This is a genomic window from Leeia oryzae DSM 17879, assembly GCF_000376945.1.
In the GTDB taxonomy this organism is placed as follows: domain Bacteria; phylum Pseudomonadota; class Gammaproteobacteria; order Burkholderiales; family Leeiaceae; genus Leeia; species Leeia oryzae.
Window position 1 is genome coordinate 115,344 of record NZ_AQXU01000018.1, and the last position, 48,299, is coordinate 163,642.

Sequence of the window (48,299 nt, forward strand, 5' to 3'; positions counted from 1 at the left end):
CGCAAAACGAGAACCCGCTGGATACGGCGGCGGAACTGATTGCCGGCTATCACGCGGTGAATCCGCTGCGGCCTGATGAAATCGACCTGCTGTACGACCTGATTGCCGCCCGCCTGCTGATGACCGTGACCATTACCGGCTGGCGCGCCCGCCAGTACCCCGAAAACGAAACCTACATCCTGCGCAACAACCGCTTGTCGTGGGACGGACTGGAGCGCATTGCCGCGGTCCGGCGTGAAGACGCGCAACGCTACCTGCGCCACATCTGTGAGATGGAGAACTGACATGAGCCAGAAAGACCCCCGCATGGCCAACGCCTTTGACCCCGGCAAGCTGGGTGACCTGCCCGCCCGGGAGCAGGCACTCATTGCCCGCCGCCAGCGCACGCTGGGCCAGGCTTACCGGCTGTTTTACGAACACCCGGTGCACGTGGTGCGTGGCGAAGGGGTCTGGCTGTACGACCCGGACGGCACCCCGTATCTGGATGTATACAACAACGTGGCGTCGGTCGGGCACTGTCACCCGCGGGTAGCGGATGCCATTTACCGGCAAGCCACCACGCTCAACACCCACACCCGCTATCTCAATGAAGTGATTCTGGATTACGCCGAGCGCCTGCTGGCGACCTTGCCGGCGGCCACCAGCCAGACCATGTTTACCTGCACCGGCAGCGAAGCCAACGACCTGGCGCTACGGCTGACGCGTGCTTTTACCGGCGGGACCGGCATCATTGTCACCGCACACGCCTACCATGGCGTCACCAGCAGCATTGCCGAACTGTCCCCGTCCTTTGGCCCGAACGTACCGTTAGGGGCGCATGTGCGCACCGTGACGCCGCCCGACCCTTACCGCTATCCGGACGAAGCCGTAGGAGAACGCTTCACCCGCGAGGTACAAGCCGCCATTGATGACCTGCTGGCCAACGGCATCCAGCCAGCAGCGCTGCTGGTGGACACCCTGTTTACCAGCGATGGCGTGTTTGCCGACCCGCCCGGATTTCTGGCCGGGGCCGTCGAGGCCATCCACCGTGCCGGCGGGCTGTTCATCGCAGATGAGGTACAAGCTGGCTTTGCCCGCTCCGGCAGTCATTTCTGGGGCTTCCAGCGCCACGGCATCACACCGGACATCGTCACCATGGGCAAGCCGATGGGCAACGGCCACCCGATTGCCGGTCTGGCCGCCCGCCCGGAAATCATCGATACCTTTGGCAGCAAGGTGCGCTACTTCAATACCTTTGGCGGCAACCCGGTTTCGTGCGCGGCCGGCATGGCAGTGCTGGACGTGATCCGGGACGAACAGCTGCAGGACAATGCCCGCATGACGGGCGCCTACCTGAAAGCCGGGTTTGAACAACTGGCAGAAAAACATGACCTGATCGGCGATGTGCGCGGCGCCGGATTCTTTCTGGGGGTAGAAATGGTGACCGACCGGCAGGCACGGACACCCGCCCGCGAAGAAACCGCCAGAATCGTCAATGCCCTGCGGGAAAAGCACATCCTGATCAGCGCCACCGGTCCACACGGCAACACACTGAAGGTAAGGCCGCAACTGCCCTTCTCGGTCGACAATGCCGACTTGCTGCTCGGGACGCTGGATGACGTGCTCACCTCGCTGTAACCGTCGCGGCTGACGCCAGCGGCCCAGGTACTGACAATGAAAGCACCGTGCAGAGACCGCTGAATGGTGCCATAATGAATCGTCCATGCCGGATAGATGCCTGCCCGGTTTGGACATTCAAGTGTCTGGACCTGGAGCAGTCGCATGTCACGCATCACATCGGTCTTTGTTGCCGTGCTTGTCAGCTGTCTGGCGTGGTTTCCGCCGGTCCAGGCCCGCACGCTGACCATGTGCTATGACAATTGGAAGCCGTATGCGTTTATCGACGCCCATGACCACATCACCGGCATTACCATCGAGATACTCCAGACAGCCGCCAAGACGCTAGGGCACGACCTGCGCCCGGTTTACAGTTCTTATGACGCCTGCCGGCGCCTGGTCAGAAGCGGTAACGTGGACATCAAGCTGTTCTCGTCGGGTGATGAAGACCAGGATTTGCCCCATCTGGCACGCAGCACCGAATACTGGCTCATCGCCGCGGTGGTTCCCGCAGAGAGTCCGCAGACCAGCTTCAGCGACATGCGCATGTTTGCCGGCAAGACCGCCGGGCTGGTACAGGGGTATGTGTATCCGGACAGCATGACCCAGTTCAAGGACTGGAAAAGCATCCATACCTCGCTGGAATCCGAAACCAACATGAACCTGCTGCAGTTGGGAAGAATCGACGTGACGTTTGATGATTACTACTGGCTAAAAGACGAAATCAGCCAGCGCAAAGCCCCCTTGAAAGTGCTGTTGCCCATTATCAGTGCGATTCCGCAGTACACGATTTTTGCGAAGAAAGACCAAGCACTGGCCAGACAGTTTGATGCAGAGATCAGCAAACTGTTCCAGAGCGGCAAGGTAGACGCCATCTATAAACACTACACCGGCTCGACGCTAGCGCATTACATCAAGCCGGAACATCCATAAACCACCGGCACCCGGGGCGGATACCGGTGGTGCTGGCACACCTGCCTTAGCGGGTAAATGCCTTGGCCAGCTCGGCAATATGGTCCGGGGAAATGCCGCAGCAACCGCCAACGATGGTTGCACCCTGGTCCACCCAGCGTTGCGCCCACTGCAGGTAGTTTTTAGGTCCCAGATCTTCACGCAGTTCATCCAGCCCTGAGTTGGCTTCTGCATCTTTCGGTTGTGGTGGGAAGGCATTGGCGTACACGCCAACTTCAACCTGTGCCCCGGCCGCGTCGATTACCTGCCGCGCCGCCTTGACCGCAGACTCCATCACTTCTGGCTGGCTGCAGTTAAACAGGACAGCTTTGACGTTCAGGGCCAATGCCGCACGCACTGCATCAGCCACGGCTTCGCCTGAGCGCAGGCGAACATCCGCACCGGCAAATTCGTCATCCAGCGTAAACGATACCCAGAACGGCTTGCTGTTACCGGCCAGCGCGGTATGCGCCGCGCGGATTTCTGCAATCGAGCTTTGGGTTTCTGCCAGCCATACGTCGACATGCGCATCCAGGCCCTTGATCAGGGTCTGGTGGATACGGATGGATTCGGCCTCGTCAAACAGGTCTGGCCGATAGGAGCCCAGCGCAGGCGAGAGTGACCCCGCCACGGTCACCGGATGCGCTGCCTTGCGGGCAGACTCGCGCGCCAGCTCGCCAGACAACCTGGCCAGTGCTTCGCCCTGTGCGTTAAAACGCTCGTCACCAATGTGAAAAGGCACCACGGCATAGCTGTTGGTGCTGATGATCTGCGCGCCGCTCTGGATGAAGGCATCGTGCGCCTGCACCACAAATTGTGGCCCCTCCATCAGCGCCAGTGCCGACCATTCCGGCTGGCGGAAAGGCGCACCGATACGGTTGAGTTCGCGGCCCATGCCGCCGTCCAGAATCTTTACTTGTGTTGCCACGTGGTTTCTCCAGTCTGGCAAGGCGCCCCTCCGGCCGGTAGGGTATGTGCGCCCTGCTTTGTTCATGCAAAAAGCGTTTTCTTGTTTCCGTTGTATCAGGGTAAACGCAACGGGCTGCCGATATCAACCGTCAACAGACAGCCGGATACCGGACGTTTGAGTGATTGCCAGATTACAGCTGGTCCAGCGCCTGCAGGATATCGGCATTGATATCGTCACTGTGTTCGATACCGATGGCGTAGCGCACCAGGTTCACCGGGATACCCGCGGTTTTCATCTGCTCCGGCGTCAGGGTGCCTGCCCACATGGCTGCGGCATGGATCACCAGCGAATCCACCCCGCCCAGGCTAGGCGCGTTGACGGGCAGCTTCAGCAGCGACACAAAGCGGCTGGCGGTGTCGTAGTCACCGTCGATCATGAACGAGACAATGCCACCAAAGCCTTTCATCTGGCGTTTGGCCAGTTCGTGCTGCGGATGACTTGCCAGCCCCGGGTACAGCACGCGCTGTACCTTCGGGTGCGCTTCCAGCGTCTGCGCCAGCGACAGGCCGTTCTGGTTGACGCGGTTCATCCGCATCGGGAAGGTTCTGAGGCCGCGCAGCAGCAGCCAGCTGTCCATCGGTGACAAGACCGAGCCCAGCGTGATGTGGGTTTTCCAGATACGGGCGGCCAGTTCTTTGCTGGTACACACCACACCCGCGGTCAGGTCATGGTGCCCACCCAGGTATTTGGTGGCGCTCTGCACCACGATATCCACCCCCAGATCGTGCGGGCGCTGGTTAAACGGGGTCGCCAGCGTATTGTCAGCCAGCGTCAGGATGCCCTTTTCGCGCGCCACCCGGGTTACGGCTTCGATGTCGGTAATCGCCAGCATCGGGTTGGACGGAGTTTCCAGCGTGATCAGGCGGGTGTTCGGACGAATGGCATCGATAAAGGCCTGGGCATCGGCCTGGTCCACCAGGGTGATTTCCACGCCAAAGCTGCGCAGCATTTCGTCCAGAATCCGGCTGGTACTCATGTAGTGGCGTGTCTGCCCGATGACATGGTCACCCGCTTTGACGAACGACAGGATGGAAGAAGAGATTGCGCCCATGCCGGAACCCATGACCAGCGCGGTTTCCGTGCCTTCGAACTCGGCCAGGATGGCTTTGATGCGCTCATGCCCCGGATTGCCGTAGCGGGTGTAATTGCGCGGGTGCTGCGGCACCTCGGACATCTCGATGAACTCTTCCGGGCTGTCGGCGCGGAACACGGCCGAGTAGTTGATCGACGGGGCGACGGTTTTATCGTCAGTCACGCCGTAATCGGCATGAATCGCCAGGGTATCGAGGTGATAGGTCATGTCTGCATCTCCTGCCTGCCGCAGTAAAACAATGGGGGATCGGGGTCGGGCAAACCCCGGGGATGGATGTTTGCCCGCGTGGGTCTTGTTAGCGACGGATGTGCCGGGTATTGCGGTGTTCGGCAAACCGGACCACCAGCGAGATGGTCAGCGTCGTCAGGGCATAGATCACCCCGGCAATGATCAGCGCATCGGTGGTGTACGACCGGGCCGACAGCCGGCGAACGATGCCGGTCATGTCCAGCACGGTAATGGTACTGACCAGCGCCGTGGCCTTGAGCTGGGCAATCACTTCGTTGCCCAGTACCGGGGTCACGATGCTCAGTGCCCGCGGGATGATGATGTAGCGGTAGCACTGGAACTTGCTCAGACCATACGCCGTGGCGGCTTCTTTCTCGCCGTGCGGGACGGCCATGATCCCGGCGCGCACGTCTTCAGCCATGTAGGCGGTCAGGTTGAGCGCCAGCACGGTAATGCCGCAATAGAAAGAATCACCCAGCAGTGGCCAGATCACCGAGTTGCGCACGGCTTCGAACTGGCTCAGCCCGTAATAAAAGATAAAGATCTGTACCAGCAGTGGTGTACCGCGGAAAATCGACGAATAGGTACGGGCAAACTGTCTTAGCCAGGCGTTTTCTGACACGCGGGCAATCGCCAGGGGCACGGCCAGCAGGAAGGCAAAGAAACAGGAACCGGCCAGCAGCTTTAGCGAGACAATGAAACCGTCCAGAATTTCCGGACCGCTCTCGATCAGCAGAGTGTAGTAATCATCAAACAGAGACATGCTCATGACCTCGCTGTAAAGCCACGGTTTGCCATTTTTTCCAGATAGGCAAATACCGGGTTAGAAATCGCCAGAAACAGAAAGTAAATGCCCGCCACTGCCACAAAAAACACAAACGGCTGCTTGGTGTACTGGGCGGCCATGTCGGCCTTTTTCAGCAGGTCTTCCAGACCCACCACCGATACCAGCGAGGTATCTTTCAGCAGCGATTGCCACATATTGTTCAGACTGGGCAAAGAAATCCGCCACGCCTGTGGTAACTGGACATAAAAGAACATCTGGGTACGCGACAGGCCATAGGCCTTGGCCGCTTCAATCTGCCCGACCGGTACGGCATTGAACGCACCGCGGAACACTTCGGACGCGTAGGCCGAAAACACGATGGCCAGCGCAAACACGCCACCGACAAACGGGCTGATCTCGAAGACCCCGTCAAACTGGTTGTTGATCAGGTTGGACAAGCCGAAGTAACAGATCAGGATGATCAGAAACTCGGGCACGCCACGCAAAAAGTTGGTGAAGAAATTCACCGTGCGGCGCAAGTACGTATAGCTGGATAACTTGCAGGCAGCAAAAACCAGGCCCAGTACCAGACCAAACAATAGTGCGGTAAACGCCAGCTGCAGGGTGACAGACGCCCCCAGCAACAACTGTTCACCGTAACTGAGCAGGATATCCATTCGTACTCCTCTAAACTTTGCAAAGGTGCCGGCCAGGGCCGGCACCCGTCACTACGCTGCCGGGCTTACTTGCTGGCAGGTGCAATACTGAAAGGGAAAACCTTTTTGTTGGCTTTGGCAAACGTGCCATCGCTCAGGATTTGCTTGATGGCCGCGTTGTATTTGTCTTTCAGCGCATCGCCCTTGCGAACGGCAATCCCGGTACCTTCACCGAACATCGCGACATCGTTGATGGCCTTGCCGGCATAGTTAAAGCCGTCTTTCTTGCCGGTCTTGTTGATCCAGTCGTAAGACACGGTGGTATCGGCCAGCACGGCGTTCACACGGCCGGCTTCCAGATCCAGCCAGGCCTGATCCAGCGACTGGTAAATCTTCAGTTCGATACCGGACTTGTCTTTTGGCAGACGGGTTTTCAGGTAGCTTTCGTGGTTGGTACCGCTTTGTACGCCTACGATCTTGCCTTTGAGCGTGGCTGGGTTCTCAGTAATGCCAGAACCTTTTTTCGCTACGTATTGCACCGGTGCCAGGGTAAACAGGTTGGTGAAATCGACGACTTTCTTGCGTTCGTCGGTAATGGACATCTGTGCCAGTACCGCATCGATCTTCTTGGCTTTCAGGGCAGGAATCAGGGCATCAAAGTCCATGGTCACGTATTCGCACTTGACCTTCATCTGCTTGCACATCACGTCGTTCAGTTCGATTTCCATGCCTTGCAGCTTGCCGGTGGCATCCTTGAATTCGAATGGCGCGTAGTCGGACAGGGTACCTACCTTGACCACCTGTTCAGCATGAGCCGCCAGGCCCAGCATCAAACTACCGGCAACAACAGCGCTTAGGGTTTTCAATTTCATCTTTGCTCTCCTGATTGAACAATCGTCAACAACTACTTGGTGGCCATACTTGAAAGAAACTTCTGGAAACGTGGCGATTTCTGGCTGGCAAACAGTTCTGCCGGCGGACCGTCTTCTTCGACCTTGCCCTGATGGAAAAACACCACCCGGCTGGCCACTTCACGGGCAAAGCCCATTTCGTGGGTCACCACCAGCATGGTGCGGCCATCTTCGGCCAGCGAACGCATGACCTTGAGCACTTCACCCACCAGCTCCGGGTCCAGCGCCGAGGTCGGCTCGTCAAACAGCATGACGTCCGGCTCCATGGCCAGTGCACGCGCAATGGCCACCCGCTGCTGCTGCCCGCCGGACAACTGGTTAGGGTAATGGTGGCGTTTTTCGGCCAGACCTACCTTCTCCAGATAGGCAATGGCGGCCAGCTCTGCGTCCCGCTTGTCGATGCCCAGCACCTTGACCGGTGCGAACATCACGTTTTGCAGCACGGTCATGTGTGCCCACAGGTTGAACTGCTGGAACACCATTGCCAGCTTGCGACGAATGCGTACCATCTGCTGCGCGTCTGCCGGGTAGGGCAGGCCATCGCGGCCGGTGGCCATCTTGATCAGTTCACCATTCACGTACACACGGCCGGCATTGGGCATTTCCAGCAGGTTGATACAGCGCAGGAAGGTACTTTTGCCCGAGCCGCTGCTGCCCAGAATGGTAATCACATCATGCTTTTTGGCCGTCAGGCTGATCCCCTTCAGGACTTCAGTCTGGCCAAACGACTTGTGCAAGTCTTCAACTACCAGCACGTCTCTGGCATGACTATTAGTTTCTGTACTACTCACTTGAGTGTCCTCCTGACTAAATGGACGGAATATGACCTGGATGACGACCGGAACACCGGATGAAGCCAGGTTCTGAAAGTAAACAGAACCTGACTCACAGACAATGCCTGTTACGCATTCATGTAAGTTAGGCACACATTTTTATAATATATAACCTAAACTTATCGCCAAGCGTTGCAACATATATGAAACCACCTGTGTTGAGAAGCATTAAGTAAAAGATTTCACCTAAAGGGCGGGATTCCCCCTGATTATATGAATTTTGTTCATAAACCAGCAGCACCCCGCTTTTGCCTCACCCGCGATTGATACACACCACTTTGGGTTGCGACATCTCGGCGACCGAGAAACGCACGCCTTCCCGCCCGAGTGACCCGTGCTTGAAACCGCCAAACGGCATGCCGTCGAACCGGTAGTCAGACGAATCATTGATCATGATGCCGCCTGCCTCGATGCGCTCGGCCGCTTGGAGCGCGGTCTCCAGATTGCGGGTAAAAATGCCGGCATGCAAGCTGCTTTCGCTGCGGTTGGCTTCAAGGATGGCGTCTTCAAAATCCTCGAACGGCGCAATGCTCACGACCGGGGCAAACACTTCCTCGGACCAGACCAGACTCTCCGGTGAGACATCCGTCAGGACCGTGGGCTGGTAGACGCTGCCCTGGCGACGGTGACCACAGACCACGCGGGCGCCCTGCCGTACGGCATCATCTACCCACTGCTCGATCCGCCGTGCCTGGAACTCGGTAATCATCGGCCCCATGTCGGTCGTTTCCTGTAGCGGGTCACCGGTTACCATCTGCCGGGTTTGCTCGGCAAACTGCGCCACAAACGCCTCATACACCGAGGCCTGCACCAGAATCCGCTGAGTGCCGATACAGTTCTGCCCGGCGGCCCAGAAAGACCCGGACACGCACGACGCTACGGCCGCGGCCAGATCACAATCTGCCATCACGATAACCGGCGCGTTACCACCCAGATCCATGGCCATTTTCTTCAGACCCGCCGCACGGGTAATGGCCTCGGCCGTTTTGGTACCGCCGGTAAAACTGATCATGCGGATGTCGCGTTCGCGGACCAGCGCTTCGGCCAGGTGTTTTTCGCCATGCACCACCTGCAACTGACTGGTCGACAGCCCTGCAGCCCACAACACCTCGGCCAGCTTCTGGGCCGACAGCGGCGCCAGTTCGGACGGCTTCAGGATCACCGCATTACCGGCAGCAATGGCCGGCCCCAGCTTGTGTGCCGCCAGATTCAGCGGATCGTTAAACGGGGTGATGGCCAGAATGATGCCCAGCGGCTCCTGGGTAAAATACCCCTGACGCTGCTCTGAGCCCTGGTAGGCGCTGAACGGAATCACTTCGCCACCCAGGCGCTTGGCTTCTTCTGCCGACAGGCGCAAGGTATTGATACAGCGCGCCACTTCTTTGCGCGCCTGGCGGATCGGCTTGCCGGACTCGGCCGAGATGGTGCTGGCAAAGGTTTCCACCTGGCTGGCAATGGCATCTGCCGCCCCGTTCAAGATCTGAGCCCGGTCGTGACGGGACATGCGGCGACCGATGTCAGCCCCGGCCCGGGCCCGTTGCATCACCATCGGCACGTCGTCCACCTCGGTGAACGGCACGTAGCCGACAATGCGTCCGTCAAAAGCAGCATACACCGTCAGGTTTTCAATGGCTGGGGTCATGGCGACCGCTTCACGCAAGATGTTCATCGGGTCCTCACTTCTTGATACGGTCGTTCAAATCAATCAGGTCTGACAGCATGGCAAACGCCGTTTCATGGCGGCCAGCGCCAGGTCCGGAGACGGTCATCGCCCCCAGCAGGTCAGTGGTAAACGTCACGGCATTGTTGGCGCCATGTGCGGCCAGCAGCGGGTCGGTCAGCGGCAGTTTCTGCGGCCCGACCGTCCCGTTGATGCTGCCGTCGGCCTGCTGGCGGCCTTCGCCGATCAGGCGCCAGGCGTATCCTTCTGCGCGGGCCTCACGTACCTGCTGTTCTGACAAACCGGTAATGCCTTCCCGGGCGATCTCGGCCGGTTTCATGCCGTTACCCCACAAGGCGTTGGCCAAAATCGCCACTTTCAGTTGCACATCCCAGCCTTCGACGTCAGCGGTCGGGTCGGCTTCGGCATAACCCAGTTGCTGGGCTTCGCGGATGGCGTCAGCAAAACTGGCGCCGGCCTCCACCTGGCTCAGCACAAAGTTGCAGGTGCCATTGAGGATGCCGCGGAAACCGCTGATGTCACAGCCGCGCAAGGTCACGTCCAGCTGGCGCAGTACCGGGGTACCGCTCATCACCGTGCCTTCGAACAGGAACTGCACGCCCATTTCGCTGGCCAGCGACTGCAGCGCATGCCCGGCCAGCGCCAACGGCCCTTTGTTGGTGGTAATCAGGTGCTTGCCGGCGCTTAAGGCGGTGCGGCAATGGCTGAGCGCCGGTTCGCCGGTTTGCGGGTTGGTAAAGGTGGCTTCCAGCACCACATCCACGCAGTTCAGCTGAATCATGGACAGAGTCTCTGCCAGCGAAGCACCACCACGCTGGGTACCGGCCTTGGCCAGCACGTCATCTACCGCGTACCCCTTGGCCGGCAGGGCGATCAGCGCATCCAGATCCAGACCGTCTTCATGCCAGATGGTCCCGAACCGCATGTCGGATACCGCCGTGATGTTCAGGGTCATGCCATAGCGGTCTGCCAGCATGGCCTGCTTCTGGCGGATGACCTCGGCCAGTCCATGGTTGACACCGCCAAAACCGATAAGGGCCAGATTGAATTTCATGTACGTCTCCAGAACGTGTCAGCAATGGAGTGCAGTGTAGGGAGAAGAATGACCACCGTAACCGGACAAAATGACCATATTGCAGCCAATTTGTGGTCATTGTGGTCGGTGGCTTTTGCGCATTTTAATGCACATGACATGCTGCATTGCAGTCAAGAAACCGCCATGTGCGTATAGTCGCTGCACTGGCGCTATTTGCACTGCAGCAAAACCCGGTAAAACGGGCCCATGGAAGACGTACAGGATAAAAACGAATCAGCGGGTGCGGCGGTCAGTCGGCGTGGATAACTGAAAGGCGGTACGGGTATCTTCTACCCCGGGCAGTTGCGCAATGAAAGACCAGATTTCGCTGATCCGTTCTTGCGATTCGGCCTCGATATGCACCATCAGGTCGAATTCGCCACTGAGAATGGCGCAGTAGGTGACTTCCGGAATCTTGCCGATGGCGGTGGTGACATCGGCCCCGCGCATGCGATCTTTGCGGTACACCATCATGATGGCGCGCACCAGCGACTTGGCCGGGGATTTTTCCTTCAGCCGGATGGTGTAGCCGGCGATGATTTTCTGCGCTTCCAGCCGGTCGATCCGATGCGTGACCGCATGGCGGGACAACCCCACTTTCATCGCCAGCGTGGTCATGGGAATCCTTGCATCTGCCTGCAATTCTTCGAGAATCTTCTGGTCAATGGTATCGAGTTCTGGGGTACGCATGCCGCAATTATCTCTGACTCCCGGCAATTAGGAAAGCGTGCCCGCCGCGCAGGGCTTGGTGACGCAGCGCCACCCAGGCACGGCACGGGTAAAATCGCCTTGCATCCGCTCTGGCACCATCCCGGTGCAAAAATCCAAAGACATGCACAATGATTGTGCAACACACCCTACCCCACATGCACTATTTTGCGGCCAGCATGCACCAATATTGTATACAATAAAAATATATACATATAAATCATATAGATACACAGACTGGCATCTTGCTTGCTTATGGTGCAACCATCCTTGAATTGCACCATGGCGATCTCACATGAATACTCCATCACCTGCTGACGTCCTGTTTATCCTGCTGGGCGCAATCATGATTCTGGCCATGCACGCCGGCTTTGCGTTTCTGGAGCTGGGAACGGTACGCAAAAAGAATCAGGTCAATGCCCTGGTCAAAATCCTGACCGACTTTGCCGTGTCCGGCATTGCCTATTTCTTTATTGGCTACCCGCTGGCCTACGGCGTGGACTTCTGGTCTGGCGCACAGACCCTGGCGGCCCACAATGGTTATGAACTGGTGCGGTTCTTCTTTCTGCTGACCTTTGCCGCCGCCATCCCCGCCATTGTGTCCGGCGGCATTGCCGAACGCGCCAAGTTTCACCCGCAGTCCGTGGCGACCTTCTTTCTGGTCGGGCTGGTATACCCGTTTTTTGAAGGCATCATGTGGAACAACCATCTGGGCGTGCAGGCCTGGCTGACGCACCAGTTTGGGGCAGCGTTCCACGACTTTGCCGGTTCGGTGGTGGTGCATGCCGTGGGCGGCTGGATCGGCCTGGCCGCCGTGCTGCATCTGGGTGCCCGTCGCGGCCGCTACAACCGCAACGGCCAGATAGCAGCCCACCCGCCCTCTTCCATCCCGTTTCTGGCACTGGGCGCCTGGATTCTGATTGTCGGCTGGTTTGGCTTTAACGTGATGAGCGCCCAGCGCGCCGGCGGCATCTCTGGCCTGGTGGCCATCAATTCACTGATGGCCATGGTCGGCGGTACGCTGATCGCCATGGTCGTAGGCAAAGATGACCCCGGCTTTATCCATAACGGCCCGCTGGCCGGGCTGGTGGCCGTCTGTGCCGGCTCTGACGTGATGCACCCGCTGGGCGCCCTGATGGTCGGCCTGGTGGCGGGCGCCCTGTTTGTATGGCTGTTTACCCTGACCCAGAACAAACTGAAAATCGACGACGTGCTGGGCGTGTGGCCGCTGCACGGTGTGTGCGGCGTCTGGGGTGGCGTGGCCGCCGGCGTGTTCGGCCAGCACGCACTGGGCGGCATGGGCGGCGTCAGCTTCATGTCCCAGCTGATCGGCACACTGATGGGGGTAGTGATCTCGTTTGCCGGGGGTTATGCGGTGTACGGGTTACTCAAGAAAGCCGTGGGCCTAAGACTGGATGAAGAAGAAGAATATAACGGGGCAGACCTTAGTATTCATAAGATAACGGCCACACCGGAACGGGAAGCGGCGAACGGGTTTTGATTCGGTTTTTAACCACATTAAGTCTGTTTGAGTGAATTGCCTAGGTTTTGCAACGGCTTGACTGACCACTTAGGCAATTTTCCATCCTCCTTTGCTTCTGCTTAAGGCACGCATTGTGAATCCTTGAAGATCTTCATACTCGTCGATCCAAAAATCAAGCGTACCATAGGCGTCCTTGAAAGCCTTCCAATCCAGAGGTTTGTTCGCTAAATCTTCTTCACCTCTGCTGTAGGGGAAGATAGCATTGATCAAGCACTGCAATTCGCCGACTCGGAAAATATAGGCTACTAGATTAGCTCGGCTGGGGGCAATATATCCTGCTACAGCAAAGTTCATGGCCAATTCACTCAGTCTTGCCTGATTAATTTGCAATTTCATCAAAATGTGAGACAAACGCTCCGCGATCGGCGAATCAGAAAGAGATATGCACTTCTCAAAGATCTTCGCATAGTCACTTGGAAGTTGTAGTGAATGGATAGGAGGTTGTGAGCCTGCTGGCCATTGATGATGTTGAGCAAACGTGTAAGCTTGCCTGAGGAGTGTGGAGCAATTATTTAAGTAGTCCGTTAGCTCACTCAGCGCATGTGGCAAAAATGAACGTGCGGCAATAAACTCGCATTTGCGCTGTTGATCTGTGCGGTACTTAGAAATGTTAAAGGCGATTACGCTTGCGGAAAATGCCAAAACGCCGACGTTGAGGGATTGCCACGCTAACCAGACTGCATGAGTGTTTTTCCATCCACCATTAAGGAACGGGTAGATTAGCATGCTGTAAAGATATACTACGGCAACAATGCCACAAACGCAGTTGCCAAACTTGAGAAAGTTATCAACGTGTCTAGTCATTGTATTCTTCCACCTTTTTATGACGTTTAAGCTATGGCGCAGTCAATGCCAATATGCTGAGGATAACATCCTCGCTTTGATGTTGTCTTAGAGCGGATCACTTGGTTTCATTCGGGCAATAATTCTACCAGAGCAACCATTGATCTTGTTTCATGACGAATGACTGGCTTGGACTTTGAAGTCCGCCAGTTTTTGCTTGGGCTCTGAGCAGCGACAAAGGCCAATTCATTTTTTTCAATTAGAAGAAGGCGTCCAACTATGGTGGCCTTCTTCTGATTTAGATATCCAGATTTGATTACATTTCGAGCATCTGAACCGGCCAATGCCATCTGGGCGTAAAATGAATTTTGCTGCGACAGCAGCAGATATGAGCCCCCTGAAGTTCAGGCTTCGCACCGTGCTCGCAAGGTATGAGCACACTCCAAATGACAATGACCTCCATCCAAGACGATTGACTTCTAAGAAAATCGGTCTATTATTTAACTTAGCAGTTAATTATCTAAGAGGTTTATTAAGATGCAAGACAACCTCAGCCGTACCTTTGCGGCGCTTGCCGACCCGACGCGCCGCGCGATCCTTGCACAGCTTTCCAGGGGCGAAGCGACGGTCTCTGACCTGGCGCAGCCATTTTTGAAGAACATGAGCCTGCCTGCCGTCACCAAGCATTTGAAGGTGCTGGAAAAAGCCGGGCTGGTGAGCAAGGGGCGACATGCCCAGTGGCGGCCCTGCACACTCAATACCGAGCCTTTACGCGATGCGGTGGGCTGGATGGAGCAGTACCGCATTGCATGGGAAGAACAGCTAGACCGGCTCGATGCGTATCTACAGACGAAGACAAAAGGAACTCACCATGACCTCTGAAACCAGATCGAACGTTATTTCCATCACCCGGATTTACGATGCGCCGCTGGCCGCCGTCTGGGATGCGTGGTCAATCCCCGAAGAGATTGCGCAGTGGTGGGGGCCGCGCGGCTTTACGCTGACCACGCATAGCCGTGATCTGCGCACGGGTGGCCATTGGCACTACACCATGCATGGGCCTGACGGCACGGATTACGAAAACACGACGCAATACCTGGAAGTGCTGCCGATGCAGCGCATGGTGTATGACCATGGCGGGCACCAGGACCGTCCGCCACTGTTCCGGATGACGGTGCTGTTTACTGAGCGCGACGGCCGCACGCAGCTGGATCTAGACATGGCGTTTGCGACCCCCGAAGTGGCGGTCGACATGCGCGAGTTCATCCGCAAAGCTGGTGGCAACGCAACATGGGACCGTCTGGCGGAGTACTTGCAGCAACAGCATCAGGGCAAGGAGCTGTTCTTTATCTCTCGGTCCTTTGCGGCACCGATAGACCGTGTGTACGACATGTGGACCAACCCGGAACACCTGGCGCAGTGGCTGCCGCCAACAGGGGCCACCATGCGGATGCTCAGGTCTGCGCTGCAGCCTGGCGGAACCTCGTTTTATGAGATGTCCTTTACAGACGGTGAACCGATGTATGGCTTGATCACGTATCTCGAATTGCGCCAGCCTGCCCGCATTGTCTATACGCAGCAATTCTGCGATGCCAACGAGCGCATCATCCGCCCGTCTTTCTTCGACCACTGGCCATTACGCATGCACACCACGGTGGAACTTACCGCGGAAGACGAGCACACCACGCGCGTTACCGTGCGTTGGGAGCCGCAAGAAGCTGCACCAGAGGACATCGCAGAATTTATCCAGCAGCGCACCGGCATGACCGGTGGGTGGACGGGCAGTTTCGACAAACTGGAACAGCTGCTCGAGTAAACATGCGGGCAAGGTGGGCCATTGGGTACTGCTTGGCAGACGGATAGATCTAGTGATCCATCTGCCAAGGCAGTCACGCGGTCAGTCCGGCAGGGCCGGATGCCGAGCGCGGATTTTTTGCTCGCCTTCTTGCAGGGGGACGGGAGCCAAGTCTTCCCCCGTTTTCCAGGACCAGTCCGCTTTCTTGACGGCCCGGATGTATAGACGCTCGCCACCCACACACTTGGCGGTTATCTTCAGGTCATAGGCGGATATCTCGATGTTGCCCTGGGGGTTCGTCAGAAACTGATAGCTATTGCTATCCACCATGCCTACGGGTTTTCCGTTGATTGAGTACTGCACAGCACCGGCCACCAGAGGCCACGCCAGCTTTTCGAGGTACAGGTAGACAGCACACTCATGATCTTTTGGCGGTAGCGGATGAATCGGCCCTTTGACGGGGTCTGCATAAATGGCACCGTTAAAGCAAATGCCGTTGGAGGTACATTGCTTGAAGTCTCTGGTCTCGGCAAACACCACTTTCCCCGCCAGATCGAACTCCACCAGCAGCCAGTCATTGTCCGAGAACACCGCGCTACCAGTGCCCGCCAGCACGCCAACCATGGCCCGCTGGTTGGTATAGAACCAGTACCGCTGGTTGTCTCGGGTATAGGCAGGGTCCCCAAACTTTTGCCGTACCAGACTCCGGTTTGCATCCAGCCCCAGCAACGGGGCCAGCTTGTCCTTGGCATACGGGTTGTCGGTAAACATGCCGACCGGCACCACCAGACAACCCGCCAGAGGCAGTGCCATCACGGCGACAAGCATTGTTCGTAGTATCGCTGGTACCCGCATGATGATTGGCCCCCTGGTGACTGAATTCTAGCCGCAAATTGGCACTTGGCATGGCAACATGCGGGAAACGTTGATCTGTCTATCTCGTTCGTCCAGAAAGAATATACCTACCGTCCTGATCAGCGTGATCACGATGGGTCTGTTACGGCAGTTCTTCTAAGGTCTATTCATAACGTTGTACATATTGCCTGATACAGAAATGCATTTCCGGCAGGGGAATAGATTTGATTATGACAAATGGCTATGTTATAAAATGAATTTTGCATAATTTTAGTTATAACAATATCGGGAACCGCATGAAATATTTGGTTATTGCTACAGCAGTTAGTGCTGTGTTTCTCGCTTCTGTACAAGCCGCAGAGTATTCTCCTTATCCCAAGGCCGGGGTTTACAACGGTACGGATCAGAAATTCGAGAGAGAACTGACTGTATCTCCAGACGGTCGATTTACCCTTGAGGTCATGCAAAAAGGGGCAGGGGGTAATCTGCGCAGCGGCTCCGGCAGTGGCAAACTAGCGGATGCCCCAGGAGGGTGGGATTTTAGTGAAGGCCGTTGCACCATGACACTGAAGCGGGCCGCTGGCGGTATGAAGATGCACGTGGAAGGATGTAGCAGTGCCTGGGGCGATGTAGTGTTTGATGGGCTCTACAAACCCGCTGGCGAGGCTGCGACTGCCTCAGCCAGTAAGAATACCCCGGCGCAAGTTGTCACCGCCGCTGTCGCACCCGGCACGCCATCACGCAAAGACCTGCTGAATAACTGGACAGATTTGCAGGTATTTAATGTGGGTGGAAAAAGCATCACCGCGATGGCACGGCCAATGGCAACCGATCCGAAACTCTCCCCGATCGAGCGCTATTCACAAGCTGCATTTATTCTGGATGCCAATAGTAACTATGCCGCCATGTCGGCAACTGAGCAGGCCAAACCACCCGTTGGATGGGTAAATATTCCCTTACCCGAATTAGCGGCCAATGAAGGCCTCCTGTTTCAGGCGGGTTGCCAGTCAGGCAAAAGCAGTAATGTGATTGCCATTAATGTAACCCGGTTGCAAGGAAAGACCATGCATAGCCGGCGTCATAGCGCATGGATGCTGGACGCCAGCCTGCAAGCACATGAAGTAAAGCCTGCGACAAAAGTGAAGTGCCCTAACATATCCTCAGAATACTGAGCGAGTCGACAAGCTGGATTGGCGATGACCGAAAGGCATGGCCAATTCCGGTCATTCAACGCAACAGTCTTGATAGAAGAGCTGCTGGTCTTGCCGTTTGCCGAATGGTCAGCGGTTTTGACACGTGTATTCGATGTCGTACCAACTTGGGCGCTGATGCGGCCGGAATTATATGACTGACATGCAAATACCAGACGAACTCCATGCCTTGCCTATTGTCGCCTGATGGCGATCCGTTGATGCTGACCTTCCCCCAATAGGTATACCACTAATTAGTTAGCTATCAGGGCCGTTTGGGGTAGGTGGTGCGTTATACGATTGTGCTCAAAGGTCAAGCAATCGCGGTGCTGGCTGGCTGGTTTGCATCGCGGCGAAAAGCTCAGCGCGTGCAGCGTCGTATCGCTCCCAGAGACCGGTATCTGCCATGGATGGCAAAGTGACCGATTCCCCCTGGTCGAAACCGGCCAAGGCGGCATCGACCAGATGCTCGGCAGACATCACCGTTTCTTGCGGTAGCGCGGCCAGTGGCACGCCAGAGATATCCCAAAGATCGGTGGCGGTGGCCGCAGGCAGTACCACTTGAACCCTGATGCCGGTATTTGCAAGCTCCTGCTGCAGACCGCGACTGAAATTGAGAACAAAACCTTTCGTGCCGCTGTAGACAGCACTCACTGGTAGCGCATGAAGCGCCAATGCAGAGGCAATATTGATGATGACACCATCATTGCGTGCCTTGAAAGCGGGCAGCACGGCATGCGTCAAGCGCGTCAACGCGGTGATGTTCAACGCGATCTGCGACAGAGAGTCTTTCAGTGGTGTGTCGGCAACCTGGCTCAGCCTGGCAATGCCGGCGTTATTCACTAACAGCCGGATGTCGGGATTATCTGCAAGCACGGTTTCCAGCCGTGTGAGATCAGCTTCTTTCTCAAGATCAGCAACCAGCGTGTCGGCCTTGATGTTGTACGTCTGCTCAAGCCTTGCAGCGAGATGCTGCAAACGGTCGCCGCGCCGGGCGACGAGCAGCAGGTCATAGCCGCGCCGGGCAAGGCGATCTGCGTAAATGGCGCCAATACCGGATGAAGCGCCGGTGACAACCGCGATTTTTTTAGATGAGGTCATGGTGTTCTTCTGTCAGTTAGTTGGTTAAAAAATTGGGTATTCAATTGGCTACGGTTTACAGCATTTTGACGACTACTTTTCCCTTGGCATGCCCTTGCGCTAGGTAGGCCAGGGCCTCATTGGCTTGCTCGAATGGAAACACCTTGTCGACAACAGGCCGAATGTGTTCTGCCTCAAGGAGTTTGCCGACGTGGGTGAGTTGTGAACCATCCGGGCGGGCAAAGAGAAACGAGTAGGTAAGGCCTCGTTTCTTTGTAAGGCGCATGATCTTGCGGCTCATTAATCCGAACACGAACGTCAGGACGAAGTTCAGTCGTCGAGCGCGTGCGAATGCGGCGTCTAGTGGCCCGATGAGAGAGATGATCGTGCCCCCTGACTTGAGGATGCCGATGGACTTTTCGATTGCATCGCCCCTGACAGTACCAAGTACCGCGTCATAGTCATGCAACACGTTCTCGAATGCCTGCTGCTTGTAGTCGACTACCTCATCCGCCCCCAGACGGCGTACCAGTTCGACGTTGCCCGTGCTGGTGGTCGTTCCTACCTTTGCCCCTAGGTGCTTTGCCAGCTGGATCGCAAATGTGCCAACACCGCCGGCCCCCGCAGGAATGAACACCTTTTGGCCCGCCCGAAGATTGGCGCGTTCCTTCAGGGCTTGCCACGAGGTGAGCCCGACCATCGGGATAGACGCAGCCTGCACAAAGTCCAGATTGGCCGGCTTCAGCGCGGCCAGGCTTTCTGGTACAACGGCGAACTCCGCGAGCGCACCTGTACCGAGGTCGAAGATATTGGCAAAAATGGCATCGCCAGGCTTGAAACGGGTCACACGACTGCCGACCTCCGTCACCACGCCGGCCAGATCGCTGCCCAGGGTGGCCGGAAGCTGGAACTTCAGAACGGCTTTGAAGAGCCCGGTCGGGATCATGTTATCGATCGGGTTCACGCTGGCCGCGTGGACCTGCACCAGCAGTTCGTCGTCCTTCAGTGTGGGACGGGGAACGTCGGCAAACCCGATGTCGGGTGTCTTGCCATAGCGTTTGAAGGTAAGGGCTTTCATGTGGTGGCCTTTTATTGATGAATGAGTGCTTGGAAATGCGATGGTTGTGGCGGTGCTGCTGGTCAGATCAGTCCGCGAGGAAGCCCAGCACCGCGGGCACAAAAACCCGATGGTGCTGAAAGACACCCCCGTGCCCGGCGTTCGGGTAGATCGTCAGCTGGGCATTGGGCAGACGGCGAGCCATGTCTGCCGACAGACGGCTATCGACCATCAGGTCACGGTCGCCGTTGGCGACGAAAACGGGCTGCGTAATCTGCGAGAGATCGTCAGGCGCACTCAGGCCAGCGTTTTTGATGGCCTTTAGCTGGGCACTGCGAGCCTGCAGGGAAATAGGTTTGTCTCGGTCCCTGGTTCGCTCCTTCAGCGCGGCGAAGTAGTCTCTCGCCGCGCGCTTGCCATCCGGAGTGCGAGGGAAAAACAGGAAATTTCTCGGGTCGCTCAGCGTGAGTGCCGCTTTGAGATAGGCGATGACCGCAATTCTGTTGATTTCGTCGATGCCACCGCCGCCTCTGGGGCCTGTTCCGGCAAGAATCATCCGCCGCACGAGATCGGGGGCCTGCAAGGCCACCATTTGTGCGACGCCGCCGCCCAACGAGAACCCGAGCAGATCAACCTGCTTGAACCCTAATGCGCGGATGAAGGCGATGGCATCGCGCCCCATCTCCTCGATCGTGTGTGGTACCGAGCCTCCCGAAGCACCAACCCCGCGATTGTCGAAGGTGATTACCCGTCGCTGCGCGGCGATGCCGTCGATAATCCGCGGGTCCCAGTCGTCCAGCACGGCCATCAGGTGATGCAGGAAGACCACCGGCACACCGGTATCGGGGCCGAGTTCCCGGTAGGCGAAAGCCACCCCGTCAACGTCTATCGTGCGGGTCGGTACATCTTTCCATGTCACGCGGCCCATCTGCCAGGCTGCCGTGGCGTCGCCGATACCTGAAGGCATCCCGGGGGCGGTTGCGGGATATGTATGCTGCCTGTTCATCAATGAAATCTCCGTGCAGGGTGGATTACTCGTCGTCGAAGTGTTACTATCAAACTGATACTAACAATACTACCAATCTTTGAAAAAGTCACTATCAAAATAGTATGGACTACGAAAATAATTGCGATAACCCATGCCCGATCGCGCGCAGCTTGGCTGTCGCAGGCGACGCCTGGAGCATATTGATTCTGCGGGATGCCCATGCCGGCCTCACGCGCTTTGACCAATTCCGGAAAAGTCTGAACATCGCACCGACGATGCTGACTCGTCGGCTGGCGGCACTGACGGAAGAGGGATTACTGGAGAAGCGGCGTTACTCGGAGCATCCGCCGCGAGAAGAGTATCTGCTGACTGCTGCCGGTCGCGATTTTCTGCCGGTGCTGTTCATGATTGGCGCATGGGGCCGCCAATATCGGGGAGAGGGTAAATTGGTCCGTTTCGTTGATGCAGAAACAGGAACCGATATTAAAGCCGTTGCCGTGGATGAAGTCACCGGGGCGAAGATTGGGACTCGCCCGATGCGCATCATCACGCCAGACGAAAGCTGACAGGGGGAGCCTACCCGGATGGGCTTTGCGAATGCGTCGATAATGGCTGCGGCCCTTAACACTCACCACCTTAACGGCGGCTGGCAAAGTGTTTCTTTGCTGACGGTACCATTGTGGTCACCCGCCCACCGGCAGCCAAGACCAAACTGTGACCAGCATACCAACCCATTCTTGACGTACCAGAATGGGGCAAGGTCCATCTATTTTGCTCAAAATTTGAACATGACTCGACTCACAGCGTCGACAGCGACGCTTGCAGCATGTCGATGAACACACGGGTTTTTACCGGCATCAGCTTGCGCTCCGGGAACACCGCCCATGCCGTATGGCTGGGCAAGCACCAAGCGGGCAAGATACGGCGCAAGGCCCCGCGGCGGACTTCGATATCCGCAAAGTAGTCAGGCACGGCAGCAATGCCGGCCCCGGCACACGCCAGCCGGATCAGCAGCTCTGGCGAGTTGGCGCTCGCCCGTCCGGGCGGGATGCCCTGCCAGCGCTGTTCGCCCTGTATCAGGGTCCAGGTGGCCGGTTCACCGTTGCCCTGCATCATCCGTACCGCCTGATGGCGGGCCAGATCATCCGGGTGCAGCGGGTCGCCGTGTTCGGCCAGATAGGCGGGGGATGCATACAGCCCGGCCGAGAAATCCACCAGCTTGCGGGCCACCAGCAGCGAGTCATCCGGCAGCTTGCCCAGACGCACCACCACATCAAACCCTTCGCCCAGCAAATCTACCCGTCGTGGCGACAGGTCCAGATCCAGCTGGATGCCCGGATACAAGGCAATGAAGGCGGCCAGTGCATCCGCCAGCAGCAGGTTGGCAAAATCACTCGGCATCGATACCCGCAAACGCCCACTGGGCGTGCTCTGCCGGCGTTCGCTCAAGGCCGCCACCGCCTCGACTTCGGCCACCACCTGACGGGCATGCTCCAGCAGTTGCAGGCCCAGTTCGGTCAGCGACTGGCGGCGCGTGGTCCGCAGCAGCAGTTTTTCTCCCAGGCGTTCTTCCAGCACCTGTAGCCGGCGGGAGACCGTGGATTTGGGCAGGTGCAGCTTATCGGCCGCACGGCTAAAGCTGCCCAGCTCGGCCACTCGGGCAAAGATCAGCAGATCATTGGGGTCGATTGTCGAGATTTGCGTTAATTGTTCCATCATATGGACAATGATATCCATTTTGACGGATTGTTTAAAGGTTTGTTCAGGAATAAAGTTCATTCAACGCGATTCAACTGCTTCGCGGCCTGACCAAACCACTGAAAAGGAATCCATCATGTCCAAGTCTATCGAAAACACCCTGAACCTAGCCGCCCGCCTGCTGTTTGCCTTGCTGTTTCTGCCTGCCGGTCTTGGCAAACTAACCGGCTTTGCCGGCACCGTTGGCTACATCGCTTCTGCCGGTCTGCCGCTGCCAACGCTGGGGGCAGCACTGGCCCTGACGGTAGAAATTGTCGGTAGCCTGGCCCTGATCTTCGGCTTCGGTACTAGGATTGCAGCACTGGTGCTGGCGGCGTTTACCCTGGTAGCCAGCTTCTTCTTCCACGCTTACTGGGCCGTGCCGGCTGACCAGGCGTTTGTGACGCAATTGCTGTTCTTCAAGAACATTGCCGTCGCGGGTGGTTTGCTGGCCCTGGCTGCCAATGGTGCCGGTGGCTGGAGCCTGGATGCCCGTCGCAGCTAATCCCGAGTAACGCAGGCAGCGGCGCAAGTCGCTGCCTTGATCTTTTCTGACTGGAGCCAACACCATGAACACCTTGACCGAGACAACCACCGTCCGCCGCAGCCGTCAGGTAGAACGGCTGATTGCCGGGCAACCCACCTCCGACGGCGCCGGGGTGAAACTGACCCGCGTGCTCACCCAGGATTTGCAATACCGGCTGGACCCGTTTCTGATGCTGGATGCCTTTGGCAGCAATAACCCGGATGATTACATTGCCGGTTTCCCTAACCACCCGCACCGCGGGTTTGAAACCATCTCTTACATGATTGCCGGGCGCATGCTGCACCGTGACAGCGCCGGGCATGAAGGCCTGCTGGAAAGCGGTGGTGTGCAATGGATGACTGCTGGCCGGGGGATTATCCATTCGGAAATCCCGCAGCAGGAAGAAGGCAGGATGGAAGGCTTCCAGCTATGGCTGAACCTGCCGGGCCGCGACAAGATGCAAGCCCCCTGGTACCGTGACTTCGGGCCGCAAGACTTGCCAAAGCTGGTGACCGATGCCGGCGTGGCGGTCACGGTGATTGCCGGTGCCAGTCATGGCGTAACGGGTGCCGTCACCCGCGATGCCACCCAGCCTCTGTATCTGGACGTGCACTTGCCGGCTGGCAGCCACTTTGCGCAGAGTATTCCTTCGGGTCATAACGCCTTTGTGTACGTGTACCGTGGCGAGGTCAGCATTGCCGACAAGCGGGTGCCGACCCAACGGATGGCGATCCTGAAAAACGAGGCCGACGCCGACGGCGTGGTGATGACCGCCAGCACAGATGCCAAAGTGCTGATGATTGCCGGACGGCCGCTCAAAGAGTCCATCGCCCAGTATGGCCCGTTTGTGATGAATACCAACGAAGAAATCTTCCAGGCGGTGAATGACTTCCGTAATGGCCGACTGGAAGCACCGGTATAAGACGGGCTGATTCAACCTCTTGTCACTAAGACGTCGTAGCACCGTGTCGATCATGGCATGCGCGTGCTACGGCATCTCGTTTTCCTTGCATGCCACGCTCCCCATCATGCTAATCACGGATTGAGCTCCCCCAGACTCAGGCCAAGACTGTTGCGGTTAGCGACATACCTTGGATTTTGTGACTCACTGAGCTTCCTTTGACGGTAAATTCTTGTCAATCAACGGCCATAACCTATAGTATGGGCGCCTTCTAATATATGTTCTTTTTTCATGAAAAATCATTCATTTGCATCAATCTGCTCGGCCAGACTGTTTGTTCTCATTCTCATGCTATTGCCAGTCTCAGCTTTTGCCATGCAGATTTTTGTCAAAACCCTGACTGGCAAAACCATTGCCTTGGAAGTCGAGCCAAATGACACCATCGAAAATGTCAAAACCAAAATTCAGGAGAAGGAAGGGATTCCACCCGATCAGCAAAGATTGATTTTTGCAGGCAAGCAGCTGGAAGATGGAAGAACGCTCCAGGATTACAACATCCAGAAGGACAGCACGATACATCTGTTACTTCGGGGTGCGTCCCCCAGTATGCAAAATGTCATGCGCTCTGCCTCAGGCATGATGATTCATGCCACCAATGCCTCTTGGCTCAATGGCGCTGAAGCCTTGTTGGGCCGGGATGAAACAGGCATCACCGTTTCTCGTTTATCTACGACCGGTATGGATGATCTGCCAGAACCCGTTATTGTAGCGGCGGGTGCAGACTGGGTATCTGGCGGAGACAGTGGCGAGCAATATGATAGCCAGATTCGTAACCTGGTAATTGGCAAGGTACTGGCCCGTCATGAAGACACTGAATGGGGACTGCTTGGATTATATGGCAACGGCTCATTGAGCAGTGATATCGGTTTACAGCAACGGGTCGAGCAGCTGGGTGGTGCAGGCGTTGTACATCATCAATTATCTTCAAAAGCGCTGTTGACCGGCATACTGAGTCTGGTCAGGACGCGTTACAAAAACACCACCGCTACCGAATCCAACCGCGAACTTGGCTGGCGAAATGATGCGATTCTCCAGTTAAGGGTCCAGCCAGCAGACCAGTGGACCTGGCGCTCTGTTTTAGCGGGTTCGTATGAGCATATCGGGGACTCTGCCCTTTATGGCAGCAGCAGGACATTGAAACAGCTGGAGTGGCGCAATAGCCTGCGGTTTACTCCTGTGCTGTCGACGACAGCGATTCGGCCTTATGCCGAAGTAGGCTACACCATTTTTTCGCACCCGGAACTCCTCTCTCCAGGAGCAACCTGTCATTGGCTGGGTAACCTGACGCTGGGCCTGGAAAGCAGCATTGCCAAAAACAAGCTACTGTTTGTCAAAGCCAGCTACAGCAAAGGGCTGTCCAACTATCATGCAGCCAGCCTGAGTGCCGGACTGACGATGCAATACTAAGCGACGATTGCATCTACAGGCTGACCGCCTGAAGATGTACTCGTTGTGTCTGCCATCTGCCTCACGCTGGGAATGATAACTTAACCATCACTTCGGGTGCCGAAGCCAAAACATTGGCCATTACCTGGCATACCTTGGGTATATAGCGCTTTGCGCCGTCTACCCTGCAAGTGAATGACTTGTCACTTTGTGATCCCCATTTTGGCTACAATAACGGCATTACCACCAGACAGGCGGAGCCGATTCCGTGAACCCTCTCGACAGCATTCTTTTTCCGTCCATTGAACCCAACCAGTCCGGCTATTTGCCGGTGTCTGACCTGCATACCATTTACTGGGAAACTTGCGGTAATCCGGCCGGGATTCCGGTGATTTTTCTGCATGGCGGGCCGGGGTCGGGCATTACACCCACCAGCCGCCGTTTTTTTGACCCGGCGCTGTACCACATTGTGCTGATCGACCAGCGCGGCGCCGGCAAATCGACCCCGCCCGGCGAGATTCGCGACAACACCACGCAGCATCTGATTGCGGATATCGAGGCCGTGCGCGAGATGCTGTCGATTGATCAGTGGCTGGTATTTGGCGGGTCGTGGGGGTCTACCTTGTCGCTGGCGTACAGTCAGGCGCATCCGGCGCGTTGTCTGGGGCTGATCTTGCGCGGTATCTGGATGGCATCGCCCGCGGAGGTTGACTGGTGGATGAACGGTACCCGCAACGTGTTTCCGGAAGCGTGGGAAACCTATGCCGGGTTTCTGCCAGAAGACGAACGGCACGATATCTTGGGTGCTTACGAACGGCGCCTGCTGTCGGATGACCCGGCGGTGTACCTGCCGGCCGCGCGGGTGTGGGAGGCGTTCGAGAATCAGTGCGCGCAGCTGCTGCCACCGGTCGCCAACCCGGCGGTCAGCGGGGACCGGAATGCGGCTAATGTAGCCCGGCTGGAATGCCTGTATTTCCGTCACAATGCTTTCATGCAGCCTGGCGAGTTGCTGGCGGGTGTCGCCCGCATCCGCCACCTGCCGTGCGTCATCGTGCATGGCCGGTATGACATGATCTGCCCGGTGCGGTACGCCCACGTGCTGCATGCGGCGTGGCCGGGATCTGTGCTGCAGATTGTGCCGGACGCCGGTCACTCTGCGCTGGAACCCGGCATTGCGGCACGGCTGGTGGCGGCCACCGGGCAGTTTGCCCAGACAGGGCATTTTTAAACCGCGAGCCGCGAGCCCCCAGCAGCAAGGCGCGTGACCGCAGGCGGGCACACGGATGGCTGCTGCCAGCCCGGCTACCCGACGCAGGTGTCACGCGGCGGTCTTCGCCTCCATACTGGCCATCATCGTCCGGTTGCGGCCGGCATGCTTGGCCTGGTACAGCGCATGGTCTGCCCGCTCCAGCCAGCTGTCGGGATGCTGGTCGGCGACATCCAGTACCGCCACCCCGAGGCTGATGGTCACGTGGATCACCCGGTCTTCATACCGCACCGGATGGGCATCCACCAGCTCCCGCAAACGCTCGGCAAATGCCAGTGCCCCTTCCGGATTGGCATGCGGCAGAATCACCACAAACTCCTCGCCGCCGTATCGGCCTGCCAGGTCAATGGTCCGGATCACGGACTTGATGGTCGCTGACAGGCTGCGAATGACGGCATCACCCGCCGGATGACCAAAGTGGTCATTGATCTCCTTGAAATGATCGATGTCGAGCATCACCAGTGCGGCTTGGTCGTCTTGCCGCTGGGCCCGGCTCCACTCCTTGCGCATGCCTTCTTCGATGGTGCGGCGGTTAAGCAAACCGGACAGGCCATCGGTATTGGCCAGGGTTTCCAGGCTCACATTGGCGTACTGCAGTTTGGCCAGCAGCTGGTCGGTCGATTTCTGCCAGTGACTGAACAGCTGGTAACCGAACACGGCCGTAAACACAAACAGGGACGCCAGCACCCAGTAAAACACCCACATGGTTTGCTGCATGACGCTGACCGCATGGTTCAGCTCGCCAAGATGGCGAAAATCTACCTGCCGGACCTGATTCCCGGCCAGCTGGATCGTCAGAAAGCCGTAAATCAGGACGCCCAGACAGATCACCGCCAGCAGGCGCAACACCGAGCGGCGAGGCTCGGTCTTTGGCTGGCTCATCAGCGCAGGCCGGCTGGCTTGCCAGCGGGCCAGGCGCGGCCACAGCATGGCCATGAACGGGCCGACAATCAGCACACTTTGCAGAAAACCGCCCAGCCACCAGCCTTGCCAGATGGGCAGCATGCCGGTGCTGTCGATGCGGTTGATATAACACCAGACCAGCGCCCCGCTGGAACTGAAAATACTGGCGACAAAACAGAGCTGCACATAAAACAGTAGCGACCCCGTATTGCGCAAATCACGGCGAGCAGCAATGGCCTGATAGCCGATGGACATCACGGCAAAGCCAAGCGGATTGGCACAAGCAAACAGTGCAGCCCAGGGCGGAGGCATGCCCGCATACAAGGCCAGCACCAGTGTCGAGCAATACGCCGGAATGGCCCCCCACCACCAGCCACAGGTCAATGTCCACAACAAGCAAAGCAGTAACGGGGGATAGATGGAAATGTACACATCAACTCCACCAAAGCTGACTGGCAGACCGGACCACTGCCAGACAACGGCGGCCAGCCCCAACGCAACGCTGGCAGCTAGCAGCACCAGCCATAGGCCGATAATGCAAATTTGCTCGCGACGGCTGCCATGGCGCAAAACCAGCAATGGCGACAGGGTACGATAAGGCGCCGGCTGGCTGAAAGGGATGATAGGGGGTGTGTTCATGGTATTCGTTATTGGTATAGTTTGGCACGACGACAGCTTGCTTGCGTCTTGCGGCGACCGGTCTGTCATGTCTGTTGTAGCATGCCCCGTGTAATTTGTTCTGGAAGCGAACCTTATCAGCCAGACACTAACATCCTGCACCGGTTTGATGCAATATCTTGCAACATCCGTGCCTGGCCAGTATGGACCAACACCCTGCCGAGATCAAACCTGTGTCTGGGTCACAGCCCGGCGAAAGCGCACCAGTGCCAGCGAAAAGAATACCGCCCCGATCAGGGTCATCCACAGCAGATCCTGCCAGATGACCTCGAACCCCGCACCGCGATACAGAATGCCCTGTGCCAGCCGGACAAAAAAGGTGGTCGGGGCAGCCAGCATGATGTGCTGCACGACGGCCGGCATGCTTTCCCGCGGAGAAATTCCGCCAGAGAGCATCAGCAACGGCAGGATGCACAGGATGATAAGCAAGCCGAGCTGCGGCATCGATCGGGCCAGCGTGCCCAGAAAAATGCCGATGGAAGCGGCGGCAAACAGATAGCAGGCCGCACACGCCAGAAACAGTAACAAGGAGCCGGCAATCGGCACTTTCAGCACATGCTCCACCACCATCGTCAGCGCAAACGTCACCCCCAGCAGTACCACCAGCCCGTTAGCCCAGATCTTGGCCATCATGATCTCGAACGGCGTCAGCGGCATGACCAGCAGATGCTCGATGGTGCCGTGTTCGCGCTCGCGGATAAAGGCGGCACCGACCAGAATGATGGTCAGCATGGTGACGTTGTTGATGACTTCCATTACCCCGCCAAACCACAGGCCATTCAGGTTAGGGTTAAAGCGCACCCGGGTCGTCAGGCGGATGGGCGTTATCCCGCCATCGCGCGTGCCAGTCAGGTATTCTGCCACTTCGCCCTGGGTGATGGCGTTGATGTAACCGGCGCCGATAAACGCCTGGCTCATGATGGTGGCGTCGATATTGAGCTGCAGGTCCGGCACTCGTCCGGCCTGTACGTCGTGCTGAAAATGGGCGGGGATCACCAGCGTGAAGTTGTAGCGTCCGGCATCCATGCCGGCATCTACCTCATCCAGACGGATGCGCTGCGGCGGACGGAAATACGGCGGATAAAATGCATCGACCACGCGCCGGGACAGCGGGGACTGGTCTTCATCAACAATGGCGATGGGTGCGTTGTGCAACTCTTGCGATACCCCGGTGGCGGCCGTGTAAATAGCACCGGAGAACGCCCAGCAGATCAGCACCAGCAGGGTCTTGTCGGCCCACAGGCTTTTCAGCTCTTTCAGGCCAAGGCGGAAAATATTGCTCAGGCTGGGCAGACGCATGTCATTTATCCTGTTTTTTCAGCAACAGCACAGCGACGACGGTCAGCACCGGAATGAAACAGGCCAGCATGACCAGTTGCGGGACCAGGTCGCCAAAGCTGAGCGCCTTGGTGAACGCCCCCCGGCTGATGATCAGGAAGTAGCTGGCCGGAAACAATTGTCCGATCCAGTAACTGGCGCCTTCCAGCGCACCTACCGGCGTCGACAGACCGGAAAAGCTGACCGTGGGCAGGATGGTCAGGATCGCCGTGCCAAAAAGGGCGGCAATCTGCGTCCGGGTAAAGGTGGAAATCAGCAGGCCGATGCCGGTGGTGGCAATGACATACAGCACCGCGCCGAGCCCCAGCGCCAGCAGGCTGCCTTTGATCGGGACATGGAACACCAGCTGGGACTGGATCACCAGCAGCACAAAGCTGATCAGCGCCACCATCACATAGGGCAACTGCTTGCCAAGCAGAAACTCCAGCCGGGTCACCGGCGTGACGTAGAGGTTGATGATCGAGCCCAGTTCTTTTTCCCGGACCACGCCAAGCGCCATCAGGATGGCGGGAATGAACACCAGCAGGATGGGAATAACCGCCGGTACCATGGCGTAAATGCTTTTGACGTCCTGATTGTAGCGATAGCGCGAAACGATGTTGACCGGGAGGGGGCTGGTCTGCCCGGTAGACAGCTGGATGAGCTGCTGCACATACTGGCGGTGCATGCCCTCGGCAAACCCGCGTACCGTTTCGCCCCGGTACGGCATGGCACCATCCACCCACAAGCCGATCTCCGGCCAGTGGCCGCGTCGCAGGTCCCGTCCGAACCCGGCCGGGATATCCACCGCCAGGGCCAGCTCGCCGCTTTTCAGGCGGCTATCAAGCCCGGCATCATCCAGGATCGGCGTTTGCTCGATAAAATAGCGCGACCCGGCAATGTTCTGGATGTACGCCCGGCTTTCCGGCGTGTTGTCCCGGTCGAGCGCGGCAAAGCGCAAGCCTTCGACATCCAGCGAGATGCCAAACCCCAGCACGAACATCAGCAAGATCGAGCCGATCAGTGCAAAGGACAGGCGGATCGGATCGCGCCGTAACTCCAGCGTCTCGCGGTAGGCGTACCCCAGCAGGCGCCGCACACTGAATGCCGGTATCGCAACCGGCGTCACCGGCGTGGCGGGCGCGGTTGGCGCTACTTCCTCGGGCGGCGCGGCGGGCGTTCCGGCAACCCCGGTCGCCTCTTCCAGGTAGCTGATGAACGCTGCCTCCAGTGTGGCCGCGCCGCGGGCGGCGCACAGGGCGGCAGGCGTATCGCTGGCCAGCACCTTGCCGGCGTGCATCAGGGAAATGCGGTCGCAGCGTTCGGCTTCGTTCATGAAATGGGTAGAAATAAAGATGGTCACCCCCTGCCCGCGCGACAGCTCGGCCAGCAGTGCCCAGAACTGGTCACGGGCAACCGGGTCCACCCCGGAGGTAGGTTCGTCCAGGATCAGCAGCCTGGGCTCATGCACCACGGCCACCGCCAGTGACAGACGCTGACGAATGCCCAGCGGCAGACTGGCGGCGGCCTGATCGGCATAGTCTGCCAGTCCGAAACGCTGCATCAGCTCGGCAATGCGGCTGTGCCGCCGCTTGTCCGGCAGGTGGAACAGCCGGGCGTGCAGGTCCAGATTGGCCAGTACGGACAATTCGCCATACAGCGAAAACGACTGCGACATGTAACCCACCTGCTTGCGTGTATCCAGATAACGCGCATCGACCGGCTTGCCGAACAGCCTGGCTTGCCCCTCCGTGGGGGGCAGCAGGCCGGTCAGCATCTTCATGGTGGTGGTCTTGCCGCAGCCGTTGGACCCCAGAAAACCGAAGATTTCGCCCCGTTCGATCTGGAAACTGACGCGGTCGACGGCGGTAAAATCGCCAAAGCGCTGTGACAGGGCATCGGCCTCGATGGCAAAGGTTGCCCCGTCTGCCACCCTGGGCGGCATGTGCAAGGTCTGGTGCTGGCCCCGTTTGTCTGCCGGCAGCAGGCCGATGAACGCGGCGTCCAGCGTGGTCTCCCCGGTTTGCGCCAGCAAGCCGGCGGGCGTCCCGCTACCGATCACCCGGCCGCTGTCCATGGCGACCAGCCAGTCAAATTGCTCGGCTTCCTCCATGTAGGCCGTGGCCACCAGCACGCTCATCCCCGGCCGGCGCGCACGGATGCGGTCGATCAAGGCCCAGAACTGCCGACGCGACAACGGGTCTACCCCGGTGGTGGGTTCATCCAGAATCAGCAGGTCCGGATCGTGGATCAGGGCGCAACACAACCCGAGTTTCTGCTTCATGCCGCCTGAGAGCTTGGCGGCCGGGCGATCGCGGAACGGTGTCAGGCCGGTGCTGGCGAGCAGATTGGTGATGCGGGCTTGCCGCTCTTGCGGATTCTGGCCAAACAGCCGTCCGAAGAAATCGACATTTTCGAAGACCGACAGGGTCGGGTAGAGATTTTTGCCCAGCCCCTGCGGCATGTAGGCAATGCGCGGCTGTACGGTGGCGCGGAAATGGCGGTCGCCCATGTCCCCGCCCAGCACCATCACCTTACCGCGCTGGATCTTGCGGGCGCCGGCAATCAGGGCCAGCAGGGTTGACTTGCCGACCCCGTCCGGGCCGATCAGCCCCACCATGCTACCGGCCGGCAGATGGATGTCTATGTCGGCCAGCGCAGCCACCCGGCCGTAAACGTGACTGACACCGGCAAGCCGGGCGACCGGCAGACTGTCCATGATGGTTTATTTCCGGTCGGGGTTCAGATTGGCCGGCCAGGCCGTTCTGGCATCCAGCCGGACATAGGCGATGCCGGGCATGCCGCCTTTGGCCAGATCGCGGTGAGCGGCCAGCCAGGCGGGGTCTGCCCGGACCTTGATGCGGAACATTAGTTTCTCGCGTTCGCTGAGGGTTTCGACTTCGCGCGGGGTGAACTGGGCTTTGGGCGCGACAAAACTCACCCGGGCAGGAATCGCTTGTCCGGGCAGGGCATCCAGCACGATGCGTGCCTCGCTGCCAAGTGACAGTTGTCCGGCCTGACGGGTCGGCAGGTAGATGGTCATGTACATGTCGGCCAGATCCACCAGCGTCAGCGCCTTGCCGCCTGCGGCCAGAATTTCACCTGGCTCTGCCAGCCGGTACAGCACCCGCCCGCTGACAGGGGCTTTCAGTGCGGTATCGTTGAGCGTGGCTTGCAGGCTGTCGACCCTGGCTTGTGCGGCCAGCACGCCGGCGGCGGCTTCGGCCACCCGGCTCTGGGCCTGCGCTACGCCCGCCTCGGCACCGGTCAGGCCCGCCTGGTCGGTATCGAGCTTGCTGCGGGCAATGAATCCTTTGGCCACCAGCTCCTGCGAACGCTGCAGGGTTTTGCCTGCCAGATGCAGGTCGGCGCCGGATTTGCGCAGGCCGGCCTGCGCCTCGTCCGCCACTTTACGGGCCTGCTGAACTTGCGCTTCAGCTGCCCGCAGCTGGGCACGCAGGTCCTCGACATCAAACCGGGCCACGACGGTACCGCGCGGAACCCAGTCACCCTCATGTACCGTGACATCGGCCAGGCGCCCGGCCAGTTTGGTGGCCACGTCCACCTCGGTAGCCTCCAGGCGCCCGTTGCCAAAGGCCAGTCCCGCGGGCAGCCCCGGGGTACGGTGCTGGTAAACATATCCCCCCGCCGCCAGCACGAGTGCTGCGAGCAGGGTAACGATGAATGGCTTGCGAAAACGGGAACGATCCACGGCGACCTCATCAATCATCTGCTGGCCGGATTACAAATCACTTTATCCGTTCTTTATACCGCGCCTGCTGGCGGTGACGCTTGACCTGAGTCAAGCGGTCTATCAATCCATCATATCTGGCGTGCCCCGGCGCAGGACGGCCTCCTGCGGCAGCACTGGCACTTGCCAGCTGCAGGCGATACACTGGCTTGTATAACCGCTTCGGGAATGCCGCATGCGCCAATCTCATGTCTGTGCCGCTTTGCTCATGGCCTTGTCGTGGCTGGCATGGTCCGCCTTTGCGGCCAGTCCGCTGCCACCCCACCAGCATGGCTATGCCGATCTGGAGGTGTTGATCGACGGGGCGCAGATCGACGTAACGCTGGACACCCCTCTGTATAACCTGCTGGCGTTCGAGCACCCGCCGCGAACCGCGGCCGAGCAGGACAAAGCCCGGCAGATGGTCCAACTGCTGCGGCAGCCGGCGCGTCTGTTGGTGTTTTCGCCCGCAGCGGGCTGCCAGGTACGCGACTTGCAACTGTACAGCCCGGCGCTACCGGCCGCCCTGCTGCAGGACGGGCCCGCACCCGCCAAGGCGGAAACTGCCACTCCGTCCGTCCCCCCGCACAGCAACCTGACCGGACATTTCCACTTCCGTTGCCAGCACCCGGAAGCACTGGGCCAGTTGCGGGTCGAACTGTTCAATCCCTTCCTGTACCTGACCGTGGTCAAGGTGCAGATCCGCAGCGACAAAGGTGAGAAGGCGGCGCTACTGACCTCGGACAAGAACTCGATCCCTTTTTGAGCGTCGCCGCTGCCGTCAGCGGGCGGGGGCCGACTTCACCACCGCAATCAGGTCTTCCATGAAGACTTTCAGGATCAGCGCTTCGGCATTGCCGCGACGGGTAATGGCGGCAAACGGCCAGGCCGAGTGAAAGTGTGTCGGGGCAATCTGGAACAGGTCACCGGCATCCACCCAGCGGCGGGCATAATGCAGTGGCAAAAAGCCGATGTAGGCGCCAGAGAGTATCAGCATGGCCTGCGCCTCGACGTTATCCACATTGGCGGCGGCTTCCTTGACTTTCAGCTGGCGCAGATCGCTTTGCTGCAGAAAGCCACGCGCCACAATATGGCTGGATTTCATCGCGGCATAAATGCCTTCCAGCGCGCTGGTGGTCTGGTACAGCGGGTTGAGTCTGCCGCAGAACAGGCCGTCCGGCTCCTGATACAGCGGGGTATAGTTCAGCCCCGGTACTTTCAGCGGAAAGTGGCCGATGGCCACGTGCAGGCGGCCATCGAGCACACGCTCTTCCAGTTCGGCCGGCGTACCGACGTAAATGTCCAGATGCACATGGTGGCCCCGCGCCACAAAGCGCTGGGTGGCCCGCGTCAGCGGTGACGCCGGGTCGGTGATGGTATTGTCGATGATGCCCAGATACAGCCGCCCTGATACCTTCTGCTTGAGGGCATCGGTATCCACGCAAAAGGTTTCAACCGCCAGCAGCAGCCGTTGTGCCGCCTCGTAGGTGGCCTGGCCGTGCTCGGTCAGCCGGAAACCGCTGCGACCGCGTTCGCACAGGCGCACCCCGAGCCGCGCTTCCAGGCTGATCATCTGCTCGCTGATGGCCGACTGGCTCATGTTCAGCATCGCCTGCGCGGCAGAAAACCCGCCACATTTCACAATGGTCATGAATACCCTGAGCAGTTTCAGGTCCACATCCTGCAACTGGTTCATGCCGGTCTCCTGTCTTGCATCGCCCTTGGCGATATAAATACCCGATGATTCGTATTTTCCCTCTCTGTATTTATACACCATCCTGACATGTCATGGGGGTAGTCGTGCGGTATCGCATTCGCCGCTTGCGTTGCCGTGACCAGCTGTCTGCCAAGGCGAGCGCCTTGCCGGATCAACCTGTTGGTCACGTTTGCAACCACATGTTTTTAAACATGAAAATCAATCCATCCCGCTGTGCACCAGCTTCGTTTTCTCGCACATCAATACATCGTAAATAGCGATATGAATATCTGATAATACATATTTTTCATAAGTAATTTTTGCGCCATAGTAGGCACTCAGATGCACCACTTGCCGCTTTTTTGTGGCTGTAATGTTCATTCGGAGTCATCGCCATGGCAGAAAATAATTATGATTCAGGCCGCCTGAATCTTCCCTTTGTAGGTCACTGTACATTTGCCAAGTCTCCCGTCTGTCTGGACTGGGACAACCTGAAAGCCGATGTGGCCATTCTGGGCGCCCCCAACGACATGGGCACCCAATGGCGCTCTGGGGCCCGCTTCGGTCCGCGCGGCATCCGCGAAGCGTCTACCCTGTTCTCGTTCGGCCATGCCGGCGCTTACGACTTTGAGGACGACGTAATGTACCTGGCCAGCGAACACGTGAGCATGGTGGACGTGGGCGATGCCGATATCGTGCACACCGACATGGCCAAGAGTAACGCCAACATCGAATTTGCCGTGCGCAAGATTCTGGCCGCGGGCGCCATGCCGGTGGTGCTGGGCGGCGACCACTCCATCCATGCCCCCGTGATCAAGGCTTTTGAGGGCCGCGGGCCGATCCATATCATCCATTTCGATGCGCACCTGGACTTTGTCGACGAGCGCCATGGCGTGCGCTACGGCCACGGCAACCCGCTTCGGCGTGCCTCCGAGATGGACCACATCACCGGCATGACCCAGATGGGCATCCGCAACGTGTCTTCTTCCAACCGGGCCGACTATGACGCTGCCCGCGCAGCCGGTTCCAGCATTTTGTCGGTCCGCGATGTGCGCAAACTGGGAACCGAAGGCGTACTGGCCCAGATTCCTAAAGGTGGCGCCTATTACATCACCATCGACATCGACGGGTTTGATCCCTCCATTGCACCCGGCACCGGCACGCCAAGCCACGGCGGCTTCCAGTACTACGAAGTGCTGGAAATCATCCAGGCACTGGCCAAACGCAGCAAGGGCCACATTGTCGGCATGGACCTGGTAGAAGTGGCGCCCGCGTATGACCCGGCAGGTGTGACCTCGATTCTGGCCGCACAGTTGCTGATGAACAGCCTGGGCTTCATCTTTTATGAACGTAACCGCTAAACCGGCACCTGCAGTACACAACAGAGCCCGCCATACGGGCCCGTCACAGGAGACACACAATGGATACAGTCGTTAGCAATTATCTGCGGGATTACGGCATCTCGCCCGCCACGCAGGCGTTCCTGGCTAAGCCGCAAAAGATGTTTATCGGCGGCCAGTGGGTCGACAGCAGCGATGGCCAGACCTGCCCGGTCATCGAACCCTCCACCGAAGGTGTGCTGACCCACATCCCGCTCGGTACCGTGGCCGATCTGGACAGCGCCGTCAAAGCCGCCCGTGCACAATTTGACCACGGCGAATGGCGCACCCTCAAGCCGCTGGCCCGCGAGCGCCTGCTGCACAAACTGGCCGACCTGATCGAGGCCAACGCCACCGAGCTGGCAGAAATCGAATCCATCGACATGGGCAAATCGGCCAGCATCGCCCGCGATGTCGACATTCAGGGCACGGTCGATACCTTCCGTTACTTTGCCGGCTGGGTCTCCAAAATCCATGGGCGCACCGCAGAGCCATCGCTGCCCGGCAATTATCTGGCGTATACCCGTAAAGAACCGCTGGGCGTGGTCGGCGCCATCGTACCGTGGAACTTCCCGCTGCAGACCATGGCCTGGAAAGTGGCCGCGGCACTGGCCGCCGGCTGTACCGTGGTGGTCAAACCGGCCGAACTCACTTCGCTGTCGACGCTACGCTTTGCCGAACTGGTGCAAGAAGCCGGCATTCCCGATGGCGTGGTCAACATCGTCACCGGTCGCGGCAGCGTGATCGGCGCCGCCATGACCGACCATCCCGGCATCGACAAGGTCACCTTTACCGGCTCCACCCCGGTGGGCCAGCAGGTAGGTGCCGCCTCAGTCCGCAACCTGAAACGCGTCACGCTGGAACTGGGCGGCAAATCGCCCGTCATCGTGCTGCCGGATGCCGACATCGAGGCCGCGGCCAAGGCGGTGGCCAACGGCGTGTTCTTCAACGCCGGTCAGGTGTGCGACGCCGGTACCCGTGCCTATGTGCATCACACGGTTCACGACGAGTTCCACCAGGCGCTGATCCGCTATACCCAAACCCTGAAGATCGCCCCGGGGCTCGATCCGGACTGTTTCATCAACCCGCTGGTATCTGCCACACAAAAACAGCGTGTGATGGACTACATCGGCACCGGCAAACAGGAAGGCGCCGAGCTGGTACTGGGCGGACACGCACTGGACGGCAAGGGCTACTTTGTCGAACCGACCATTTTTGCCCATTGCCGCAACGACATGAAAATCGTGCAGGAAGAAATCTTTGGACCGGTACTGGTCACGTCGCCTTTCGACGACGATGCCGATATCGTGCAACTGGCCAATGACTCGCCTTTCGGACTGGCTGCGGCCATTTACTCCAACGACCTCGGCCGGGTGCATACGCTGATTCCGCAGCTGAAAGCCGGCACCGTGTACGTGAACGCCCATAGTACGCTCGACCCTTGCATGCCGTTCGGTGGTTACAAGGCCTCGGGCTTTGGCAAGGACATGGGCGCCGAGCAGCTCGATTATCTGATGGAAACCAAAGCGGTCTGGATCACGCTGCCCTGATCCGGGAAGACGTCACACAGACGGGTCGACTGTCTGCTGCATCGTCATCCTGACAAGACAGGCAAGACCCGAAAGAAGTAGCCATCCAGCGGCCGTGCCGGGAATGTGAATCCGGCCGGTCACCAGGTTCGTATTGTTGTAACCTCACCTTTGGAGAGAGGGGATACCATGAAATCTGCTGCTCAAAAAGTCGCCGCCGCTACGCCTGCACCTAGCGGGGCGCTGGACATCGAAGGTCATTCCATTGACTTTATTCCGGAACACGAACGCACTGACAAGCTGTCTGCCCAGGGGCCGTTCTGGTTTGTCGGCAACTTCACGTTCTTTACCATGACCATCGGCTTTGTCGGCCCCAGCGTCGGGCTGAATGCACTGTGGACCACCATCGCCGGGACGCTCGGCATCATGTTCGGTACGCTGTTCATGGCCTTTCACGGCTCACAAGGGCCGCACCTGGGCCTGCCGCAGATGATCCAGTCCCGCGCGCAGTTCGGCTACCGGGGCGTGTTGCTGGTGTTGCTGGCCACGCTGTTCGTGTTTGCCGGCTTTAACATCGTCAACCTGGTGCTGATGATGCAGGGCCTGAAAACCCTGTTCGACTGGGGACCCTTCGAGGTCGCCCTGGCCGTGACCGTACCGGCGACCATTCTGGCCGTGCTGGGTCACGACTGGATGCACAAGACCTTCAAGTGGTCGCTGTTCCTGTCGCTACCGCTCTACGGGCTGGTCACTGCCGCCGTGTTGCTGGGCTGGATTCACGACACGCCCGCCGTTGCCGGTGCCGCACCTGCCGCCCCGCTAGGGTTTAACTGGACCGGCTTCATCGCCCAGTTTGCCGCCGCGGCCAGCTACAACATCGCCTACGCCCCCTACGTCTCGGATTACTCGCGCTATCTGCCCAAGAATACCCACAGCGGCAAGCTGATTGCAGCCGTGTTCCTGGGCGCATCGCTATCTGGCGCCTGGATGATTGCCGTGGGCGGCTGGCTGGCCGAACACCTGCACGCAACCGACGTACTGGTGGCCTTGAATACCGTGGGTGCCCGCTTTGCCCCGCAACTGGGCACCGTGGTGGTCGCCGTCACTATCCTGGCCTTCCTGCCGGTGATTGCCATGAACATCTACAGCGCCAAGCTGACCGCCATTACCGGTGTGGATTCGTTCAAGAAAGTCAATCCGACTGCCAAGGCACGCATCTGGGCCATCCTGTTTGTGGTACTGCTGCAGCTGGGCACGGCCATGGGCATCTACACCTCCGGCTCCGGCCTGTCGGTACTCAACATCTACCTGATCGTGATGCTGTACTTCCTGGTGCCATGGACAGCGGTGAACCTGACCGACTACTTCTTTGTGCGCAAGGGCCGTTATGCCATCCCGCATTTCTTCCTGCCGCACGACAACATGTACGGCCATTGGGGTGCACGCGGCCTGATCTCTTACTTCATCGGTTTTGTGGCCATGATTCCGTTCTTCTGCATCTTTAACGGCCCGGACGAAGTCTACGTCGGCCCGCTGGCCAAAGCGCTGGGTAGCGTGGATCTGGCCTGGCTGGTCGGCCTGATCGTGTCAGGTGTCGCCTACTACATCCTGTGCCGGTCACTGGATCTGGACAGCGAAGAACGCGTGATCCGCCACATCGAGAAAACCCAGCCGCATTTCACCACTGGTGACAAACGGTAACGGCCCCTTATATCAGTCCATTGCAAGCGAGAACGATCATGTCTGATACAACCTACGATTACATCATTGTCGGGGCAGGTTCTGCCGGGTGCGTCCTGGCCAACCGCCTGACCGAAGACCCATCCGTCAGCGTGCTGGTCCTGGAGTTTGGTGGCAGCGACAAAAGCGTCATCATCCAGATGCCCAGCGCCTTTTCCATGCCCATGAACACCAAGAAGTACAACTGGCATTACGAAACCGCCGCCGAACCACACCTGAACGGCCGCAAGCTGCACTGCCCGCGCGGCAAGGTGCTGGGAGGCTCCTCGTCCATCAACGGGCTGGTCTACATCCGTGGTCATGCCCATGACTTTGACGAGTGGGAATCACTAGGTGCCAAAAACTGGGGCTACAAACACTGCCTGCCCTACTTCAAGAAAGCCGAAAGCTTCAAGTTCGGTGGTGACGACTACCGCGGCAGCGACGGCCCGCTCAGCACCAATAACGGCAACAACATGAAGAACCCGCTGTACGGCGCCTGGGTAGAAGCCGGCGCGCAGGCAGGTTACATCAAGACCGATGACTGCAACGGTTACATGCAGGAAGGCTTTGGCGCCATGCACATGACGGTGAAGAACGGCGTGCGCTGGTCTACCGCCAACGCCTACCTGCGCCCCGCCATGCAACGGTCCAACCTGACCGTGGTGACCCACGCCATGACCCGCCAGCTGATCCTGGAAGGCAAACGGGTGGTAGGCGTGACCTACGACCGTGACGGACAGACGCATACGGTTCGTTGCCGCCGCGAAGTGCTGGTGTCCTCCGGCCCGATCGGCTCGCCGCACCTGTTGCAACGCTCCGGCATCGGCCCGGCCGAGGTCCTGAAAAAAGCCGGTATCGAGGTCAAGCACGACTTGCCAGGCGTCGGTGAAAACCTGCAGGATCATGCCGAAATCTACATCCAGTATGGCTGCAAGCAACCGGTGACGCTTAACAGCAAGATGGGCCTCTGGAGCAAGTTCCTCATCGGCCTGCGCTGGCTGCTGTTCAAGGACGGTCTGGGCGCCAGCAACCACTTCGAGGCTGGCGGTTTCATCCGCTCCGACAAGGGCTTGCGCTGGCCGGACATCCAGTTCCATTTTCTGCCGGCTGCCATGCGTTACGACGGCAACAAACCGTTCAAGGGCCATGGCTTCATGGTGCTGACCGGACCGAACAAACCCAAGAGCCGCGGTTACGTGCGGGTGAAATCGGCTGATCCGTATGAACATCCGGAAATCCAGTTCAATTACCTGCAAAGCGAAGAAGACCGCGAAGGTTTCCGCCGCTGCGTGCGCCTGACCCGGGAAATCATCGGCCAGCCCGCCATGGACCCGTACCGCGAAGTCGAGCTGGCCCCGGGGCCGGACGTGACCACCGATGCGCAGATCGACAAGTTTGTGCGCGACAATCTGGAAAGCACCATGCACCCGTGCGGCTCTTGCAAGATGGGCGAAGACGAGATGGCGGTGGTGGACTCCGAACTGCGCGTGCACGGCCTGAGCGGGCTCAGGGTGATCGATTCTTCTGTGTTCCCGACGGAGCCCAACGGCAACCTGAACGCCCCCACCATCATGCTGGCCGAACGGGCAGCAGACCTGGTGCGCGGCAAAACCCCGCTGATGGCGTCTACGGCCCCGGTGGGACTGGTAGAAGGCTGGGAAGCCCAGCAGCGGCCTAACGCCCCGTTGCGTCAGGTTCGGGTGTAAACGTCTGCCGGGGCTGTCTCACCCCGCCAGACCCATTGAAACCATGTCCGTCAGCCACTGCGGACATGGTTTTTTTGCGTTAGGCTGCATGGACATTTGCCGCATCCGCACGTAAAATGCACGCACTCACTGGGGAGTAGCCTCTCTTCGCAAGAAGAGGCTTACGTCAACATACTTGGCCCGCAGGCCATGGCGTAAGCGGTTTCATGCTTGGCAAGACCTTTGACTACATCGCCTCCGACATGGCCGGGGATGCGTTGTCGTCATTCGTCTTTGATCCGGCCAAGGAATACATATGGAAGCTCTCTTCGTCTCTACCGGGGTGGTGGCACTGGCCGAAATCGGTGACAAGACCCAACTGCTGGCCTTCATTCTGGCCGCCCGCTTCAAAAAACCCGTTCCCATCATTCTGGGCATTCTGTGTGCAACCATCGTCAACCATGGCATGGCCGGTGCATTGGGCGCCTGGATCACCTCGGCCATCAGCCCGGATGTGCTGCGCTGGATTCTGGGTGCGTCGTTCATCGCCATGGCGATCTGGACCCTGATTCCGGACAAGATTGAAGAAGAGGAAACCAAGATTGCCAGCAAGCTGGGGGTCTTCGGCGCGACGCTGATCACCTTCTTCCTGGCCGAGATGGGCGACAAAACCCAGATTGCGACCGTCGCGCTGGCAGCACACTACGCCCACCCGCTATGGGTAGTGGCTGGCACCACGCTGGGCATGCTGATTGCCGACGTACCGGCGGTGTTTGTGGGTGACAAGCTGGCGTCCAAGATCCCGATGAAGCTGGTGCACAGCATTGCGGCCGGCATTTTTGCCGTGCTGGGGGTCGCCACGCTACTGGGTGCCGGTAGCAGCTTCGGTTTCTGAACCTTTGTCTGACGTCCCACCGACCTGCCGTGCCGGATGGCACGCAGGTCGGTTATCCTGATTTGCATCATTGCCGGAATACCCTATCGTGACCTGGATCATCATCAAATACTGTCTCACCTCCGCCATGGTGGTGCTGATTTCCGAGCTGGCCAAACGCAGCGACAAGCTGGGTGGCCTGATTGCCGCGTTGCCACTGGTAACGTTTCTGACCCTGATCTGGCTGTACCTGGAGAAACAGCCCGCCAGCAAAATTGCCAACCATGCCTGGTACACCTTCTGGTACGTCATCCCCACCCTGCCGATGTTTCTGGTATTCCCTGCCCTGCTGCCGCGGATTGGTTTCTGGCCCACACTGGGAAGCTGTGCGGTACTGACCATCGTGATCTTTTACCTGTTTGCGCTGCTGGTGAGGCCGTTCGGGGTGCAGTTGCTGTAACTTTGACACCCTCCGCCATCCGGGCCTAGAATCGATCCCACCGATCATGCCTTACCTTGATGGAAGCGGAGCATGGGATGCAGCACAGGATCTCGCTGAATACTGCCGGAAAATTAGTGGATGCACTGGGCTCTGCCGATTTCGAACGGGTGCTGTGGGAGAGTTTGTCCGAAGCATTCCAGACCGAGCATGTCAGCATGGGGCGCTTTGCCCTGATCGGCGAAACGGCGGCACCACCGGTCGAGTTCATCGGTGCCTACGGCTGCCAAGGCCGCGAAGTCATCCAGGCAGCCTGGACCCAGTACAGCAGCCATTACTGGCATGTAGACCCGTTACGCCAATACATGCGCCCGGACCTGAGCGACCTGGTCGTGCATCAGCAAGTGCTGAGAAACATCCCCAAAGATTTTTACCAGGCCTGCTACGGGCAGAACATCTCTGAAGAAGGGGTACTGCTCAGCCGCAACGGCAATAGCGTGTATACGCTGTCGATTTTCCGGTCGGTCAGCCAGCCGGCCTTCTCCTCTGGTGATCTGGTCTCGCTGCGCAGCCTCAGCTCCTTGCTCACCCCGTTACTGGCCAAGCACGTGATGTTCCGCCCGCCGGCGGTACTGGCCTCGCCTGCCGACAAATGGCAGCAGCAGTTCGAGCGGGGACTGTTCAATACCGGTATTTCCCTGTCCCTGCGTGAAAAATACATCTGCCAGGGGTTGCTGGCCGGCCATACCCAGCCACAGCTGGCCAGCCAGCTGGACCTCAAGCTCTCGACCGTCAATACCTATGTCGACCGGAGTTTTTGCAAACTGGGCATCCGCACCCGGCGCGAACTGCTGGACTGGTGCATCCGCCACAGCAACTAAGCACCCGGATGCACCCCGGTGCCCGAACCTAGCGGTTCCAGTGCGGGGCCGCGTATACCTGTTCTCCCTGGAAGAAAGTAGATACCACCTTGTGCCGGGCGATTTCGGACACCGGCAGGTCAAACAGGTCGCGTTCGAGGATGGCCAGATTGGCGTCCTTGCCCGCCGCCAGCGAGCCGGACTGCCGGTCAAACCGCAGCGCCCAGGCCGAGTTCCAGGTATAGGCTTCCAGCATGGTTTCCAGATCCGTCTTCTGCTCTGGCAACCACGGCGGCAGGTCCGGCATGTCCGGTGCAATGCGGGTGACCGCGGTCTGGATGGCCACCAGCGGGTCGATGGTCGACACGGACCAGTCCGACCCGCCTGAGAGCATGGCGCCGGCGTTGCGCAAACTGCCGATAACATAATTCCAGCCAAAGCGTTCTTCCCCCAGCAGGCTGCGGTACTGATCCAGCAGCAGCGGCTTGGCTGCCGCCCAGGTGCCCTGAATCGAGGCAATGGCCCCCAGCCGGTGGAATCTTGGCAGGTCCTCCGGATGGATGATCTGCAGGTGCGCCAGCTGCGGGCGACGGTCTTTCTTGCCGTTCACGCGCTGCACATGCTCCAGGGTATCCAGCGCCATACGCACCGCCCGGTCGCCCAGGGTATGGAAATGCAGGTCAAACCCGGCCTGGTCCGCCATGGCCCCCAGCTGGTTCAGCTGCGCCTGAGTCCAGTGCGGCTCGAAGTTACCGCCGGTATCGGCGTACGGGTCCAGCAGCGATGCGGTATGCGCCTCGATCACTCCGTCGATGAAGATCTTGACCGTATGCAGGTGCAGGCTGCCCCCCTGCCATTGCTCGCGCCAGGTCCGGAACTGCAAGATCTGCCCGGCAAAATCCAGATGCGGCGTGGCCAGCATGCCAAGACTGGCATTCACCTTGAGCAGACCCTGATCCCGGGCGGTGGCATAGGCAGACGCCAGCTTGCCTTTCACCATGGCATCAAACCAGCCGGTAATGCCATGGCTGTGCGCCAGCTGTACCGCCTTGCCAATGGCCGCCTGGACGGCCTCTGCCCCCAGTTGCGGAATGAACCGCAGCAGGTTGTACAGGCCGTTTTCCTGCACCACCCCGGTCAGCTCGCCGGTAGCCGGGTCGCGTTCGTAAATGCCGCCGGCCGGGTCTGGCGTATCGCGGGTCAGCCCCAGTCGGGCCAGCGCCACCGAATTCAGGCACGCACTGTGGACATCGTGACTGATCATCAGCAGCGGACGATCCGGCACCAGCGGGTCCAGCAGCGCGCGGGTCGGGTAGGCACCGAAACTGGCCAGCTGCGCCCCGCCCACGAACACCCATTCCCTCTCCGGGAATTGCTGCGCACACCGGCGGATGCCGTCCAGTATCGCCTCTGGCGTTTCGCTGTCAGACAGGTCTACGTCGCCGGTAAACAGGTGGCCTTCTACCGGATGCACGTGCGAATCGGTAAACCCCGGGACGATCATCTTGCCTTGCAGGTCGATCACCCGGGTATCAGGCGGCAGGCCGGGTTGTATGTCGCGGGCAAACCCCACCGAACGGACCTTGCCGTGTTGTACTGCCAGCGTGTCATAGAAGCGATGTCCTTTTTCGGCGGTATAGATGCTGCCGTTCACGAAGAGTGTGGTTGTATCTGTCGGTTGTGCCATGATGCTTTGTCCAGAATATTGGAAAACACGCCCCCGCACCCGGGCTTGGCAGGCGGGTGTCAGCAGGGACAGAGGTAAGGAAAACCGGGAAACTACTTGTTGAATTTCAGCTGGTTGAACGCCTGGTTCCACAGCCGCTGGGTTTTGGCGGACAAGGTTTTGACCGGCACCAGCTTTTGCATCAGCTTGCTGTCCGGCAAGACGTTGGTGTCTTTCCAGATATCTCCCTTGAGCATGCTGCGGGAAGGTACATTGGCCACCGGATAGCTGGCCCCGTTACTGGCCGCGGCGGCCACCTCGGGACGCAGCATGAAATCCAGCATGGCCAAGGCCCGCTCCGGATGTGGCGCATCCTTGGGAATGGCCAGCAGGTCGGCCCAGATGATGGCGCCCGATTTGGGAATGACGTAGCTGATGTCCTGCCCGGTTTTGGCTTCTCTGGCACGCAGCGCGGCCGTGGCAATGTCGCCCGAATACCCGAAGACCACGCAGAAATCACCCGACGGCAGGCTTTCCAGATAACCCGCGGAGGCACTGAAGGTGCGAATGTACGGTCTCACGCTTTTCAGGACGGCAGCCGCCTGTTTCAGATTGGCCTCGTTTTCCGAGAACGGGTCTTTGCCCAGGTAGAACAGTGTGGTACCGATCACGTCCGGCGACGAATCCAGCAGTGATACGCCACACTTGGAGAGTTTCTTCATGTAGTCGGGCTTGAAGATCAGGTCCCACAGGTTATCCGGCAGCGGTGTGCTGCCCAGTGCGGCTTTCACCTTGGCAAAGTTGATGCCGAGGCCATCCGTCCCATACACGTACGGGACCACATACCGGTGCTGCGGGTCTACTTCATTGAGCTTTTTCAGCATGTCCGGATCGATGTTCTTGAAGTTGGACAGCCGGCTGATATCAATTGCTTTGAAGGCGCCGGCCTTGATCTGCGGCCCGACCATGGACAACGTCGGGGTCACCACGTCAAAGCCCGATTTGCCGGTCAGGATTTTGGACTGGAAGGTTTCTACCGAGTCCATCGACGACATCTGCACTTTGGATCCGGTCTCCCGGGTATAGCGGGCGGCCATGTCGTCAGGCAGGTAGCCCGGCCAGGTATAGACCACGGTATTGTCGGTAGCGGCTGCGGCGCCCGCCATTGCACTGCAGACCATCAAGGTGCCTAACGTCCGTTTCATGCGCTCTTCTCCCCGGTGAACTCTGATATGGTGGCCCATTATAGGAACAGCCATTTTGGCCCGTCTGTCCCCCCCGGGGGGGACATGGGTCTTTATGGGGGTGCCATGGACGCCATACGCAAAAAAACCACTGTACCCGCCAGGGCAACAGTGGTTTGTCAGCCGCACATGCATGCGGTGCGGGTCAGGCGGCAGCCGGCTCCTGCATGGATACCTGCAAGGCCTGGCACAGACAGAAGGCGCTCAGGAAAGAGCGGGATTTCTTGACCACGGTGGGCTCAATCAGCAGCACGCTGTCGGCCTCGGCACACAAGGGGGAATCCGGATCATCGGTCAGCACAATCAGCCGGGGCTTGATCATGGCGCCGGCCAGACAGTTGGGCTGGCGGTTGTTGAACGGCGCCAGGTCAAACACCAGCAACACGTCGTCCGCATGCCAGAATTGCGGCAGGTTAGAACGGCTTTGCTCGATGAAAAACACTTTTTTGCCGGCGTCCGCCATGATCAGCGACAGATAGCTGGCGACCGGATAGGCGCTGGCATCCCCCAGCATGTACACGCTGGTAGCCTCACGGATGGTTCGTACGGCCCGGCTGAACTCGGCTTCATCATAAAAATGCTGCAGACGCGTCAGGGAATGGAGACTTTCCTTGATCACCTTGTCGATCTTGCTCGGTGCCTTGGACACGACCGGCGTCGGTGGCGTGTCATCCTGCCCGGACAAATGGATGAATTCTTTCTTGAACAGTTCCTTGAATTGGGCGAACCCGGTAAAGCCGAAGCGCTGGGTAAAACGGATCACGGCGGACGGATGCACGTCGCAGGCCTCGGCCAGCTCCTTGATCCGGATCAGCATGATGCTGTGCTTGTTGCGTTCGATGTAATGACCTATCGCCTTTAACTGCGGGCTCAAGGTCGCGTATTCCTGATTAAATAACCGGAACAGTTTGTCTATGGTGGGGGGGGCGACGCTGTTCACTTTGTACTCCTGCGACTGCCTTTACAGGCATGAAACCTGAAACCTTCAGGCAAAAAGTGCCGGGACACGCCGTCCCGGCCCAAGCCCAAATATATCTCGGAGAGATATGCTGTTGACTGCCTGAAAATTGGACACTTACTTGAAAAACACCGGTGTCGGTGCCGGTGCATTCGCCTGCCCCGGTCCGCGCGTCATCAGCCATTCATGCGCCGGGTCGTTCTTGAAACACCACTGGCGCTTTGGCCCGGCCATCACGTTCAGGTAGTAGCTCTCGTAACCGTAGGGGGCGCACACCGGGTGATAGCCTCGCGGCACCATCACCACGTCGCCGTCTTCTACCGCCATGCTTTCGTCCAGGCTGCGGTCGTCGGTATACACCCGCTGGAACACGAAGCCCTGCGGCGGGTTGATGCGGTGGTAGTAGGTTTCTTCCAGAAAGCTCTCGTCCGGAATCGCGTCCTGGTCGTGCTTGTGCGGCGGGTAGCTGGAGCTGTGGCTTTGCGGGGTACGCACTTCGACCACCAGCAGCGATTCGGCCGGCTCGCCTTGCGGCAGGATATCGGTGACGTAGCGGGTGTTGGTAGACACCCCGCGTACCGAGCGCTTGATCTGCGACGGTTCGATCAGCCGTGGCTGGTATTTGCCTTCCGCCGGGGCGGTACAGATGGCGATCTCGGCGTCGGTATGGGCGGTGACCTGCCACTGCACCTGGGGCGGGATGTAACCGGCGTACGGGGCGCGTTCGTCGAACACGCTGGTGCGGGCACCGATCTCTTTCCAGGTGTGTTCACCGGCACGCAGGGTGACGATGCCGGACAGTACCACCACGCAGGTTTCGCGACCGGTTTCCTCTTGCGTCACCACGTCGCCGGGGGCGAGGCGTTTGACGCCAAAGCCAATGTGTTCCCAGCCGGCGCTTTGCGGGGTGATGGTGATTCTGTCTTGTCCCTGACGGGTATTCTTGACCAGCAGGCTCATGAGGATTGTCCTTGAATGTGCGT

General features: G+C 58.8%; 45 protein-coding genes and 1 riboswitch (1 of these 46 only partly in view). Of the genes, 20 read left to right on the forward strand and 25 right to left on the reverse strand.

The annotated features are described in order from the left end of the window. From F552_RS0105475 to F552_RS0105485, 3 genes are all read left to right on the forward strand, one after another. On the forward strand, positions 1-284 hold the 3' portion of the coding sequence (locus tag F552_RS0105475) for a phosphotransferase (protein WP_018150724.1). 769 nt of this gene lie to the left of the window's left edge; 284 of the gene's 1,053 nt are visible here — the last part of the coding sequence; the start codon falls outside the window, past its left edge; it ends in the stop codon at positions 282-284. 1 nt (position 285) lies between these two features. After that, entirely contained in the window at positions 286-1,617 is a 1,332-nt protein-coding gene (locus F552_RS0105480) for an aspartate aminotransferase family protein (RefSeq protein ID WP_018150725.1), read from the forward strand. Between the two features lie 144 nt (positions 1,618-1,761). Next, entirely contained in the window at positions 1,762-2,529 is a 768-nt protein-coding gene (locus tag F552_RS0105485; RefSeq protein WP_018150726.1) for a substrate-binding periplasmic protein, read from the forward strand. A 46-nt stretch (positions 2,530-2,575) separates the two neighbouring features. Here F552_RS0105485 and F552_RS0105490 read toward each other — a convergent pair whose 3' ends face one another. From F552_RS0105490 to F552_RS0105535, 9 genes are all read right to left on the reverse strand, one after another. After that, positions 2,576-3,475: a homocysteine S-methyltransferase family protein gene (locus tag F552_RS0105490; protein ID WP_018150727.1), complete on the reverse strand. Its 900-nt coding sequence runs from the start codon at positions 3,473-3,475 to the stop codon at positions 2,576-2,578. Positions 3,476-3,647: 172 nt separating this feature from the next. Continuing rightward, positions 3,648-4,817, reverse strand: coding sequence for a trans-sulfuration enzyme family protein (locus F552_RS0105495; protein WP_018150728.1), 1,170 nt, complete (start codon positions 4,815-4,817; stop codon positions 3,648-3,650). An 88-nt stretch (positions 4,818-4,905) separates the two neighbouring features. Further along, complete coding sequence (locus F552_RS0105500; protein ID WP_156802228.1) at positions 4,906-5,601, reverse strand: ABC transporter permease; 696 nt, start codon at positions 5,599-5,601, stop codon at positions 4,906-4,908. Positions 5,602-5,603: 2 nt separating this feature from the next. Continuing rightward, on the reverse strand, positions 5,604-6,281 hold the full coding sequence (locus tag F552_RS0105505; RefSeq protein WP_018150730.1) for an ABC transporter permease: 678 nt from the start codon (positions 6,279-6,281) through the stop codon (positions 5,604-5,606). A gap of 65 nt (positions 6,282-6,346) precedes the next feature. Continuing rightward, a complete protein-coding gene (locus F552_RS0105510) occupies positions 6,347-7,132 on the reverse strand; it encodes an ABC transporter substrate-binding protein (RefSeq protein ID WP_018150731.1) in 786 nt (261 codons plus the stop codon). A 32-nt stretch (positions 7,133-7,164) separates the two neighbouring features. Beyond that, complete coding sequence (locus tag F552_RS0105515) at positions 7,165-7,962, reverse strand: ABC transporter ATP-binding protein (protein ID WP_281168674.1); 798 nt, start codon at positions 7,960-7,962, stop codon at positions 7,165-7,167. A 295-nt stretch (positions 7,963-8,257) separates the two neighbouring features. Further along, the gene (locus F552_RS0105520) at positions 8,258-9,673 is read right to left on the reverse strand and encodes an aldehyde dehydrogenase family protein (protein WP_018150733.1); all 1,416 of its coding nucleotides are present in this window, start codon (positions 9,671-9,673) and stop codon (positions 8,258-8,260) included. A 7-nt stretch (positions 9,674-9,680) separates the two neighbouring features. Further along, positions 9,681-10,739 (reverse strand): homoserine dehydrogenase, encoded by a 1,059-nt coding sequence (locus tag F552_RS0105525; protein ID WP_018150734.1) that lies wholly within the window; start codon positions 10,737-10,739, stop codon positions 9,681-9,683. A 255-nt stretch (positions 10,740-10,994) separates the two neighbouring features. Then, complete coding sequence (locus F552_RS0105535; RefSeq protein WP_018150736.1) at positions 10,995-11,450, reverse strand: Lrp/AsnC family transcriptional regulator; 456 nt, start codon at positions 11,448-11,450, stop codon at positions 10,995-10,997. Positions 11,451-11,763: 313 nt separating this feature from the next. Between F552_RS0105535 and F552_RS0105545 the strand changes: the two genes are divergently transcribed. Next, a complete protein-coding gene (locus F552_RS0105545; RefSeq protein WP_018150738.1) occupies positions 11,764-12,969 on the forward strand; it encodes an ammonium transporter in 1,206 nt (401 codons plus the stop codon). A 69-nt stretch (positions 12,970-13,038) separates the two neighbouring features. Here F552_RS0105545 and F552_RS18570 read toward each other — a convergent pair whose 3' ends face one another. Beyond that, the gene (locus F552_RS18570; protein ID WP_018150739.1) at positions 13,039-13,815 is read right to left on the reverse strand and encodes a hypothetical protein; all 777 of its coding nucleotides are present in this window, start codon (positions 13,813-13,815) and stop codon (positions 13,039-13,041) included. 516 nt (positions 13,816-14,331) lie between these two features. Here F552_RS18570 and F552_RS0105555 point away from each other — a divergent pair. Together F552_RS0105555 and F552_RS0105560 are read left to right on the forward strand one after the other, a co-directional pair. Beyond that, on the forward strand, positions 14,332-14,676 hold the full coding sequence (locus F552_RS0105555) for an ArsR/SmtB family transcription factor (RefSeq protein ID WP_018150740.1): 345 nt from the start codon (positions 14,332-14,334) through the stop codon (positions 14,674-14,676). Further along, positions 14,666-15,610, forward strand: a complete 945-nt coding sequence (locus F552_RS0105560) for an SRPBCC family protein (RefSeq protein WP_018150741.1) — start codon at positions 14,666-14,668, stop codon at positions 15,608-15,610. The genes F552_RS0105555 and F552_RS0105560 overlap by 11 nt, the downstream gene beginning before the upstream one ends. 81 nt (positions 15,611-15,691) lie before the next feature. Here the strand turns inward: F552_RS0105560 and F552_RS18575 are convergent, their stop codons facing one another. Then, positions 15,692-16,402 (reverse strand): hypothetical protein, encoded by a 711-nt coding sequence (locus tag F552_RS18575; protein WP_373280217.1) that lies wholly within the window; start codon positions 16,400-16,402, stop codon positions 15,692-15,694. A gap of 338 nt (positions 16,403-16,740) precedes the next feature. Here F552_RS18575 and F552_RS0105570 point away from each other — a divergent pair, with 338 nt between their 5' ends. Continuing rightward, the gene (locus F552_RS0105570) at positions 16,741-17,616 is read left to right on the forward strand and encodes a hypothetical protein (protein ID WP_033374805.1); all 876 of its coding nucleotides are present in this window, start codon (positions 16,741-16,743) and stop codon (positions 17,614-17,616) included. Between the two features lie 324 nt (positions 17,617-17,940). Here F552_RS0105570 and F552_RS0105580 read toward each other — a convergent pair whose 3' ends face one another. The 3 genes from F552_RS0105580 to F552_RS0105590 all read right to left on the reverse strand — a co-directional run bounded on the left by F552_RS0105580 (position 17,941) and on the right by F552_RS0105590 (position 20,777). Continuing rightward, complete coding sequence (locus tag F552_RS0105580; RefSeq protein ID WP_018150745.1) at positions 17,941-18,735, reverse strand: SDR family NAD(P)-dependent oxidoreductase; 795 nt, start codon at positions 18,733-18,735, stop codon at positions 17,941-17,943. Positions 18,736-18,790: 55 nt separating this feature from the next. Beyond that, complete coding sequence (locus tag F552_RS0105585; RefSeq protein WP_018150746.1) at positions 18,791-19,792, reverse strand: NADP-dependent oxidoreductase; 1,002 nt, start codon at positions 19,790-19,792, stop codon at positions 18,791-18,793. A 67-nt stretch (positions 19,793-19,859) separates the two neighbouring features. Then, positions 19,860-20,777, reverse strand: coding sequence for an alpha/beta fold hydrolase (locus tag F552_RS0105590; RefSeq protein WP_211208222.1), 918 nt, complete (start codon positions 20,775-20,777; stop codon positions 19,860-19,862). Positions 20,778-20,881: 104 nt separating this feature from the next. Between F552_RS0105590 and F552_RS0105595 the strand changes: the two genes are divergently transcribed. Next, complete coding sequence (locus F552_RS0105595; RefSeq protein ID WP_018150748.1) at positions 20,882-21,325, forward strand: winged helix-turn-helix transcriptional regulator; 444 nt, start codon at positions 20,882-20,884, stop codon at positions 21,323-21,325. Between the two features lie 232 nt (positions 21,326-21,557). Here the strand turns inward: F552_RS0105595 and F552_RS0105600 are convergent, their stop codons facing one another. Next, the gene (locus F552_RS0105600; RefSeq protein ID WP_245546657.1) at positions 21,558-22,478 is read right to left on the reverse strand and encodes a LysR family transcriptional regulator; all 921 of its coding nucleotides are present in this window, start codon (positions 22,476-22,478) and stop codon (positions 21,558-21,560) included. A 115-nt stretch (positions 22,479-22,593) separates the two neighbouring features. On the opposite strand from F552_RS0105600, the gene F552_RS0105605 reads away from it, so the two are divergent. From F552_RS0105605 to pip, 4 genes are all read left to right on the forward strand, one after another. Further along, positions 22,594-23,001: a DoxX family protein gene (locus F552_RS0105605; RefSeq protein WP_018150750.1), complete on the forward strand. Its 408-nt coding sequence runs from the start codon at positions 22,594-22,596 to the stop codon at positions 22,999-23,001. A 64-nt stretch (positions 23,002-23,065) separates the two neighbouring features. Next, positions 23,066-23,944 (forward strand): pirin family protein, encoded by an 879-nt coding sequence (locus F552_RS0105610; RefSeq protein ID WP_018150751.1) that lies wholly within the window; start codon positions 23,066-23,068, stop codon positions 23,942-23,944. Positions 23,945-24,298: 354 nt separating this feature from the next. Then, positions 24,299-25,390 (forward strand): ubiquitin-like protein, encoded by a 1,092-nt coding sequence (locus F552_RS20695; RefSeq protein WP_083917438.1) that lies wholly within the window; start codon positions 24,299-24,301, stop codon positions 25,388-25,390. A gap of 247 nt (positions 25,391-25,637) precedes the next feature. Continuing rightward, complete coding sequence (gene pip, locus F552_RS0105620) at positions 25,638-26,597, forward strand: prolyl aminopeptidase (protein WP_018150753.1); 960 nt, start codon at positions 25,638-25,640, stop codon at positions 26,595-26,597. 90 nt (positions 26,598-26,687) lie between these two features. Here the strand turns inward: pip and F552_RS0105625 are convergent, their stop codons facing one another. The 4 genes from F552_RS0105625 to F552_RS0105640 form a co-directional block, all read right to left on the reverse strand. Further along, positions 26,688-28,178 (reverse strand): sensor domain-containing diguanylate cyclase, encoded by a 1,491-nt coding sequence (locus tag F552_RS0105625; protein WP_018150754.1) that lies wholly within the window; start codon positions 28,176-28,178, stop codon positions 26,688-26,690. A gap of 204 nt (positions 28,179-28,382) precedes the next feature. Further along, the gene (locus F552_RS0105630) at positions 28,383-29,516 is read right to left on the reverse strand and encodes an ABC transporter permease (RefSeq protein WP_018150755.1); all 1,134 of its coding nucleotides are present in this window, start codon (positions 29,514-29,516) and stop codon (positions 28,383-28,385) included. A gap of 1 nt (position 29,517) precedes the next feature. After that, a complete protein-coding gene (gene rbbA / locus F552_RS0105635) occupies positions 29,518-32,253 on the reverse strand; it encodes a ribosome-associated ATPase/putative transporter RbbA (protein ID WP_018150756.1) in 2,736 nt (911 codons plus the stop codon). Between the two features lie 6 nt (positions 32,254-32,259). After that, positions 32,260-33,246: an HlyD family secretion protein gene (locus F552_RS0105640; protein ID WP_033374861.1), complete on the reverse strand. Its 987-nt coding sequence runs from the start codon at positions 33,244-33,246 to the stop codon at positions 32,260-32,262. A gap of 214 nt (positions 33,247-33,460) precedes the next feature. Between F552_RS0105640 and F552_RS19970 the strand changes: the two genes are divergently transcribed. Further along, the gene (locus F552_RS19970) at positions 33,461-34,030 is read left to right on the forward strand and encodes a ZrgA family zinc uptake protein (RefSeq protein WP_018150759.1); all 570 of its coding nucleotides are present in this window, start codon (positions 33,461-33,463) and stop codon (positions 34,028-34,030) included. A 15-nt stretch (positions 34,031-34,045) separates the two neighbouring features. On the opposite strand, the gene F552_RS0105655 is transcribed toward F552_RS19970, so the two are convergent. Together F552_RS0105655 and F552_RS20490 are read right to left on the reverse strand one after the other, a co-directional pair. Continuing rightward, positions 34,046-34,960: a LysR family transcriptional regulator gene (locus tag F552_RS0105655; RefSeq protein ID WP_018150760.1), complete on the reverse strand. Its 915-nt coding sequence runs from the start codon at positions 34,958-34,960 to the stop codon at positions 34,046-34,048. Between the two features lie 219 nt (positions 34,961-35,179). Further along, on the reverse strand, positions 35,180-35,341 hold the full coding sequence (locus F552_RS20490; protein WP_018150761.1) for a hypothetical protein: 162 nt from the start codon (positions 35,339-35,341) through the stop codon (positions 35,180-35,182). Positions 35,342-35,355: 14 nt separating this feature from the next. Here F552_RS20490 and speB point away from each other — a divergent pair, with 14 nt between their 5' ends. The 7 genes from speB (at position 35,356) to F552_RS0105695 (ending at position 43,469) form a co-directional block, all read left to right on the forward strand. Further along, a complete protein-coding gene (gene speB / locus F552_RS0105665; protein WP_018150762.1) occupies positions 35,356-36,321 on the forward strand; it encodes an agmatinase in 966 nt (321 codons plus the stop codon). 59 nt (positions 36,322-36,380) lie between these two features. Continuing rightward, positions 36,381-37,889, forward strand: coding sequence for an aldehyde dehydrogenase family protein (locus F552_RS0105670; protein ID WP_018150763.1), 1,509 nt, complete (start codon positions 36,381-36,383; stop codon positions 37,887-37,889). Between the two features lie 168 nt (positions 37,890-38,057). Further along, the gene (locus tag F552_RS0105675; protein ID WP_018150764.1) at positions 38,058-39,569 is read left to right on the forward strand and encodes a purine-cytosine permease family protein; all 1,512 of its coding nucleotides are present in this window, start codon (positions 38,058-38,060) and stop codon (positions 39,567-39,569) included. A gap of 38 nt (positions 39,570-39,607) precedes the next feature. After that, positions 39,608-41,296 (forward strand): choline dehydrogenase, encoded by a 1,689-nt coding sequence (gene betA, locus F552_RS0105680; protein WP_018150765.1) that lies wholly within the window; start codon positions 39,608-39,610, stop codon positions 41,294-41,296. Positions 41,297-41,415: 119 nt separating this feature from the next. Next, a riboswitch (yybP-ykoY riboswitch) is annotated at positions 41,416-41,589 on the forward strand. A gap of 2 nt (positions 41,590-41,591) precedes the next feature. Further along, positions 41,592-42,170, forward strand: a complete 579-nt coding sequence (locus tag F552_RS0105685) for a TMEM165/GDT1 family protein (RefSeq protein WP_018150766.1) — start codon at positions 41,592-41,594, stop codon at positions 42,168-42,170. An 88-nt stretch (positions 42,171-42,258) separates the two neighbouring features. After that, a complete protein-coding gene (locus F552_RS0105690; RefSeq protein ID WP_018150767.1) occupies positions 42,259-42,609 on the forward strand; it encodes a DUF3147 family protein in 351 nt (116 codons plus the stop codon). 77 nt (positions 42,610-42,686) lie between these two features. After that, complete coding sequence (locus tag F552_RS0105695; protein ID WP_033374813.1) at positions 42,687-43,469, forward strand: helix-turn-helix transcriptional regulator; 783 nt, start codon at positions 42,687-42,689, stop codon at positions 43,467-43,469. Between the two features lie 28 nt (positions 43,470-43,497). On the opposite strand, the gene F552_RS0105705 is transcribed toward F552_RS0105695, so the two are convergent. The 4 genes from F552_RS0105705 to iolB all read right to left on the reverse strand — a co-directional run. Then, positions 43,498-45,135 (reverse strand): amidohydrolase, encoded by a 1,638-nt coding sequence (locus F552_RS0105705; protein WP_018150769.1) that lies wholly within the window; start codon positions 45,133-45,135, stop codon positions 43,498-43,500. Between the two features lie 92 nt (positions 45,136-45,227). Next, positions 45,228-46,319, reverse strand: coding sequence for an extracellular solute-binding protein (locus tag F552_RS0105710; protein WP_033374816.1), 1,092 nt, complete (start codon positions 46,317-46,319; stop codon positions 45,228-45,230). Between the two features lie 184 nt (positions 46,320-46,503). Further along, entirely contained in the window at positions 46,504-47,298 is a 795-nt protein-coding gene (locus tag F552_RS0105715; RefSeq protein WP_018150771.1) for a MurR/RpiR family transcriptional regulator, read from the reverse strand. A 135-nt stretch (positions 47,299-47,433) separates the two neighbouring features. Further along, on the reverse strand, positions 47,434-48,299 hold an 866-nt coding region (iolB, locus tag F552_RS0105720), incomplete at its 5' end, for a 5-deoxy-glucuronate isomerase (RefSeq protein WP_245546658.1).

What these genes read in the sequence shown, in the direction of transcription:
- F552_RS0105670 (WP_018150763.1), top strand. Translation starts at nt 36,381, where the DNA reads ATGGATACAGTCGTTAGCAATTATCTGCGGGATTACGGCATCTCGCCC.
- F552_RS0105580 (WP_018150745.1), bottom strand. Translation starts at nt 18,735, where the DNA reads ATGACCTCATCTAAAAAAATCGCGGTTGTCACCGGCGCTTCATCCGGT.
- F552_RS0105560 (WP_018150741.1), top strand. Translation starts at nt 14,666, where the DNA reads ATGACCTCTGAAACCAGATCGAACGTTATTTCCATCACCCGGATTTAC.
- F552_RS0105710 (WP_033374816.1), bottom strand. Translation starts at nt 46,319, where the DNA reads ATGAAACGGACGTTAGGCACCTTGATGGTCTGCAGTGCAATGGCGGGC.
- F552_RS0105585 (WP_018150746.1), bottom strand. Translation starts at nt 19,792, where the DNA reads ATGAAAGCCCTTACCTTCAAACGCTATGGCAAGACACCCGACATCGGG.
- F552_RS0105625 (WP_018150754.1), bottom strand. Translation starts at nt 28,178, where the DNA reads ATGAACACACCCCCTATCATCCCTTTCAGCCAGCCGGCGCCTTATCGT.
- rbbA (WP_018150756.1), bottom strand. Translation starts at nt 32,253, where the DNA reads ATGGACAGTCTGCCGGTCGCCCGGCTTGCCGGTGTCAGTCACGTTTAC.
- F552_RS0105535 (WP_018150736.1), bottom strand. Translation starts at nt 11,450, where the DNA reads ATGCGTACCCCAGAACTCGATACCATTGACCAGAAGATTCTCGAAGAA.
- F552_RS0105525 (WP_018150734.1), bottom strand. Translation starts at nt 10,739, where the DNA reads ATGAAATTCAATCTGGCCCTTATCGGTTTTGGCGGTGTCAACCATGGA.
- F552_RS0105495 (WP_018150728.1), bottom strand. Translation starts at nt 4,817, where the DNA reads ATGACCTATCACCTCGATACCCTGGCGATTCATGCCGATTACGGCGTG.
- F552_RS18570 (WP_018150739.1), bottom strand. Translation starts at nt 13,815, where the DNA reads ATGACTAGACACGTTGATAACTTTCTCAAGTTTGGCAACTGCGTTTGT.
- F552_RS20490 (WP_018150761.1), bottom strand. Translation starts at nt 35,341, where the DNA reads ATGAACATTACAGCCACAAAAAAGCGGCAAGTGGTGCATCTGAGTGCC.
- F552_RS0105610 (WP_018150751.1), top strand. Translation starts at nt 23,066, where the DNA reads ATGAACACCTTGACCGAGACAACCACCGTCCGCCGCAGCCGTCAGGTA.
- F552_RS0105555 (WP_018150740.1), top strand. Translation starts at nt 14,332, where the DNA reads ATGCAAGACAACCTCAGCCGTACCTTTGCGGCGCTTGCCGACCCGACG.
- F552_RS0105520 (WP_018150733.1), bottom strand. Translation starts at nt 9,673, where the DNA reads ATGAACATCTTGCGTGAAGCGGTCGCCATGACCCCAGCCATTGAAAAC.
- F552_RS0105595 (WP_018150748.1), top strand. Translation starts at nt 20,882, where the DNA reads ATGGACTACGAAAATAATTGCGATAACCCATGCCCGATCGCGCGCAGC.
- F552_RS0105505 (WP_018150730.1), bottom strand. Translation starts at nt 6,281, where the DNA reads ATGGATATCCTGCTCAGTTACGGTGAACAGTTGTTGCTGGGGGCGTCT.
- F552_RS0105705 (WP_018150769.1), bottom strand. Translation starts at nt 45,135, where the DNA reads ATGGCACAACCGACAGATACAACCACACTCTTCGTGAACGGCAGCATC.
- F552_RS0105510 (WP_018150731.1), bottom strand. Translation starts at nt 7,132, where the DNA reads ATGAAATTGAAAACCCTAAGCGCTGTTGTTGCCGGTAGTTTGATGCTG.
- F552_RS0105655 (WP_018150760.1), bottom strand. Translation starts at nt 34,960, where the DNA reads ATGAACCAGTTGCAGGATGTGGACCTGAAACTGCTCAGGGTATTCATG.
- F552_RS0105600 (WP_245546657.1), bottom strand. Translation starts at nt 22,478, where the DNA reads ATGATGGAACAATTAACGCAAATCTCGACAATCGACCCCAATGATCTG.
- F552_RS0105675 (WP_018150764.1), top strand. Translation starts at nt 38,058, where the DNA reads ATGAAATCTGCTGCTCAAAAAGTCGCCGCCGCTACGCCTGCACCTAGC.
- F552_RS20695 (WP_083917438.1), top strand. Translation starts at nt 24,299, where the DNA reads ATGCAGATTTTTGTCAAAACCCTGACTGGCAAAACCATTGCCTTGGAA.
- F552_RS0105480 (WP_018150725.1), top strand. Translation starts at nt 286, where the DNA reads ATGAGCCAGAAAGACCCCCGCATGGCCAACGCCTTTGACCCCGGCAAG.
- F552_RS0105590 (WP_211208222.1), bottom strand. Translation starts at nt 20,777, where the DNA reads ATGAACAGGCAGCATACATATCCCGCAACCGCCCCCGGGATGCCTTCA.
- F552_RS0105605 (WP_018150750.1), top strand. Translation starts at nt 22,594, where the DNA reads ATGTCCAAGTCTATCGAAAACACCCTGAACCTAGCCGCCCGCCTGCTG.
- F552_RS0105695 (WP_033374813.1), top strand. Translation starts at nt 42,687, where the DNA reads ATGCAGCACAGGATCTCGCTGAATACTGCCGGAAAATTAGTGGATGCA.
- speB (WP_018150762.1), top strand. Translation starts at nt 35,356, where the DNA reads ATGGCAGAAAATAATTATGATTCAGGCCGCCTGAATCTTCCCTTTGTA.
- F552_RS19970 (WP_018150759.1), top strand. Translation starts at nt 33,461, where the DNA reads ATGCGCCAATCTCATGTCTGTGCCGCTTTGCTCATGGCCTTGTCGTGG.
- F552_RS0105685 (WP_018150766.1), top strand. Translation starts at nt 41,592, where the DNA reads ATGGAAGCTCTCTTCGTCTCTACCGGGGTGGTGGCACTGGCCGAAATC.
- F552_RS0105500 (WP_156802228.1), bottom strand. Translation starts at nt 5,601, where the DNA reads ATGTCTCTGTTTGATGATTACTACACTCTGCTGATCGAGAGCGGTCCG.
- F552_RS18575 (WP_373280217.1), bottom strand. Translation starts at nt 16,402, where the DNA reads ATGGCACTGCCTCTGGCGGGTTGTCTGGTGGTGCCGGTCGGCATGTTT.
- F552_RS0105570 (WP_033374805.1), top strand. Translation starts at nt 16,741, where the DNA reads ATGAAATATTTGGTTATTGCTACAGCAGTTAGTGCTGTGTTTCTCGCT.
- betA (WP_018150765.1), top strand. Translation starts at nt 39,608, where the DNA reads ATGTCTGATACAACCTACGATTACATCATTGTCGGGGCAGGTTCTGCC.
- F552_RS0105485 (WP_018150726.1), top strand. Translation starts at nt 1,762, where the DNA reads ATGTCACGCATCACATCGGTCTTTGTTGCCGTGCTTGTCAGCTGTCTG.
- F552_RS0105545 (WP_018150738.1), top strand. Translation starts at nt 11,764, where the DNA reads ATGAATACTCCATCACCTGCTGACGTCCTGTTTATCCTGCTGGGCGCA.
- F552_RS0105630 (WP_018150755.1), bottom strand. Translation starts at nt 29,516, where the DNA reads ATGCGTCTGCCCAGCCTGAGCAATATTTTCCGCCTTGGCCTGAAAGAG.